The organism is Erwinia sp. V71 (genome assembly GCF_965644245.1).
GTDB lineage: Bacteria > Pseudomonadota > Gammaproteobacteria > Enterobacterales > Enterobacteriaceae > Erwinia.
The window spans coordinates 1-56,447 of the sequence record NZ_CBFFRK010000001.1 but is presented as its reverse complement, the minus strand read 5'-3'; the positions used below and the strand labels follow the sequence as shown (position 1 = coordinate 56,447).

Here is a 56,447-nt window from a genome sequence, read left to right as displayed (position 1 = left end):
GTGTTTGCCGGTTACGTCGCCACGCCGCTGTTTTTAAGCGGACTGGTGGCGCTGTATCCGCTGGTGTGGCTGTGCATGCTGGTCGGTACGCTGGCGCTGTTGTATACCGGTTATCTGCTGTATGTCGGCATCCCGATGTTCCTGAATATCGATCGTGAAGAAAGCCTGCGCTTTTCTGGCTCGACGCTGGCGATTGGTGTACTGGTACTGGAGGTGCTGCTGGCGTTAACCGTGGTGATCTGGGGTTATGGTTACCTGATGTTTTAACCGCGTTTTTTATCCACTGCCGCTGGCCCGCCCGGCGGCAGTTTGTTTACGCCCGGAAACGAATCTCCGGTAGGAATTTACTTAAGCGGCGGAGTATGATGATGACGCCAGCCCCCGCAGTGCCTCAGTTTCGCGGGTCGCGGCCTGTGCCCTTTGCACAGTTAACCATCAACCCGCTTAAGTTTTCACACGATGCCTGCAAAAATTCGTTATTCACTGTTAAGTCTGGCCATACTTTTTTCTGCTCAGGGCATGCTGAATACGGCACACGCCAGCGCTGTTCAGTCGGCGCAAACTAATCTTACCCAGCCGGAAATCGCCTCCGGTAGCGCGATGATCATCGACCTCAACACCAATAAAGTGATCTACGCCAGCCATCCGGACCTGGTGCGGCCGATTGCCTCCATCACCAAGCTGATGACCGCGATGGTGGTGCTGGATGCGAAGCTGCCACTGGACGAAAAATTAAAGGTGGATATCAGCCATACCGCAGAGATGCGCGGTATTTACTCACGTGTGCGTCTCAACAGCGAGATCAGCCGCAGAAATATGCTGCTGCTGGCGCTGATGTCGTCGGAAAACCGTGCGGCAGCCAGCCTGGCGCACCACTATCCCGGCGGTTACGACGCCTTTATCCGCGCGATGAACGCCAAAGCGCGCGCGCTGGGCATGGCCCATACCCGCTATGTTGAGCCGACCGGTCTGTCGATTGAGAACGTCTCGACGGCGCGCGACCTGACCAAACTGCTGATCGCCAGTAAAAATTACCCGCTGATTGGTGAGCTGAGCACCACGCACGAAGATATGGCGGCGTTCAGCAGCCCGAACTACACCCTGCCATTCCGCAATACCAACCACCTGGTGTACAAGCCAGACTGGAACATTCAGCTGACCAAAACCGGCTTTACCAATCAGGCGGGCCACTGCCTGGTGATGCGCACTACCATCAATCAGCGCCCGGTGGCGCTGGTGGTGCTGGATGCCTTTGGCAAGTACACCCATTTCGCCGATGCTAACCGTCTGCGCAAGTGGATGGAAACCGGCAAAATCACGCCAGTTCCGGCTTCTGCACTGAGTTATAAGAAGCAGAAAGCGGCACAGATGGCCAGCAACAAGGCTGCTGATGACAGCGTAATCGAGTAATTTCCTCACTGGCCCTGCGCGTTCTGCAGCAGGGCCAGACATGCAGATAATATTGTTATCTAGTCCTATAGTTAACCCGCTAACAAAAGCATACACTAGCCGCCAGAATTGCCGCGGACTGACGCCGCACCAGCCCCGATAACCTTGTGGATCGTTCCTGTTATGTCAACGTTGTTAACTTTTTTTCGTGTCTGCTTACTGACGCTTATTACGCTAACGCCCGTGTATACGCAGGCTGCGGATACGACGGCGGCTGCACCTGTCGCTGACGCGGATGCGCCGCCGAAGGTCAATGCGTCGGTTGAACTGCCAAAGCTGCAGAAAATCCTCGATAAAATCAAAAGCCAGGTCTCCGGCGAGACCAACGACAGCAAGCTCGGGCAGCTGAACGATCTGGCACTGGAGCTTTCCACCAATGCGGATACGCTCGGCCAGGCGCTGATCCCACAGCGGGCGCAACTGGTGGCGCAGCTGGCGGTGTTGGGGCCGGAGCCGACAGCGGAAAGCGGCGTGAAAGAGACGCCGGAAGTCACGCGCAAGCGTAACTCGCTGGAAAGCCAGAAGAGCAAGCTGGACGATCAGGTTAAGCAGGCCGAAGCGATCAAAGGCAGTGCACTGAATCTCTCCGCGCAAATTATTAACCTGCGCCGTGACGCGATGAAAACCCAGCTGGCACTGAATTCCGGCAGTATCTTCAGTGCACGTTTCTGGGCGCCGCTGTTTGGCGATCAAAGCCTCGACGGCGAAAAGATCAGTGACTTTGCCGACGAGCTGGTGGCTACCGCTGCGCTGTCATGGGAACCGGGCTGGCGTTTCGGCACCACCGCGTGGTTACTGGGCGCGCTGGCGATTTTCATACTCGGTCGTCGCTATACCGAAGAATTTTTTGCCTGGATAAGCATTCACAAAATGCCGGAAGGGCGTCTGCGCCGCAGCTTCCTGGCGAACACCATTGCACTGACCACCCTGCTGGCAGTGGTTCTGGCGTTTAACTTTATCGACCTTGCCTTTACCCGCCGGGAAGAGGTGTCTGACGATGTGCAGAACTTTGTCGATAAACTGGTACAGCTGAGTGTGATCTGCGGTCTGATTGCCGGGCTGGGTCGTGCGTTTCTCTCGACGCGTCGGCCATCATGGCGTCTGCCGGCCATATCCAATGAAGTGGCAACTGCGCTGAAACCGGTGCCGCCACTGACGGCGGCGCTGGTGTTTGTTTTCCAGACCGTAGAATCGTTTAACAGCAGCGCAGGCACCAGCGTCGGCACCACCATCTGGGCTAACGGCCTGACGGCGCTGCTGATTGGCGCGACAGCGCTGTCGATCAGCTTCCGCATCAACCGTGTGCGGCGCAGAATGGCCCATGAAGGCCACCAGCCGGAAGCGCGTTCGACACTGGTCGGTCTGATTCAGATGGCGATTACCCTGACCGGCGCGGCCATCCTGATTTCACTGGTGATTGGTTATGTCACCCTCGGCCGTTTCCTCAGTTATGAACTGGTGTGGATGGGCATTGTCTTTGGCTCCTTCTACCTGCTCAGCAGCCTGATGACCGATGCCTGCGAAAGCCTGTTCTCCACCAGCAACTCGACCGGTAAGCGCCTGCAAACCACGCTGAATATTGATGAACGCCATCTGTCGCAGGCGGCATCACTGCTGGCGGCGCTTGGCAGAACGATCCTGATCCTCTTTGCCGCGGTGTCGCTGTTCAACGGCACGCTGGGCTCCTCGACGCCGATTGAACTGCTGCAGAAAGCGCTGGAGTTCTGGGGTGGTAAGGGCCTGGAATCGCTGAATATTGTGCCAGCGCATCTGGTCAATGCCATCCTGTGCCTGGTGATCGGCATCTATGTGCTGCGTTCAGTGAAACGCTGGCTGGATAAAGAGTTCCTGCCGAAAACCACCATGGATACCGGCATGCGGGTGTCGCTGGTCACCCTGTTCAGCAATATCGGCTATGTGCTGATTATCCTGCTGACGCTCTCCACCATGGGCCTGCAGTGGAACAAACTGGCATGGATTGTCAGTGCGCTGTCGGTCGGTATCGGTTTCGGTTTACAGGAGATTGTGAAGAACTTTATCTCCGGCCTGATCCTGCTTACAGAACGCCCGGTCAAAGTGGGCGATCTGGTGAGCATCAGCGGCATTGAAGGGGATATCCGCCGCATTAACGTGCGCGCCACCGAAATTCAGCTGGGTGATAAATCGACGGTGATTGTGCCGAATTCACAGCTGATTTCGCAGAACGTGCGTAACGCCACCATGGGCAATGCGCAGGGCGTGGCGACCATCACGCTGACCTTCCCGCTGGATATTGATCCGGTACAGGTGCGTCAGCTGCTGCTGGATGTGTATAACGAAAACGAGCGCATTCTGGAAACGCCGGAGCCATCGGTTTCGTTTAAAGATCTGACCCCGTCCGGCATTGTACTGAGCGTCACCGGTAACGTTGCCACCCCGCGTCAGGTGAGTGGGGCGAAGAGCGATCTGCTGTTTGATATTCTGACCCGCCTGCGCAAAGAGGGCGTGGTGCTGTCAACGCCGCAGACCATGGTGATTGAGCGTAAGAATGGCAATCTGGTGGTGAAGGAAGATTAACGGTTCCCGTAACCAGCAGCTTAGCTACTCAGAAGCTCAGTAACGTAGTCGTTTAGCAACTCAGCAGCTCAACGCACAGGGGACACGGTCAGAAGAGGAAAGCGTCCCGCGCCATGGACGGCGCGGGCCGAGCGGTCAGGATGACGAACAGCGACTTTCCGATCTGACCGTGTTCCTTGTGCCAGCACCGCGCTGACAGCGACACAGCTTCCCGGCTAACTATCAGACTATTTTCCGCCTGAAATTTGATGCATCATAAGCGCTGACTTTTTCTTCACAGGGTGTCTGGATGAATTACCCCGTTAGCGCCATCTCCCATAGCGGCCTGGGCAGCAGTGTTTACGCCACCTTGCGTGAGGCACTGATCACTGGCCGTTTTCAGCCCGATACCCGTCTGCGTATCCGCGAACTCGCCAGTCAGCTGGGCACCAGCGTCACCCCGGTGCGTGACGCCATTCTGCAACTGGCGAAAGAACAGGCGCTGGAAATGCGTACGCCGAAAGATATCCGCGTACCGCGCCTGAATGCGGAACAGTATGAAGAAATTCGCACCCTGCGTTTGCAGCTGGAAGGTCTGGGCGCACACACTGCCGCGACACGGATTACGCCATACCAGCTGCAGCAGCTGCGGCAAAATATCGACCTCAATCACGAAGCGATTGCGGCGGAACAGCTGAATGATGCCTTGCGCCTGAACAGCGAGTTTCACCTGCTGGTCGCCAGCAGCGCAGCAATGCCGCTGCTGGCGGGGATGATCGACACACTATGGATGCGCACCGGTCCGCTGATTGCGCAGGCCTACGGTCATTTTTCACTGCGCATGGCGATTGAACATCACGAAGAGCTGTATCAGGCGCTGCGCGACCACAACAGTGAGGCTGCACGCAGCGCGATTCAGCGCGATATCCTTGATGGCAGCCAGAAAATGGTAGCGTTTCTCGACGCTACGGGCTGAGCTGTGCCATCACCTGACTAAAAGTGTCCAGCAACAGCTCGCCATGCTCACGGGCAAACACCAGCGGCGGGCGAATCTTCAGAATATTGCTGTGCGGACCGGTGGCGCTGATCAGCACACCGCGTTCGCGCATCTGATTGACGACTGCTGCTGCCAGCGTGGCGTTCGGCGTCTGGCTGGCGCCGACCAGCTCAACGCCGATAAACAGCCCGGCGCCGCGCACATCGCCTATCGCCGCATAACGCTGCGCCAGACGACTTAACCCTTCCCGCAAAAATGAGCCCTGAACCTCGGCATTCTCCGCCAGCTGTTCTGCATGAATCACATCCAGCACGGCCTGCGCCGCTTTGCAGGAAACCGGGTTACCGCCAAAGGTATTAAAGTAGCGCTGGCGCTCACCAAAGGCCTGGAAAATCGCCGGGCGACCGACCACGCCCGCCACCGGATGACCGTTGCCCATCGGCTTGCCGAGCGACACCAAATCAGGAATCACCTGGTGACGGGCAAAGCCCCAGAAGGCGTTGCCGGTGCGGGCGAATCCTGCCTGCACTTCATCGGCAATAAACAGACCGCCTGCCGCACGTACCATCTCCGCGGCCTGACGCATTTCACCGGCCTGCGGCGAGAACACGCCGTCGCTGGAGAAAATAGTATCCACCAGCAATGCGGCAGGGGACTGACCGCTGGCGGCGAGCTCATCCAGCACTGCACGTAAACTCACCAGCCAGCCGCCGGGCTGACGGTAGCTGTCCGGCGCATCAATCAGGCGAATATCCTGCCCGACACCAACTCCTAACGACGGTGACATGCTGGCAATCGCGCTGGTCACGCCGTGATAGGCCCAGCGGGTGACAATCGCCACCTGATTGCCGGTCACTGCCCGCGCCATGCGCAGCGCCAGATCGTTGGCTTCGCTGCCGCTGCAGGTCAGAGTGAGATTGCTCAGTTCGGCGGGAAAGTGCTGCAGCAGATCTCCGGCGTAATCGACAATCGCCTCGTGCAGATAGCGGGTGTGGGTATTGAGGATCGCCGCCTGACGGGCAATCGCCTCCACCACCTGCGGGTGGCAGTGACCCACCGAGGCCACATTATTATAGGCATCGAGATAGCGGCGTCCGTCAGCATCAAACAGCCAGACACCTTCGCCGCGCACCGGATGCAGTGGATTCTGGTAAAACAGACGGTAACCTGCACCCAGCAGGCGCTGACGGTCGGCCAGCAGTTGTTGATCACTACGCATAAACATCTCCGAAATCAGGCAAGGTTTGCAGGCGCACCAGGCTGCGCACCGCATGCGGCACGTTACGCAGAATATAGTCACGGTTGTGCGGGTAACGGCGTGCCCGCCAGGCGGCGATGGTAATGGTCAGCACCAGCCGGCTGGCGATCAGGTCGGGCAGCAGCGCCAGTTCCGCATCGCTCAGTGGATAACGCTGCTGGCAGGCGTGCATCAAAGGCCGCACCAGCCGCAGCACATCGGCATCATCCTGCAACTGGTAGGCGAGGGCGGTCGCCAGATCGTTAATCCGTGGTGCATACAGTGCATCGCCAAAATCGATAATGCCGCTGACCTGATCACCGGAACGGTCCGCCAGCACATTATGCGGATTGAGATCGTTATGGATCACCCGCGTTGGCAGGCTGGCCAGCTGCGGCGCGACCCGGCTGGCATGAGCCTCCAGTACGCGCTCGACCCGCTGGCGTGTTTCTGCAGCGTCGATAGCATCCAGCATCGGACGCAGACGCTGAATGTCGCTGATATCCCACAGCAATTCACGCTTTGCGCCGGGATGCGTGAAATCCTCCAGCGCCTGATACAGCGCGCCAAGAGTATCGCCAAGGCTGCGCATCAGCGGTTCGCTGGAGGGACGCAAATATTGCGGTGTCCCCGCCAGATAACTGACCAGCCGCAGAGTGTGGGGCTGATCGTGGATAAGAATCTGCGGCTGATCGTTGCCGTCACGGTTGCTGATCACGCGCGGGATCGGCAGTTGCGCATTGCGCTGTTCGATATGGCGCAGCATTGTGGTCTGGAAATCAATCTCCAGTGGCGCTTCTGCCGCATTAATAAAGCGCGCCATATACTGCCGCCCGTTGTCGCTGGTGAGACAAAAATTGCGGTCGCGCTCGCCCTGCAACGGCGTGACTTCACCGCGCAGACCATACTGCTGCTGTAAAATCAGCTGTGCCTGGACGGCATCGACGGCAGGAACGTCGGTGGTCAGCACGCCAGCGGCAACCTGCTCAGACATGCTGGCCTCCGTTAACATGAATTTCTGCACCGTTGACATACGATGCGCCCTGGGTACAGAGGAAGTAGATCAGTGTCGCCACTTCTTCCGGTTTCCCCAGACGGTGCAGCGGCACGGTGCGGTCAACAATCTCCGCGGTGCCCGGCGAGAGAATCGAGGTATCAATTTCCCCTGGCGCAATGGCATTCACGCGCACACCGTGCGGGCCGAATTCATGGGCCATTTCTCGCGTCAGGGCGGAAAGCGCGGCTTTTGAGGTGGCATAGGCGGCACCGGCAAACGGATGGACTTTGCTGCCGGCGATCGAGGTGACATTAATCACGCTGCCCTGTGCCTGTTGCAGCTCGGCAAACAGCCCCTGCGCCAGTATCGCAGTGGAGAACAGATTGACGTTAAACACTTTCAGCCAGGTGGCGTAGTCGGACTGCAGAATACCGAGCCGTCTCCCCTGGTCATCTTTTGGCGAAATCCCGGCGTTATTCACCAGCGCATCGAGTCGACCGCCAAGCCGCTGTTTAATCTGCGGCAGGCTGTGCTGCAGCTCGTCGATATTTTCCAGATCGAGGTGAATATGGTTGAGGATACCTTCCGCCCACGGGCAATCTTCCACCCAACTCTGGCGCGAGGCGGTAAAAATTTGCCAGCCCGCCGCATGGAAGTGTTTGACGGTGGCATGGCCGATGCCGCGACTGGCGCCGGTCAGTAGCAGGGTCTTCTTCGCTTGCATAGCTGATCCTCAATGGTTGATATTTGATGCATCAGAATTTTTTACGCACGTATCCCACATTTATTATGACTCCCTCTACCACAACGTCGGGATGGGGGAACCGCGACGGCCTTTCCCCCATCCCGACCTTCCCCCGCCTGCGGGAGAAGGAGAACACCGTCGTTACTCTCTCCCTCACAGCGTGGGGGAGGGCTGGGGAGGGGGAGCCACGACGTCATACCCCCATCCCAGACTTCCCCCATTAATGGAGGAAGATAAAACATTAATGTGCGGGCTGCCCGCTGCGCATACGCTCACCGCGACGGCGCAGTAACTCCATCACTACCAGCAAAATCAGCGAGGCGCCAATCATCAGCGTAGCCGCTGCGGCAATGGTCGGGTCGAGATTTTCACGAATACCGGCAAACATCTGAATCGGCAGAGTACGTTGCGCCGGGCTGGCAAGGAACAGCGTCACCACCACTTCATCAAACGAGGCGGCAAAGGCGAACAGTGCACCGGAAAACACCCCTGGCGCAATCAGCGGCAGGGTGATTTTACGAAACACCAGCAGCGGTGGCGCGCCAAGACTGGCGGCAGCACGTGATAGGCGGGTGTCATAACTTTTCAGCACAGCCGTGACAGTAATCACTACAAAAGGCACCCCAAGCAGCGCGTGAGCCAGCACCAGCGCGGTGTAACTGTTCAGCAGCTGCAGACGGGCAAAGAAGAAGAACATGCCCACCGCCACAATCACCACTGGGGCCACCATTGGTGAAATAATGATCGCCATCATCAGGTTCTTACCACGGAAATCCGCGCGCACCAGTCCCATTGAGGCCAGTACCCCCAGCACCGTTGCCAGCAGGGTTGCCAGCGGGGCAATCAGCAGGCTGTTGCCCAGTGCGCCCAGCCACGCCTGTGACTGGAAGAAGCTTTCATACCAGCGTAACGAGAAGCCGTTAATCGGATAGCTGAGAAAAGAACCGGCATTAAACGACAGCGGCACAATCACCAGAATCGGAATGATCAGGAACAGCAGCATTGCCGCACCGTAAAAGTTAAAGCAGTAGCGCCAGACGCGCAGCAGTTGAGAACCACGTTGTTTCATCGTTTACTCTCCTAAGCGCGTGCCGCATCGGCAGGGGTACGGGTCACACGGATATACAGGATGTACAGCAGCATGACGATAATCAGCAATTGTGTGCCGAGCGCTGCTGCCATGCCCCAGTTCATAGTGGTATTGGTAAAGAAGGCGACAAAGTAGCTAATCATCTGCTCTTCCGGTCCGCCGAGCAGCGCCGGAGTGACGTAATAACCAATCGCCATCATAAAGACCAGCAGTGCTCCGGCGGTGATACCGGCATAGGTCTGCGGCACATACACGCGCCAGAACGCGCCAAACGGGTGTGCGCCCAGGGAGACGGCCGCGCGAACATAGTTCGGGGAGATGCCTTTCATCACCGCGTACAGCGGCAGCACGATAAACGGCAGCAGAATATGGGTCATCGAGATATAGACGCCAACACGGTTAAACACCAGTGTCAGCGGATGGTCGATAATGCCGAGTTTCAGCAATGAACTGTTGATCAGGCCACCGGACTGCAGCAACACAATCCAGCTGGCGGTCCGTACGATCAGCGAGGTCCAGAACGGCAGCAGCACCATAATCATTAGCAGATTGGCGCGCCCGGTCGGTTGCTTCGACAGCCAGTAGGCCAGCGGATAACCCAGCGCTACACACAGCAGCGTTACCACGGTCGCCATCCAGATGGTGCGCAGCAGCACATTAACGTACAGGGCGCGATCCGCAGACAGCTGCTCAATCTTGCTGCTCTCAACGTCGGTTTTGTAATCAAATACCGCCAGTAAGTAGTACGGTGTGACCGGCGCAGCGGCACGCTGTAATGCCTGCCAGCTGGAGAGTTTGCCCCACTCCGGCACGGCGGCGATCAGCTTCTCTTTCACCGCCACACCGTCCGCCGGAACATGACGCGGCGTGGAGGTTATCAGGCGGCGGAAAGCGATATCTTCATAGCTCATACGTTTGGCGATGGACGCAATCTGGCCACTTTTGCGTGCGGCCACCAGCTCGTTGCCAAAGGTGGCGAACAGTGCTTCGTCGGGCAGTGCTTTGCCATCCCACTGTTGCAGGGCGGCGGTGGTATTCGGCAGGGCTTCGCCCAGTTCCGGGTTTTGCACGCTTTTCAGCAGAATGGCGCCAATGGGTAACAGAAAACAGACCAGCACAAACGCCAGTAGCGGGGAAATCAACCACAGCGAACGACGGGTTTGCCGCGCGTTCACTTTGCGCAGTCGCTCACTGATCGAGACTTCCTGGCTGGGCGGGACGGTGTTCATGGCATCATCCATCACAGGATTCTGGCTCATCGTTAGCTCCTTCGCGGTTTATCAGAAACGGGCGGCCAGTGCTGGCCGCCAGGGTGCAGGGTGCTTACTTCGCCGCCCAGGCGTTAAAGCGTTGTTCCAGTTCTTCACCGTGTTCAATCCAGAACTCTGTATTCACCTGCAAAGAGGCGGCCAGGTTTTCCGGTGCGGTCGGTAAATTTTTCAGCGTCGCGGCGTCAATCAGCGCACTGGTATGGCTGTTGGTCGGGCCGTAAGGAATGTTTTCTGCAAACACTTTCTGGTTCTCTGGTTTATTGGCAAAGGCAATAAACTGTTCTGCCTGCGCTTTATTCTTCGAACCCTTCACAATTGCCCAGCTGTCGAGGTCATACAGGCTGTTGTTCCAGATCATCTGGAAGTTATGTCCCTCTTTTACGGCTGCGCTGATACGGCCGTTATAGGCGGTGGTCATCACCACATCGCCAGACACCAGCCACTGCAGCGGTTGTGCGCCAGACTCCCACCACTGAATATTGCTTTTGATCTGATCCAGTTTCTTAAAGGCGCGCGCCACACCCTCTTCGGTCGCCAGCGCCTTATAGATATCTTCGCGTTTCACGCCATCCGCCAGCAGGGCGATTTCAAGGGTGAATTTGGCGCTTTTACGCAGCGCGCGTTTGCCGGGGAATTTCTTCACATCCCAGAAATCGTTCCAGCCCTGCGGTGCAGTTTTCAGTTTGTTCGCGTCGTAAGTCAGCACCGTTGACCAGAGGAAGATGCCCGCGCCACACTCGCTGACCGCACCTTTCACAAAGTCACTTTCTTTGCCCAGCTTGCTCCAGTCGAGTGGTTCAAACAGGCCTTCATCGCAGCCGCGTACCAGTTCCGGGCTTTCCACTTCCACCACGTCCCAGCCGACCTGGCCGGTTTCGACCATGGCGCGAATGCGTGCCATTTCACCGTTATATTCACCGGCTTCAATCGTGGTTTTGGTCGCAGCGGTAAACGGTTTATAGAAAGCTTTATCCTGAGCGTCCTTATTCAGGCCACCAAAAGAGACAACGGTCAGATTTTCCGCCTGCGCGGAGAAAGCCAGAGTAGTGAACACTGCGAGAGCGAGGACGTGCTTATGCATGTTGTGACTCCTGATGATGTGTGAAGTAAATGCGACGTTCAGGTTATGATTTGGATGCATGATGCATGATGCATCATGTTTTTAATGGAGCAGATTTCGTGCCAGTTTTGCTTTGCCGCCGTAAGCGGCATCAGCATCACGCGGAGGGGAATTACGCCCTGTTATGGTGCGTAATGCCCCACAATGGGTGAGGTTATGCCTCGCCCGTTTCAATACACAGGTATTTCATCTCCAGATACTCATCGAGGCCAAAACGCGATCCTTCGCGGCCCAGACCCGATTGTTTCACGCCGCCAAACGGCGCGACTTCATTAGAGATAATGCCGGTGTTCAGGCCGACAATGCCGTATTCGAGCGCTTCCGGGACGCGCCACTGGCGTCCGGTATCGCGAGTGTAGACATAGGCGGCAAGACCAGACTCGGTGTCATTGGCCTGCACAATCACTTCGGCTTCGCTGTCAAAGCAGAACAGCGGGGCGACCGGGCCGAAGGTCTCTTCGCAGGCAAAACGCATCGCGGCGGTCACGCCTGCCACCACGGTGGGCTGGAAGAAGGTGCCGCCCAGTGCGTGAGGCTCGCCGCCGGTCAGCACCTTCGCGCCGTTAGCGACGGCATCGGCAATATGCGCCTGCACTTTTGCCACTGCAGCCGCATCAATCAACGGCCCCTGCTGTACCCCTGGTGTCAGCGCATCACCCACCTGCAATTGTTCTACCGCCGCGATCAGACGGCGTTCGATCTCCGGGTAAATGCCACGCTGAATATAGATGCGGTTGGCGCAGACACAGGTTTGTCCGCTGTTACGGAATTTAGAGGCGAGGATGCCCGCCACGGCTTTTTCAGGATCGGCATCGTCAAAGACAATAAATGGTGCGTTACCACCCAGCTCCAGCGACAGCTTTTTCACCGTATCGGCGCACTGACGCATTAACAGGCGACCGACTTCGGTCGAACCGGTAAAGCTGAGTTTGCGCACGACCGGGCTGGCGCACAGTTCTTTGCCGACTTCCTGCGCCGAGCCGGTGATCACCTGGAAGACACCCACCGGGATGCCTGCCTCTTCACTCAGTGCGGCCAGCGCCAGTGCGGTAAACGGCGTCTGCTCAGCCGGTTTCAGTACCATGGTGCAGCCCGCGGCCAGTGCCGGGCCTGCTTTACGGGTGATCATCGCCGCCGGGAAGTTCCACGGCGTAATGGCGGCACAGACACCAATTGGCTGCTTCATGACCAGCAGACGCTGGCTTGACTGCGGCGTCGCCAGCAGCTGACCTTCCACGCGTCGGGCTTCTTCGCCATACCAGCTAATAAAGGAGGCGGCATAGCTGATTTCGCCGCGCGCTTCCGCCAGCGGTTTGCCCTGCTCGGCACAAAGGATATGCGCCAGTTCATCCTGGCGGGCGAGGATCAGCTCCGCCCAGCGCATCAGAACCGCGGCGCGCGCTTTGCCGGTGAGAGCACGCCAGGCGGGCAGAGCCTGATCCGCCGCAGCAATTGCCTGGCGGGTCTGCGCAATACTCACCTGCGGTACGCTGCCCAGAGCAGCACCACTCGCCGGGTTATAAATGGTGTCCTGTGCGCCGTTGTCGGCATCACTCCAGACGCCGTTGATCAGGCATTGCTGGCGAAACAGGGGGTTATCAGTCAGTGACATGGCGGCTCAACCTTTCAGTAACGTGGTCAGCAGTTGCAGCGCTTTGCTGAACTGGGCATCCGGAATGGTTAACGGATAGAGGAAGCGGATTACATTACCGTGCACACCACAGGTCAGCAGCACCAGTCCGGCTTCCAGCGCCTGCTGCTGAATACGGCGGGCGATGTCTGGTGCGGGTTTGCCGCTGCTCGGATCGTTAAATTCGGCGGCAATCATGGAACCGCGACCACGCACCTGCGCCAGCGCTTTGCAGCCGCTGTCCTGCAGCGCGGCAGTCAGCTGCTCGCCGAGCTTCACGGCGCGGGCACACAGCTGCTCTTCTTCCAGCACATCCAGCACCGCATGCGCGGCAGCAATGGCCAGCGGGTTACCGGCATAGGTGCCGCCCAGTCCGCCAGGTTGTGGTGCGTCCATCACTTCGGCGCGGCCTGAGACCGCAGAAAGCGGCAGACCGCCGCCCAGGCTTTTCGCCATGGTGATCAGGTCGGGTTTGGCATCGGGATAGTATTCGCTGGCGAACAGTTTGCCGGTACGGGCAAAGCCGCTCTGGATCTCATCGGCAATAAGCAGAATGCCGTGTTTGTCGCACAGCTCGCGCAGTGCAGTGACGAATTCTTCCGGGGCGACGTTAAAGCCGCCTTCGCCCTGAATCGGTTCGAACAGAATCGCGGCCACCTGGTTTGGTGCGATATCGCAATGGAAGATGTCATCGAGACTTTGCATTGCATCGGCGACGCTGACGCCATGCAGGGCATTTGGATAGCGGGCATGGAACACCGAACCCGGGAACGGGCCGAAACCGGTTTTGTACGGCGTCACTTTGCCGGTCAGTGCCATGGTCAGCAACGTACGGCCATGGAATGCACCCGTGAAGGTAATCACTCCCGGACGACCGGTCGCGGCGCGGGCAATTTTCACCGCATTTTCCACAGCTTCCGCACCGGTAGTGAAGAAAGTCGTTTTCGCTTTGCCGCTGACCGGCACCCGCTGGTTCAGGCGTTCTGCCAGCGCCAGGTAGTTGTCGTAAGGCAATACCTGATACGCGGTATGGGTAAAGTGTTCCAGCTGGTCGCGCACCGCAGCGATCACTTTCGGGTGGCGATGGCCGGTATTCAGCACGGCGATCCCGGCGGTGAAATCGATATATTCGCGTCCGCTGGTGTCCCACAGCGTGGCGTTTTCCGCCTTCGCCACGAGAAAATCACACATCACACCAACACCGCGCGGTGTGGCATCGAGACGACGTTGCTGCAGATCACTGTTGTTCATGGAAATACCTCGTTAACTGTCCCGCGCGGCTGTTGCGCACTGTTCCGTTATGCTCTCCTTGCTTTTTAGCGTCGCGGGGGGTCTATTATCCAGAGCCAGTTTTAACTATTTCGAGGTACCAATTTGCGATCTCTGTTGGGAGATCTGGTTGCCCATCGGCTAAACCAGATGACATCCGGGGCGCTCAGCAAGCGTCTGTACGACGCGTTGCAGAACGCGATTCAGCATGGGGCGATCGCGCCGGGCACCCGTCTGCCGGCGTCGCGCGACCTGGCGACAGAGCTGGGCGTGTCGCGCAATACCGTGCTGGCGGCTTACGAGCAGTTGCAGTCTGAAGGCTATCTGCAAACCCGCACGGGAAGTGGCACCTTCGTCAGCGAAAAGCTGCCCGACAGTGCGCCAGCGGTGGAGGCAAGCAGTGTCAAAGCGAAAACGTCATCCCTGAGCCATTACCGTTTGTCGCGCCGCGGCGACCGCCTGCTGAGCCGCAGCCGCGCCGGGGCGCATCAGTGGGGGGCGTTTATGCCTGGCGTGCCGGATGTCAGCCATTTCCCGCAGGATATCTGGCGCAAAATCGAGCGCCGTCTGCATAACCGTCTGCCGATGGCATCGCTGAGTTACTCCCAGCACGGTGGCTATGTGCAGCTGCAACAGGCGCTGGTCGAGTATCTGCACGTGGTACGTTCGGTGAACTGCAGCGCCGACCAGATTCTGATCACCGCAGGCACCCACCAGGCGCTCGACGTGCTGGCGAAAATGCTGTGCGATTCCGGCGACCGGGCGTGGATTGAAGAGCCCGGCTACTGGGGCATTCGCAATGTGCTGGCGGTGAATGGCGTGGAAGTGGTGCCGGTGCCGGTGGACGATAACGGCCTCAATCCGCCGCTGCCGGATGCCGATTTTCGCCCGCCGCGACTGATTTGCGTCACACCTTCGCATCAGTATCCGCTGGGTGTGGTGATGGGACTGGAGCGTCGTCAGGCGCTGCTGACACTGGCGCGTGAATGGGGCAGCCTGATTATCGAGGATGATTACGACAGCGAATTTCGTTTTGCCGAAACGCCCATCCCGGCCTTGCAGGGTCTGGTGCCTGATGCACCGGTGATCTATCTCGGCACGTTCAGCAAAACGCTCTATCCCGGGCTGCGTATCAGCTACGCGGTACTGCCAAAGGCGCTGGCACCGCGCATCAAAATGGCGCATTCGGAACTTTATCGCGGCGGTAATGGCCTGACACAGCTGACACTGGCGGCGTTTATCCGCGAAGGGCATTACGCGGCGCACGTACGGCGTATGCGGCAGATTTACAGCAAACGCCGTCAGGCGCTGATTGAGGTGATCGAACGTGAACTGGGGCCGGAGTATGTGATGCACCACAGCAATGCTGGCCTGCATCTGGTGCTCGCGCTGCCGGACAGCATCGACGATGTGGCGCTCAGTGCTGAGCTGGAGCAGAAGGGGGTACTGACACGTCCGCTCTCGCTGTATTACACGGCGGCAGCGCAGCGGCGCGGTCTGATTCTGGGCTATGCCTGTGTCGAAGCGGAGGCGATGGCGGCGACGTTTGCGCCGATTGTGGCGAGCCTGACCAGCAGTTTGCATCAGGCTGGTGCAGCGGCGCTGTTGCATCCGGAGTTGCCTGATCCTCCGGCGTGAGTCGGGCGCGGACTTTGGAGGCTTATGAAAAAGGCAATAAAATTCAATAGCATGAAGATAAATCTCCAGGCCTGAATTTTTACTTTTCTTGTCAAATTCTGCTTGCTTTCACGGAAAGTTCGATGGTAATGCTAAAAAAAGCCTGCCATCGGCGTCTTCCCACGAAGAGTGACTTGCAGGAATCGTGCCGGATGTGTTGCCGACCCTTTTGATAAGAGAATGCCCATGAGAACATTTGTCAGTTTCCGCAATATCAAAAAGAGCTACGACGGCGATAAGCTGGTGGTTCGTAATCTCAATCTGGACGTGGAAGAGGGGGAGTTTCTCACCCTGCTTGGCCCGTCCGGCTCGGGAAAAACCACCAGTCTGATGATGCTGGCGGGCTTTGAAACGCCCACTGATGGCGAGATCCTGCTGCGCGATCAGCCACTGCACTCGCTGCCACCGCACCAGCGTGACATTGGCATGGTGTTCCAGAACTATGCGCTGTTTCCCCATATGACGGTGGCGGAAAACCTGGCGTTTCCGCTGAAAATCCGCCGTATGAATCGCGCCGATATGGCCGACCGTGTTAAGCGTATTCTCGATATGGTGAAACTGACCGATCTGGCGGATCGTTATCCGGCGCAGATGTCCGGTGGTCAGCAGCAGCGTGTGGCGCTGGCGCGGGCACTGGTGTTTGAACCGAAGCTGGTGCTGATGGATGAGCCGCTAGGGGCGCTTGATAAGCAGTTGCGCGAGCATATGCAGATGGAGATCAAACAGTTACATGAAATGCTTGGTCTGACCGTGGTGTACGTCACCCACGATCAGAGTGAGGCGATGACCATGTCTAATCGGGTGGCGGTGTTTAACGACGGTATGATCCAGCAGATGGACAGCCCGGGTAAGCTGTACGAAGAGCCGCAGAATGCCTTTGTCGCCCAGTTTATCGGTGAAAACAACAGCCTGCTGGCAACGCAGGTTGGTAAAACCGATGATTATTATCAGGTGAAACTGGACGATGGCACCCAGCTTGATGCGCTGAAAATTCGCCCCAGCTCACCGGGGAAAAAGATCCAGCTCAGTATCCGCCCTGAGCGTGTCAGCATCAACGCGCCATCGGCCGGTGAGCAGCAGGTGCGGGCGCGTATCCAGCAGTTTATCTACCTTGGCGACCATATTCGTATGCTGACGGAAGTGGCCGGGCAGGGGAACTTTATGGTGAAACTGACCCCGGCGCGGCTCGATCCGAACTGGAAAGTGGGCGATGAAGTGCTGCTGTCGTGGCAGCCTCAGCACCTGCGCGCGCTGGATGTGATGTTGCAGTAGTGTCTGGCCGATTTGTCCTGTAAACCAGCACCGTCAGGTGCTGGTTTTTATTCGTCAGGCAGATACCTGTTACGGGTTTCATAAACGGTATCTGACAGCGTGAATCACCGGTAAAATTTTTCACCTCATCTTGCTGCCTGTTTTTCTCCGGCAGGTGTTTCTCCTGCATTCTTCAGTTCCTGGGAATAAATGGCATATTCTGCTTGAGTTATCTTTAACCGGGTAACTTCATTATGGAAGGTGCGATTAATTCGATGGGAACCATTTTTTCGTCCTGTCATCGTATGGTAAATGAACAAAGAACCGCCCAAAACACTGAAAACGATAGATGAACGGCAATCATTGTAGTCATGAACAGAACTTTGAATGATTAAATCGCACCTTCCTTAACCTGTCCTTATTGGCGTTAATATAGCCAATAATATTGAATGTTCAGTCTTATAACATGCAAAAAACGCTGATTTTTCTGTACAACACAGGGTGTCCCGCCACAGCGCGTTGACATTTTTCTCCGGGCTTGCCGCGCTTCAGCTATCGCCAAACGGCGATTCTGCCGCTAGCATTAAGGTAAGCTATGCATTTTTCGACCCTTTTTGTCACGCTGATAGCGTGTTACCGGGCGTCATGCGCCAGCTTATGGCACACTGGCGCCCGATAATCATAACTGCGCAGTTACTTGAGAGAAGCCAATCTGATGAAATGGATTTACTCTGTCAGCCTTGCTGTCACGCTGGCGATGCAGCCAGCGCTTGCCGATGAGCTGTTTGGGCCACACCCGTTAACGCCTGAAGCTCGCGATGCCTTTGTTACTGATTTACTGACCAAAATGACACTCGACGAAAAAATTGGTCAGCTGCGGCTGATCAGTGTCGGCCCGGATAACCCGAAAGAGGCGATCCGCGACATGATTCAGCATGGTCAGGTTGGCGCAATCTTTAATACCGTGACCCGTCAGGATATCCGTGCGATGCAGGATCAGGTGATGCAGCTCAGCCGCCTGAAGATCCCGCTGTTCTTTGCCTATGACGTGGTACATGGTCAGCGTACCGCATTTCCGATTCCGCTGGGTGTGGCATCCAGCTGGGATCTCGATGCGGTGGCGCAGGTCGGACGTATTTCCGCGTATGAAGCCGCCGATGACGGCCTGAATATGACCTGGGCACCGATGGTGGATGTCACGCGTGAACCCCGCTGGGGACGCGGCTCGGAAGGTTTTGGTGAAGATACGTATCTGACCTCCGAGATGGGCCGCACGATGGTGAAGTCGATGCAGGGTAAGAGTGCGGCGGATCGCTACTCGGTGATGACCAGCGTGAAACACTTTGCCGCCTATGGCGCGATTGAAGGCGGCCGCGACTACAACACCGTCGATATGAGCCCGCAGCGCCTGTTCCAGGATTACCTGCCGCCGTATAAAGCGGCGCTGGATGCCGGCAGCGGCGGTGTGATGGTGGCGCTCAACTCCCTGAATGGTATGCCCGCCAGTGCCGACAGCTGGCTGCTGAAAGATGTGCTGCGTGATGACTGGCAGTTTAAAGGCATCACCATCAGCGATCACGGCGCGATTAAGGAGCTGATCAAACATGGCGTTGCCAGCGATCCGCAGGATGCCGTGCGTGTGGCGCTGAAGTCTGGCGTCAATATGAGTATGAGCGATGAGTATTACAGCAAATACCTGCCTGGGCTGGTGAAGCGTGGTGCGGTCTCGGAGCAGGAAATTGATGACGCGGTGCGTCATGTGCTCAACGTGAAATACGATATGGGGCTGTTTAACGATCCGTACAGCCATTTAGGACCGAAAGACAGCGACCCGGTGGATACCAATGCCGAAAGCCGTTTGCACCGTGCAGAAGCACGCGATGTGGCGCGTAAGAGCATTGTGCTGCTGAAAAACCGCCTTGAAACGCTGCCATTGAAAAAATCCGGCACCATCGCCCTGATTGGTCCGCTGGCGGATAATCAGCGCGATATCATCGGCAGCTGGTCAGCGGCGGCGGTGGCAAAACAGGCGGTCACGCTGCGTCAGGGGATGCTTAATGCCACTGCGGGTAAAGCGACGCTGCTGTACGCCAAAGGGGCGAATATCAGCGATGACAAAGGCATCGTTGACTTCCTGAATCTGTATGAGCAGGCGGTGGATACCGATGCGCGCAGCCCGCAACAGCTGCTGGATGACGCGGTCGCCACGGCGAAGAAAGCCGATGTGGTGGTGCTGGCGATTGGTGAAGCGCGCGGTATGGCGCATGAAGCCTCCAGCCGCACGGATATCACCACTCCGCCGAATCAGCTGAAACTGCTGGCAGCGCTGAAAGCGACCGGCAAGCCGGTGGTGGTGGTGCTGATGAATGGTCGTCCGCTGGCGCTGGTGAAAGAGTATCAGCAGTCCGATGCGTTGCTGGAAACCTGGTTCAGCGGTACAGAGGGCGGTAATGCGATTGCCGATGTGCTGTTCGGTGACTACAACCCGTCCGGAAAACTGCCGTCCTCCTTCCCGCGTTCGGTAGGGCAGATCCCGATTTATTACAACCACCTGAACACCGGGCGGCCGTATAACTTCGAGAAACCGAATAAGTACACCTCGCATTATTATGATGCCGCTAACGGCCCGCTGTTCCCGTTTGGTTATGGCCTCAGCTACACCCGCTTTACGGTATCGCCGGTGAAATTATCTTCCAGCGTGATGCCGCGTAACGGCACGGTGAATGCCAGCGTCACTGTTACTAACCGTGGCGACCGTGATGGCGCGACCGTGGTGCAGCTGTACCTGCGTGACCAGGTTGCCAGCATCAGCCGTCCGGTAAAAGAGCTGAAAGGCTTTAAACGCGTGATGCTGAAAGCGGGTGAGTCGCAGACGGTGACGTTCCCGATTGATGTCGATGCGCTGAAGTTCTGGAATGCACGTATGCAGCAGGTTGCCGAACCTGGCAAATTTAGCGTGATGATTGGACTGGATTCCGCCACCACGCAGGATGCGGAATTTACCTACCTGTAACCCGGCAGAACAGGGCTTCGGCCCGGTCGGTCACCATCAGATACCCAGCGGGCGTATGCCGCTGGGTATTTTTTTGAGAGTTTTACCCTTGTCCTGACATGGCACGAAGGCCGATCCTGCCCTATTCTCGGGGAAAAGGATCCCTCCACATTATGTTGAGGTTTTATGACACAGTCGCATCTGATTGCTGAAGTGACCAATCAGCAACAAACCCTCACCGCCGTAATCGAACAGGATGAGCGCGCCGCCTATTTTTACATCTGGCCTGCTGAGCCATTTCGCTCCCGCTTTGCCGTGCGCGGCTGCTGGTTGCGCAATCTGTTACCGGCTCCGCAACAGGAAGATCGCCAGGCGATGGCGCAGGGTATTGCGCCGTTACTCAGTGCTGAATATTGTCGCACCCTTGAAGCGGAACCGCCGCTCGACCCTGCAGCGCTGAAGATTATCTGGGAACCCAGTGATGATGGTGCGGCTGTCTGGTATCAGGGGCAACTGCTGGCGGTGATCCCCGGCTGGAGCCTGTATCAGCAGGAGCAGGTGAGTTTTTCCGCCGGGTGTATCAAAGAGAATCGTCTGACTGCGCCGCTCGGCTCCGCCTCCACCAATCAATACTATGCGCAGGCGGAAAAACATCGCCACTTCTGGCGTGACTGGCACGATGGCCATTTGTGGGAGCCGCTGCAGAATGAGATGCTGCAGTGCTACGAAGCACAGTTTGGTGCATCGGTGAAATATTACGCTATCGATCAGGGCCAGTGGCCGCCGATGGCCATCTCGCAGCATTATCATCAGGGCGTCTGGTATTTTCTGACGCTGGGAATGGGCATTCGCCCGATGCCGTGGGTGGATTTTCTCTATGAAGATCTGGCACCGCAATACCGCCGCACGGAACTGGCAATGGCGATTGATGCTGAGGTGATGACGGAAGAGAACGCGGTACAGATGGCCAGTGCGCTGGCCGGCTTCGCACATCTGCCATGGGCGCGCCTCAGCTGGCTGGGGGAAGGGCATACGCTGGAATCATCCGTCGCACCGGTCGGTTTTGAAGGCTTTATCCTCTCCGGCGCACTGGCGCGTGATGCCGGGCAGTTTGCGCTGCCAAAACGCGAAGGGGAGAAGGTGAATCTGCTGTGGAGCGCCCCCATCACCACGGCTGAACGGGAATTCGCCCAGGCGGATGAAAATGGCGGTTACCAGCTGGTGGCACGGCTGCTGCAGTACGGTTCCGGGCATATTTTCCGGCCACGCCAGCAGGTGGTGGAAAGCGACGAGTAATCTTTCTCTCTTCTGTAACATACTGCCGTGGCGGGAGGCGACCTGCCCGGCGGTCAGCCGTGATATGTCTCTCCTTTCTCTCCGTCACTCCCCCGCGTATTGCTGATTTTTACAACACGCTGTTATAAATTCGCACGTTTTAACACGATCAATCTGGCACGGGATATGTCAGAATAGTGAGATTAGTCTTAAGGAGTCGTCATGTCTGCAATAGAAGTTATTCTGGTGGACCACCTGGATCGCCCAACCGGCAGGATGGAAAAACTGGAAGTTCATGAGAAAGGCTTGCTGCACCGCGCGGTGACGGTTTATGTCTTTAACTCTCAGCACCAGCTATTGCTGCAGCAGCGCGCCAGCGATAAATACCATTGTGGCGGTTTGTGGAGCAATACCTGTTGCGGCCATCCTTATCCACTGGAGTCGACGCAACAGGCTGCGGAACGCCGTCTGTTTGAAGAGATGGGACTGCGCCTGTCACTGGCGCCGATGTTTGAGCTGAGCTACAACCTGCCGCTGAGCAACGGGCTTACCGAGCACGAGTATGGTCATGTGTTTTTCGCCATCAGCGACGATCTGCCACAGCTCAACCCGCAGGAAGCGGATGACTGGCGTTACGCTTCCCTTGATGACATCCAGGCGCAGATTGCGCAGGATGCGGATGCCTTTACACCGTGGTTTTTGTACACCTTTGCACGTATTCCCCGCGAACTGCAGCGTTTTACCCGCAAAATGTAACGGCCGGGCGAACCCGGCCGCTGATGCTTAACGGGCAAAGTCCTCGGCATCCACATCATAGCCTGACGGCTCCCAGCGCCACAGCAACAGCGCCGCCAGTCCAATCACCGGAGCAAGGGCGATCACCCAGAACACGCCGGTATCCAGCGTCGCCGCCAGCACCGGGAACAGGAACAGCGACAGCGTTGAACTGGCGCGAACCACGGTCTGGTTAAAGCCGACACCCACACCGCGCAGAGACGTTGGATAGCTCAGTGAGGCATAGGTCATGGTATGTGCGCCAGGACCAAAGCCCTGACCGAGCAGGAACAGCGCCAGCATGGCGATCGCGAAAGCCGCCTGCTGAGTATCTTCCGGACGTCCGGTCAGTGCCAGCCCCAGCAACGCTACCAGCTGGAAACAGTATCCCAGCACCGTCATCTTCCATGCGCCAAAACGTGGCACCAGCCGCACCGCCAGCAGACCGCCGGTAAAGGCGAACAGCAGATTCAGCGCCAGTGAAATCAGAATGGTGGTCAGCATCGACTGAGCCAGGAAGCTGGAGATAATCACCGGCAGACCAAACGCCACGGCGTTATAAGCGAACGGTGATACGGTGGAGATGATGGTCGACAGCACTGTGCGTTTAAGGTAAATCCCCTGCAGCAGCGCGCCATAGTTACGCCAGCTGGCGCGGCGCACCGGTTTCACCGGCGTCAGTTCCGCATCTGCCGCGACATGGGCATTGATCCCGTAAGATTGACGCAGAATCGCCGCTGCACCCTGCAAATCGCCCTGATTAGCCGCCCACACGGGCGATTCACTCATATAGCGGCTGCGAATGGCGATAATCACCAGCGCGGGCACCGCACCAAAACCGAGGATAAGACGCCACAACCAGTCGGTATGGCTTTCCGGCAGCACGGTATACAGCAGCAACACCAGCAGATACGAGACGCTGATCGCGGCATACCAGGTGGGACACCACATGGCGATACTGGCGGCTTTATTGCCGCGTCCTTTCAGTTTCGAGAATTCGGCGAGAAATGCCATTGCCACCGGCAGGTCGATACCTACCCCCATCCCCATCACAAAGCGCGCAGCAGCCAGCACATACTCGTTTGGCGCAAATGCACAGGCCAGGGCGGCGAAGACAAAGAACAGCATATCGGCCATAAACACCCTATAACGGCCGATTTTATCGGTCAGATAACCGCCGATCGCCGCACCGACAATCGCGCCGAAGGTGATAGCGGATGCCACCATGCCGGTGCCGGCTGGCGTCAGATTAAATTCGCGCGCGACATCTTTAATGCCAAACGCCAGCGCGCCCAGATCGTACGCATCGAGGAACACGCCGCCCAGTGCGATACCAATGACGATGCGCGCATTACTGCGCGCCTGGGTGCTGTTATTGACCAGTTGCGAGACGTCAGCCGCGCTGCGTATCACTTCCGCCTTGCCAGACGGTGTTTCCCCTGCCAGCGCGACATGCGCCGTTGATGTAAATTCAGACATGATGTTGTGGTTATATTATATGAGTGGAAACAACAGCATACTCAGCCATCTGCGGCGGTTAAATTCGTTATGGTTATAACTCATAACCATTTTGCAAATCACAACATCCCGGCAAATTCTGTGGCATTACGCCGATTTTCGGCACTTTTTCAGGGTTCAGGTGAGATATGCGCTACGCTGTTATAGCCAGCTGATGGCGGCGAATGAATCGATGATAAGGACAAAAAATGATGACTTTCAAACGATTACGTAACAGTGTGCTGGCCGGGAGCGCGCTGATGGTGCTGGCGGCAAGTGCTCTGGCGGCAGATGCTGTGCGTGTCGGTTCTAAAATTGATACCGAAGGCTCACTGCTGGGCAACATGATTTTGCAGGTGCTGGAAAAGCACGGGGTAAAAACCGTCAATAAAATCCAGCTCGGTAATACCCAGGTCGTGCGCGGGGCGATCACCGCCGGAGAACTGGATATTTACCCGGAATACACCGGTAACGGCGCGTTCTTCTTCCATGATGAACAGGATGCCGCGTGGAAAAATGCCCGTGCGGGCTACGAAAAGGTGAAAACGCTGGATAAACAGCACAACCAGTTAGTCTGGCTGACACCTGCACCGGCCAATAATACCTGGACTATCGCGGTGCGCAGCGAGCTGGCGCAGAAAAATCAGCTGCATTCACTGGACGATCTCAGCCGTTATCTCAAACAGGGTGGCGAGTTTAAGCTGGCGGCCTCGGCGGAATTTATTGAGCGCCCTGATGCGCTGCCCGCTTTCCAGAAAGCGTATGGTTTTCAGCTGAGCCAGAACCAGCTGCTGTCGCTGGCGGGTGGCGATACTGCGGTGACGATCAAAGCCGCCGCGCAGCAAACCTCTGGCGTCAATGCAGCGATGGCGTATGGTACTGATGGCCCGGTGGCGGCGCTGGGTCTGCAAACGCTGAGCGACCCCAAAGGCGTACAGCCGATCTATGCACCGACGCCGGTGGTACGTGATGCGGTGCTGAAACAGTACCCGGATATCGCCAGATGGCTGCAACCCGTCTTCGCTTCACTGGATGAGCAGACGCTGCAGCAGCTGAATGCGAAAATCGCGGTAGAAGGGCAGGACGCGAAGCGTGTGGCGGCGGATTATCTGCAACAGAAAAAACTGCTGTAAGCCGCGCCGCTGATGTTGCGTGTTGCTTCACCTAATCCGGTGCTGTTGCTGCTGGTTATCCTGCAGTGGCTGGCGCTTGCCACGCTTCCCTTTCTCTCTTACGCGCCGAACCGGCTGGTGTCGGGCCAGCCGCTGGCGCTGTGGTCACTGCTGAGCGGCGGCAGCTGGCTGCTGTTGCTGCCGCTGGCGTTATTGCTGGTCTTAGCCTTCCGTTCCCCGCAGCGTCTGACGCTGGTGCTGGTCGTGGCGCTCAGTGAGTTATTGCTGACACTGCTGGTGGCGCTGAGCGGCCATCAGGCCACGGTACTGGCGCAGCAGGGATCGCCGCTGGCGCGCACCGCCTTTGGCAGCGGTCTGTGGCTGGCCGGGGCGATCTGTCTGCTGATGGCCGCTGATGCACTGGCGCGTCTGATTCGCCGCCCGTTGTGGCGGTTGTTACTGAATGCGCAGATGTGGCTGCCGGTGGTGGCACTGCTGTTGCTCGGGCAGCTCGACCAGTTGGCGCTGCTGCGTGAGTACGCGAACCGTCAGGAGGTGTTCGATCAGGCGCTGGTGCGTCATCTGTTGCTGCTGTGTGGCACCCTGCTTCCCGCCATACTCTTCGGCCTGCCACTTGGCGTGTTCTGCTACCGTCGGCCGCGTTTACAGGCAATGGTGTTTACCCTGCTGAATATTATTCAGACCATCCCGTCGGTGGCGCTGTTTGGTTTATTGATCGCCCCACTGGCGGGCCTCGTCAGCGCTTTTCCGGCGCTGGGAAGGCTGGGGATCAGTGGGATTGGCGTCGCGCCCGCCCTGATTGCACTGGTGCTGTACGCGCTGTTGCCGATGGTGCGCAGTGTGGTGGCCGGTTTGCAGCAGGTGCCTGCGGGCGTCACGGAAACCGCGCAGGGTATGGGGATGACGCCTCTGCAGGTGTTCTGCTATGCCGAAGTGCCACTGGCACTGCCGGTTGTGCTGAGCGGCCTGCGGGTGGTGGCGGTGCAGACAGTGGGGATGGCGGTGGTGGCCGCGTTAATTGGCGCAGGTGGCTTTGGTGCCATTATCTTTCAGGGCTTGCTCAGCAGTGCGCTGGAGCTGGTATTGCTCGGGGTGATCCCGGTCATCGTGCTGGCGGTGCTGGTCGATGCGCTGTTCAAATTTATTATCTCTTTGCTGGAGGCGGGGCGTCAGTGATCCACTTTGAGCAGGTCAGTAAATATTTTTCCGGCAGAGCGGTGGTCAGTGAGCTGACCCTCGACATTGCGGAAGGCGAGTTTACCGTGCTGGTCGGCACGTCGGGTTCCGGTAAATCGACGACGTTAAAAATGATTAACCGCCTGATTGAACATGATCGCGGCAGCATTCGTTTTGCCGGAGAAGAGATCCGTCGTTTTAAACCACAGACGTTGCGGCGGCGCATGGGCTACGCCATTCAGTCGATTGGCCTGTTTCCGCACTGGACGGTGGAGCGCAATATCGCCACAGTGCCTGCACTGCTCAACTGGCCTGCCGCGCGTATCCGTGAGCGGGTGAGTGAACTGCTGGCGCAGCTCAGCCTCGATGACGAGCTGCGTCTGCGTTATCCACATCAGCTGTCCGGCGGTCAGCAGCAGCGTGTGGGTGTCGCGCGTGCGCTGGCGGCAGACCCGGAAGTGCTGCTGATGGATGAGCCGTTTGGCGCGCTGGACCCGGTCACCCGCGCGGCGCTGCAACAGGAGATTAGCCGTATTCACCGGCTCTCCGGACGCACCATTGTGCTGGTGACGCATGATATCGACGAAGCGCTGGCGCTGGCGGATAAGCTGGTTTTGCTGGATCACGGCCGGGTGATCCAGCAGGGCGCGCCGGCTGAACTGCTGACGCGTCCCGCCAGTGAATTTGTGCGTGACTTCTTTGGCCGCAGCGAGCTGGGTGTACGGCTGCTGGCACTGGGTACGGCAGGTGCGGCGGCGCGCCGGGGCGAGTGGCTGGAACAGCCGCCTGTACCGGCCGATATCAGCCTGCGCGAAGCGCTGTCGCGGTTTATTGAACGTCAGACCGATAAATTACCGGTTGTCGATGCACAACAGCGACCGCTCGGAGTGCTGCATTTTAGTGATCTGCTGCGCCAGCAGAAGAGGGGGGAATAATGCATCGGTTGCGCGACCCGCTGTTGTGGCTGGTGCTGTTGTTTGTGGCGTTGCTGCTGGCATTACCTTACAGCGGCGCATTGTTTGCCGCCTGGTTCCCTCAGCTGGAGCGGCCACTGTATCAGCAGGAGAGTTTTCTGCGGCTGGCGCTGGCGCATCTGCAACTGGTGGCGATCTCCAGTTTGCTGGCGACGCTGATCGGGGTCGGCGCGGGTGTACTGGTCACGCGTGGCATCGGGCGTGAGTTTCGCTCATTGGTGGAAACGCTGGTCGCTGCCGGACAAACCTTTCCGCCCGTGGCGGTACTGGCACTGGCGGTGCCGGTAATGGGATTTGGCGAACAACCGGCGATTATTGCACTGCTGTTGTATGGCTTATTGCCGATTCTGCAGGGTACGCTGGCGGGGATTAGTGCTGTGCCTGCCAGTGTGCGAGAAATCGCGGCGGGAGTGGGGATGCATCCCTGGCAGGGATTCTGGCTGGTGGAACTGCCGCTGGCCGCGCCGGTGATTCTGGCGGGTATCCGCACCTCGGTGATTATTAATATCGGCACCGCCACCATTGCTTCGACGGTCGGCGCGACCACGCTGGGTTCACCGGTGATTATCGGACTGAGCGGTTTTAACACCGCTTATATTATTCAGGGCGCATTACTGGTGGCGTTGCTGGCGCTGGTGACTGACCGATTGTTTGAGCGTCTGTTGCAGCGGCTTAAGAGGCATGCAGAATAATGGTGTAGCCCACCAGCATCAGACCGCCGACGCCGCCGATAGCCATAACCAGAAAACCTGTAATAATCGCGATTTTTTGCAGCTTCATTGTCTTGCCTTGTGCCATAAAATGTTAGCGCGCATCATAACGCGAACTGCAGCCTCATCAAAAGTGATCAGCGGGCTTTATCCTGTGGTTTGTCGAAAAAAATGGTGACGCGCGCCACTTCTATGCCCCATTTTTTCAGCGAGGTGACGTTCAGCAGGTGGCGGGAGTCCTGCTGATAAATCCAGTCATCAAAGTTCAGCAGGTAGCTCGATGAGCCGGTTTTCACCTCCATCTGGTAGCGCCAGTTAAAGGCATTGCCTGCCGCATGGCCACTGGCGCGGCCGATAATATCATCCGCGGTGCCGCTGTAGTGGCCATCAGGCTGGCGCAGAATACGCCAGACCCGTGTCTGGCGCTCGCCATCGTCATAGACAAAATCTTCATGCAGCGTCAGCGTATCGCCCAGCACTTCACCACGAATCGCCACCTCAAAACGCCGCACCTGTTTACCGCTGTAGTCCTGCACCATGCCCCAGGCACGTGATTCGCCGTTAAAGTAGGCGAAGATATCGAGCTTCGGCGTGGCGGCATGGTAATCCTCAATGCTGGCACCGCAGCCGCTGATCAGCAGGCAGAGCAGCAGGCACATTTTTTTCCACATCTTAGTTTCCTCGCGTCAGATCCTGACGCAGCTCAGGGTAGGTGGTTTTCTCTGACAGCCAGATGGCTAAAAAGGCATCGCGAAATGCCGTATCGAAGCGCGGGCCGATGGCGATAATCGGCTGGGTGGTTCCCGTAGCCTGCCAGTAGAACTGGCCGCCTTGTGCGTCAGCCTGAAAGGCCAGACGACTGCCTGGCGTCACATCCGGCCAGAACCCTGCCAGCTGTGTCAGCCAGGCCTTGCGCTGCTGGTCGTTGCCAATATTTTGCTGCTGCCACTGTTCGTCGGTCGCTTCCAGCAGGTCGTCACGGCTGATATCGCGGCGATAAGTGATGATCAGCGCCAGTGGCCACTGCTGTGGCTGCCAGCGCCCCTGCGGCGTCATCAGCTGTGAGTCATACAGCGTGAAGGGACCCCATGTCAGCGTGGCGCGGCCAACCTGACGCCAGTGCAGCCAGTCGGCGGCGTGCAGTAACGGTGTAAACAGCAACAAACACCAGAGCCACTTTTTCATCGCGTCACCTTGCGGGTTTGTATAACAGCCAGTGTGTCAGTGGCAGATACAGTGCCCAGCCGCCGGCCAGTAACGGCCATACCAGCGTTGCGCTTTGCTGTAGCTGCATGGCGCCGAGACGCTCACCAATCAGATAGCTGCATGGGCCGCTGATGGCGCCCAGCGCAGCCAGCCAGCGTAACGGCAAGCGGATGGCGTTCAGCACCGTGCGCCACCAGCAGGCAAAAGTGAGCCACAGCGCGTACATCCACAATGGCAGTGCGTTGCTGCCCGTGAAGCGGAACAGATCGAGCATCAGCCAGAGGCTGTCCAGCGCCACACCTGCCAGTGTCACCAGTAACAGTCGTCCGCGGCAGCCGCGAGGCGAGAGCCACAGCGCCAGCAGGGCGACGATAGCGACGGGCAGTTCCACACGCTCACGTACGCCAACCGCCAGCGCCCAGTAAAGATCAAAACCGATCGCCAGCAGCCAGAATTGTGCGCGTTTCATGGCCGTACGGCAGTGAGCTGAATAGTGCCAATGGTGCGCGCCAGAAAACCGGCCTCGCAGTAGCAGAGGTAGAACAGCCACATACGGCGAAAACGGCGGTCAAACTGTGCACTCTCCAGCTGCGGCCAGGCATGGTCGAAGCTTTGCCGCCATGTGCGTAATGTACGGGCGTAATCGCTGCCGATTTCAAACACATCCTCCACCCGATAGTCGCTGTTCTCGCTGAGCGTCTGTTCCAGCAACGCCGTGGACGGTAAAAAACCGCCAGGGAAAATATAGCGCTGGATGAAATCCACCCCGCGGGCATAGATCTCATAGCGCTCCGGGCTGATGGTGATGGCCTGCAGCACCAGACGCCCGCCAGGCCTGATCAGCTGTTGACAGCGCTGAATAAACAGCGGGATATAGTGGCGTCCGACGGCTTCCACCATTTCCACTGACACCAGCTTGTCGTACTGTCCCTGCAGCGTGCGGTAGTCTTCGCACAACACGGTGACCCGCTCGCTTAACCCGGCATCTGCAATCCGCTGACAGGCGAACTGATACTGTTCCTGCGAAATGGTGGTGGTGGTGACGCGACAGCCATATTCGCGTGCAGCAAATTCTGCCAGCGCCCCCCAGCCAGTGCCGATTTCCAGCAGATGGTCGCCGGGCTGCAACGCCAGCTGCTGGCACAGGCGATGCAGCTTCGCTTCCTGCGCCTGTGCAAGACTCAGTTCCGGCGTCTGAAACCAGGCGCTGGAGTATTGCATCGACGGGTCGAGAAAGGCGCGGTAGAAGTCATTGCCCAGATCGTAGTGAGCGGAAATATTGCGTCTGGCCTGGCGCACACTGTTGCGGCGCAGGCGATGAATCAGTTTGTTCAGCGGCGTGGTCAGCCAGCTGAGCCGCGCTTCCAGCCGATCGGTGACGGCCATATTCTCTGCCAGCACCTGGATCACGGCAGTGAGATCCGGCGTATCCCATTCACCGTCCATATAGCTTTCCGCTGCCGCGATGCTGCCGCCCAGCAGTACGCGCCGGTAAGCCCGGGTATGGCGCACATGCACTTCCGCCTGCAGCGCCGCCTGCGCATCACCAAAAAAACGTTCGCCAAGATGGGGATCGCTGATGCGCAAACCTGCCCCCTGAATCTGCCCCAGCAGGGTGAAAATGATCCGGCGTGAGGCCGAATAGCGTTTACCTGTTTTGCTGCTGTGCGTCACGCTCACTTCGGATATGCGTATCGTTTTAGCTCCCCGACTTCGGATGGTCGTAGATCGGCGCTCCTTTGCGCCAGAGTTTGAAAGCCTGCCAGTAAATCGCCAGCGCAGTACGCAGCGTCATTAATGGGAAGCGCCAGAGGTGATGACGCAGAGTGCGTCGCGTCAGCACTTGCTGGCGCAGGTAAAGCGTGGCGTCGAATTCACGTCCGGCGCGGTGATTTTCGATATGCACCCGTAGCGATTTTCCCGGCGGGGAGAGCCGCCAGTGATATGTCATCTCCATCGAGTTGAAAGGGGAAACATGAAAGGCTTTGGCGGTGGTTTCGCTGCCGTCCGGTCTGACCGCGTAAGTGTGGCGCTCATTCCACGGCGTATTGCGCACCTCCGCCAGCAGCCAGCGCAGCTGACCACTGTCGTCATACAGGTAGTAGAAATTGACCGGGTTAAAGGCGCAGCCGAAATAACGCAGCTGGCACAGCAGCAGCACCTTGCCCGTCAGCGTCTCGCCGGTCAGTTGTGCGATACGCTTTTGCGCGCGCGCTTTGATATCGCCACCGCCGAGAAAATCCGCACTGTCAAAGGATGCCGCAGCAAATCGCCCGCGACGGATGCCTGCCTGTGACAACTGCGCCAGTTCATCGAGATCAATCAGCGCCATAAAAATAGCGTAACTGAACTGATGTTCGACCGGCGTAAACCGGCGATGACGCACATGACCACAGTACAGGCAGCTGTTCATAGCAGGCCCGCCTATTCCATGCCGGAGACCACATCCAGCGCGCTGCGGATACCGTCCTCATGAAAGCCGTTATAACTCCACGCGCCGCAAAACCAGCTGCGTCGCTGACCGTTCAGCACCAGCCGCTGCTCCTGCGCAGCAAGGCTCCGGGCGTTAAATTGTGGATGGTGGTAGCAGAAGGTCGCCAGTACCTTCTCCGGGGCAATCGGCTGGGTTGGATTGAGCGACACACAGAATGTGTGCGGAGCACGGATGCCCTGCAAAATATTCATATTGTAAGTGACGCTGGCACCGGCGTGTTCGCTACCCGCTGCCGCGGCATCAAGATGATAATTCCAGCTCGCCCAGGCGCGGCGGCGTTTTGGCAGCAGGCGGGTATCGGTATGCAGCACCACCTGATTCGCGCGGTACGGCGTGGCGGATAACATCGCCTGTTCTTCCGGTGTGGCATCCGGCAGCATCTGCAGCGTTTGATCACAATGGCTGGCGAAAATCACCTGATCAAACTGCTGGCTACCCGTCGCGGTTTCCACGATGACACCCTGCTCATGGCGGCGCACCGCCAGTACCGGCGTGTTCAGGTGCAACTGCAGTTTATCGCCCAGCAGAGTGAGCAGGCGGCGTACATACTGGCGTGAACCGCCCGGAATGACATACCACTGTGGACGGTTGACCACGTCCAGCAGGCCATGGTGGTTAAAGAAATGCAGAAACAGTGACAGCCGCATCTGGCGCATTTCCGCCAGCGATGTTGACCAGATAGCCGCGCCCATCGGCAGAATATAGTGGCGGGCGAAGAAGTCGCTAAATCCCTGGCTGATAAGAAAATCATCCAGCGTTTTATCGTCATTCTGCTGTTGCAGCCAGAGTTTGCCACGTTTATTAAAACGCAGGATCTCACGAATAAAACACCAGAACGCCGGGCGGAACAGGTTACGGCGCTGAACAAACAGGCTGCTGAGGGTATGGCCGTTATACTCCAGCCCGCTGGTCTGGTTGCGTACCGAAAAACTCATCTCGGTCTTCTGGCTCTCCATGCCCAGTTCCGCCAGCAGCGACAGAAAGTGCGGGTAGGTGCGGTCATTAAAGACAATAAAACCGGTGTCGATGGCGTACTGCTCTCCCTGCAGTTCGACATCAACGGTGGCGGTATGCCCGCCGGGTGTCGCAGAGGCTTCAAACAGCTGTACCTCGGCGCGCTGCGCCAGTTTCCATGCGCAACTGAGACCGGCAATCCCGCTGCCGATAATCGCTATCTTCACTACACTACCTCGCTATCTGCTGGGTCAACAGCCGCTGCCACGACTGGGGTAAACGTGCTGTCAGACGCAGAATCAGAGCAAACAGCGGTGGAAACGCGATTTCCCGTTTCCCGCGCGCCAGGCCACGACGAATATACCTGGCGGCCTGCTCCACACTGATGATCATCGGCATGGCAAAATCATTACGCGCTGTCAGTGGTGTGGCGACAAAGCCCGGCTGTACCAGCGAGATATGGATGTTGCGGTGACGCAGATCCTGCGCCAGACTGCGGGCAAAATACGCCAGTGCGGCTTTCGATGCGCCATAGGTTTCCGCGCGTGGCAGCGGCACCAGACTGGCGGTAGAGCCGACCAGCGCCACCCGGCTGCCCGCAGCCAGCTGTGGCAGCAGGGCATCCAGGCAGTTAACCGGGCCATTAAAATTGGTGTTCATTACATGGTGGACTTTCTCTGCCTCCACCACGCCGTGGTCAAGATATTCACAGGTGCCCGCACACAGGATCGCCAGTTCGACGCTGGTTTCCGCCAGCGCTGCACGCGTGGCAGCCAGGTCCGTCATATCTAAGGGGCAGAGCGTGATATGCGGCGCATGCTGTTGTAACCGGGCCAGTTTGTCGCCATCGCGGCCACAGGCGATGACCTGCCAGCCTTCTGCGGCGTAGTCGCACGCCAGCTGAAAGCCAATCCCTGAACTGGCGCCGGTAATCAGCACGCGTTTCATGTTTTCAGCCTTTTTTTCAGCAGACGAATCACACCGCCCAGCAGCGGGACTTTTTCATACAGCATTTCGCCCAGGTCGTAGTAATCACGCTGGAAGACAATTCGCTCTTCACGAAACACCAGATAACTGCTCCCTTCCAGCGTCTGCGATGCGCTGTTCTGCAGCGCAGGATGGGCGTACTCCATACGCCATAACAGCAGTGCACACTGGTCGAAATAGTGCTGATGGGTGACGTGGAAACGGCAGTAGTGCAGATTTTTCAGCAGTGAAGCAAAATAGCGCTCCAGCGCTTCCACGCCGTGGTGCTGACCGACAGGATCGACCAGCAGTGTATCCTGATGATATATCTCGCTAAGCTGACTCAGCAGACTGGGTTGCAGATGCTGGTAAAACGACACCAAACCCTTCAGTGTTACCTGTTGTGCATGCTGCATATCCCTTCGCTCCTTTAGCTGCCGTGGGGCATAATGGCGAACCCTTGCTCCTGCCAGTGCGTGATCTGTTCCTGCTGACTGCGCGTCAGTTTTTTGCCGGTCCATAAGAAAATAGACTGGCCCGGGAAGATTTCCGGCCGCAGTGAATCCAGTGGTTCTGCTAATACATCAATACGCCAGCCGTGCTGCGATAAACGCCAGGCCTCGAGCCAGAGGCGGGTGCGATCTTCTGCACCCCAGCCAATGAGCAGGGCATCTTTCCCGGGCTTTTTCCGCGACCCGGTCAGACAGAACGCGACATAGTCAATCAGTGCGCCATCCAGCAGGCTGTTCATTGCCCGTGCGGTGGTCTGGTCCAGACCCAGACGCTGACGCATCGGGATGATGACATTATCTATTAGCGCATCTGCAGGATTTTCGCGACCCATAGTCGCAATTTTTACCCGTAATTTTGACGGGCATACACTGCGCAGCACCGTCATCAGTTCATCCTGCAATGCCTGCCAGCCGTCCTGTGCATGAACGTGCTCGCCCTCCAGCAGAGCTTTGACTTTGCCGACCGGCACGCCACTTTCGATCCAGCGTTTGATCTCTTCAATGCGCTGAATATCCTCGTCATCAAACTGACGATGACCACCTTCTGATCGTTGTGGTTTCAGCAAACCATAACGACGTTGCCACGCACGCAGCGTCACCGGGTTAATCCCACAGCGCTCGGCGACTTCACCGATGCTATAAACGGTCATGTTTTTCCTCTGTATTCAACACTTCTCTGTCAACGTTAGCCTGTGATAATGGGTTGTACAACTATGATTTAATTGTACAAGTTGACCTTGCGCAAGTTTTTTGTTAGATCTCATATGTGAGATTTAATCCCGAATTTGAGATGACTCTATGACTCAGCAGGAAAGCACTGAACAGCGACTGGCGCAACGACTGGCGGAACTGCGGCTGGCGCAAGGCTGGTCGCTGGAGGAGCTGGCAGAAATGACCGGTATCAGCCGGGCGTCGTTGTCACGCATTGAGCGCGCAGAAACCAGCCCGACGGCGACGTTACTGAACAAACTCTGTGCCGCGTATGGCCTGACGATGTCACGGCTGCTCAGCGCCGTGGAAGAGAACAGCGTCCAGCACCTGCGCCCTGCGCAGCAAATGGTGTGGCTGGATAAGGAGCACGGCTTTGAGCGCCGCAGCCTGTCGCCGCCCGCCAGTGCGTTTCGCGCCGAGCTGGTGGAAGGGAAATTGCGTGCTGGCGCGCGCATTGAGTATGACACTCCGCCGCTGGCTGGTCTGGAGCAGCATATCTGGCTGCTGGCGGGGGTGCTGGAAATTAGCGTCAATGGTCAGCACTGGCGGCTGGAAACGGGCGACTGCCTGCGTTTTCATCTGTTTGGCCGATCGTCTTTTCACGCGCCGGAAGGGCAGGCGCATTATGCTCTGGTGGTATGCCGTCCATGATTGATTACGAAATACTGAATGCTGAACAGGCGCAACAGGAACATGCGGCACTGTGCGATGTGCTGACAGGCTGCGTGGCACAGGGTGCCAGCGTGGGATTTATTGATGCGACGGATCAACCACCGATTGCCCGCTTCTGGCAGGATGTGGTGTACAGCATCGCCAGCGGCGATAAAACACTGCTGGTGGCGCGCGATCGCGGCCGGATTGTGGCTACTGTGATTGTGGTGCTGGGGATGATGCCGAACGGTGCGCATCGCGCGGAGATCAGTAAGCTGCTGGTGCACCCGGACGCGCGCCGGCAGGGCATTGCCCGCCAGCTGATGTTGCAGGCGGAGCAGATCGCCCGTGCGGCGCAACGCAGTTTGCTGGTGCTGGATACACGCAGTGGCGATGTGGCTGAACAGCTCTATCTGTCGCTGGGCTGGCAGGTTGCAGGCAGCATCCCGTGGTTTGCGCGATCAACGGAAGGTGAAATGGATGCCACGACGGTGATGTACAAACGGCTGGAGGCATATAATGGCCGATGACGTGCTGGTGACGGTCAGCCGTGAAGCCGTGGAGTCAGCTGATGCACAGGCGCTGATGGCGCAGCTGTCCACCGTGCTGCAGCAGATTACCGGCGACAGTGGCCAGCATTCGTTTAACGCCGCTGATCTGCAACATCCGGCCGCCTGTTTTGCCGTCGCGCGCGATCAGCAGGGGAATGCGCTGGGTTGTGGTGCTATTCGTCCACTGACGCAGGACGTGGCGGAATTAAAGCGGATGTTTGCCCGCGAAGGCGCGCAGGGAACCGGTTCGGCGTTGCTGCATTTTCTCGAAGCTGAAGCGGCGACACTGGGCTACAGGGAAATCTGGCTGGAAACGCGCCGTGTTAACCAGCAGGCCGTGCGTTTTTATCTGCGCCGGGGTTATCAACCCATTGCCAGCTACGGTCGCTATATTGGCAACCCTGAAGCGCAGTGTTTCGCCAAAACCCTAAGATGATAAGCGGCGCTGGCTATGCCGCCAGCGCCTTAACCAGATACGGGAAGAGCTGGGCGAGAAAAAGTGCGCTCACTACCCAGACGATGATGCGGTTTTTCGCGTCGATGATATCGGTTCGGGTCGCGTAATTCGATTTAATGACCGCGACATCAATTTTCAGTTCCTGTACATCGGTTTTTAGAATGTGCACATCAGATTTTAAAATCTGCACATCACTTTTGAGTACGCAGACATCTGATTTCAGTACCTGAACGTCTGATTTCAGTACCTGAACATCTGTTTCAGAACGTCGACATCCGTTTCGAGTTTCCCCAGTTTTACCTGCATGGCAGCACCTCCGTTGTGATTGTTTTCAGGCAAATGGAACATTCCCCGAGTGACTTGCGCCTGTTTTGTGGTGTTCATATTTTAACCTCTCTCCTTGTAATTGTCGCGCGCTTCCTGACCGCTACTGTGTAAAGATTCAGTGGTTTAGGGACAGTGGAGCATGGGTATGCGACGTGCGGAAGTGAAAGATGCGGAATCTGGAAGGCGTTACGCATATACTAAACTTCACCGCGCAAGCAGGTGCACCTGATATCCCCGTAGTGCATAATATCCGCTACACCATTTGCAACTAATTGATACTAAACAGATAACTAATGCTCACTGCCGCGCTGAAGACGCAAATTGGTCAATGGTACAAGGCCCTGCAACAACAGGTTCCCGATTTTATTCCGCGTGCGCCACAGCGTCAGATGATCGCTGAAGTGGCGAAAACCCTTGCGGGTGACGCTGGCAGGCATCTGGCGATTGAAGCGCCTACGGGTGTGGGGAAGACGCTCTCTTACCTGCTGCCGGGCATTGCCATCAGCCGCGCACAGGAAAAGCCGCTGGTGATCAGCACCGCCAATGTCGCGTTGCAGGATCAGATTTTCACCAAAGATTTGCCATTACTGCAGAAGAGCATCCCCGACCTGAAATTTACTGCGGCGTTTGGCCGTGGCCGCTATGTTTGCCCACGCAATTTATCGGCACTGGCGACGGATCAGGAACAACAGGGTGACCTGCTGCTGTTTCTGGATGACGAGCTTACGGCCAGTAAAGACGAACGTGCCCGCTGCGCCACGCTGCAGAAAAGCCTCGAACGCCATCAATGGGATGGCCTGCGTGACCACTGTGACGATGCCATTGACGATTCGCTCTGGCAGCGTCTGAGTACCGATAAAGCCAGCTGTCTGGGACATAACTGCCACTGGTATCGCCAGTGCCCGTTCTTTGTCGCGCGGCGCGAAATTGAAGATGCCGATGTGGTGGTGGCGAACCATGCGCTGGTGATGGCGGCACTGGAAAGTGAGTCGGTGCTGCCGCCAGCAAAACATCTGCTGCTGGTGCTCGATGAAGGCCATCACCTGCCGGAAGTGGCGCGTGATGCACTGGAAATCAGTGGCGAGATCTCGCCTGGCTGGGTCAGCCTGCAACTCGATTTGTTTGTGCGCCTGGTTGAGCAGTGTATGGCGCAGTTTCGGCCGAAGTCGCCACCCCCGCTGGCAAATATTGAGCGTCTGAAAGGTCACTGCGAGGAAGTGCGCGAACAGCTGCAGATGCTGTCCGCTATGCTGGCGTTGTGGCTGCCTGAAAACGAGATTGCCGGTGAATACCGTTTTGAAATGGGCGTGCTGCCGGAAGAGGTGCTTGGCCTGTGCGCGCGCTTATTTAAACTGAGTGATGCACTGCGGGGGCTTTCTGAAGCGTTGCTGAACGACCTGAGCGAGAAAACCGGCCAGTATGATGTGGTGCGTCTGCACCGCACGCTGTTGCAGATGAATCGTGCGTTCGCCTGGTTTGAATCGTTCAGCAAACTGTGGCGGCTGGCGGCGCTGGAGCAGGCGTCTGGCGCGCCGGTATCTAAGTGGGTGACGCGGGAAGAGCGTGATGGTAATCCGCATCTGTGGTTTCACTGCGCCGGTATCCGCGTCAGCGATCAGCTGGAAAAACTGCTGTGGCGTAAAGTGCCGCATGTGGTGGTGACGTCCGCCACCCTGCGTTCGCTGAACAGCTTTAACCGTCTGCAGGAGATGTCAGGGCTGAGCGAACACAAGGATGATCGCTTTGTGGCGCTGGATTCACCGTTCAATCATATCGAGCAGGGCAGGCTGGTGATCCCGCAGATGCGTTACGAGCCACAGCTCGCCAGCGAACCAGAGCATATTGCTGAGATGGCGCACTTCTTCCGTCAGCATATTGCGCAGGGGCAGCATAAAGGTATCCTGGTGCTGTTCGCCAGTGCGCGTGCGATGCAGCTGTTTCTCAGCCACGTCACTGCGCTGCGTCTGATGATGCTGGTGCAGGGCGACAAACCGCGCAGCCGCCTGATTGCGCTGCATCGCCAGCGGGTTGAGCAGGGAGAAACCAGTATTCTGGTGGGGCTGCAGTCGTTTGCTGAAGGGCTGGATCTGAAGGGCGAACTGCTGTCACAGGTGCACATTCATAAAATTGCTTTTCCGCCGGTAGACAGTCCGGTAATTTTGACCGAAGGCGAGTGGCTGAAAAGCCTGAAGCGTTACCCGTTTGAGGTGCAGAGTCTGCCGAGTGCCTCGTTTAATCTGATTCAGCAGGTGGGCCGCCTGATCCGCAGTCATCACTGCTTTGGTGAAATTGTGATCTACGATCGGCGGCTGATCAGCAAAGGTTATGGCGCGCGCCTGCTGGCCGCGCTGCCGGTTTTCCCGATTGAGCAACCGGCGATGCCGGAGGGCGAGCCGCCAAAAGTGGTGCGTGAGACAAAGACGAAAAAAATCAGACGGCGGCGTTAATGTCGTGTCACCCGATCAGGAAGCACAGAGCTTATGGAATATACCAAAATCATCAAAGAAGTCGGGCGTGGTAAAAATCATGCGCGCGATATTGACCGCGAGACGGCGCGTGCGCTCTACCGCAGTATGCTGGCGGGTGAGGTGCCGGAGCTGGAGCTGGGCGGCCTGCTGATTGCGCTGCGTATCAAAGGCGAAGGCGAAGAGGAGATGCTGGGCTTCTATGAAGCGATGCAGGAGCGGATGATGCGCCTGACACCGCCAGCGGGCAGGCCAGTGCCAGTGGTGATTCCCAGTTATAACGGCGCGCGCCGGCAGGCGAATCTGACGCCGCTGCTGGCGCTGTTGTTGTCAGCGCTGGGATTACCGGTGCTGGTACACGGCATCAGCCATGATGCCACCCGCATTACCAGTGAACAGGTGTTCGCGGCGCTGGGCATTACGGCGGTGACGGATGCTGCAAGCGCGCAGCAACGGCTTGATAACGGCGAACTGGTGTTTATGACGGTGGACACCCTCTGTCCACCGCTGGCAGCACAGCTGGCATTGCGCTGGCGGATGGGCGTGCGCAACAGTGCGCATACGCTGGCGAAACTGGCGACGCCTTTTGGCACAGAGACGGTACTGCGCCTGTCGAGCGTATCTCATCCGGAATATATCCCGCGCGTGGCAAAATTCTTCAGTGCAATTGGCGGCACGGCGTTGCTGATGAATGGCACCGAAGGGGAAGTGTATGCGAATCCGCAGCGCTGCCCGGCGATTAACCTGATTACGCCGCAGCAGGCTGAGCCTGAACAACTGCTGGCGCGCCAGGATGAGTCCGTACTGCAGGGCGAAGCGCTGCCGTCAGCGAAAGAGGCTGAGGTGACGGCGGGCTGGATCCAGCGTGTGCTGAACAAAGATGTGCCGGTGCCGCAGGCGTTGCGGCTGGAGATCGCCTGCTGCCTGGTGGCAGCGGGTCAGGTGACCGATATTGACGATGGTCTGGCGCAGCTGGATGCGGCAGGGTATTGATCACGCTGGCGACGCAGCGGCGTCGCCTTTTAGTCCGCTTTTGTGCTGACGGGCAGCAGCTGTGCCACCAGTTGCTGCCAGATGCGAATCCCGTGAGTAATCAGCTGATCATTAAAATCGTACCAGGCGTTATGCAGCGGCTGAGACGGTGTTGCGCCATCTGCGCCAATCCAGAAATACGCGCCCGGACAGGCCTCCAGCATACAGGCGAAATCCTCTGATGCCATTGATGGCGGCACGTCCCAGCGAACGGCGTCGCTACCCAGCAGTTTGCTGGCTGCATCGCGTACCTGCTGTGCCGGTTGCGGATGGTTTTTGGTCACCGGATAACCCGGATACCAGCTGATGGCGCCGCTGATACCAAACGGTGCCGGTAAGGTGGCAACAAACTCTTCGATCAGCGCACGCACTTTGCTGCGCACCTCACCCTGTAAGCAGCGCACCGTGCCGCGCAGCGTTACCTGTTCCGGGATCACATTGATGGCTTCACCGCCGTTAATCTGCGTCACGCTGACAACCGCTGATGCCAGCGGAGACAGGCGGCGCGCCGGAATAGTCTGCAGCGCCAGAATCAGATCCGCTGCCGCGACGATCGGGTCTGCACCGCTTTCCGGCATCGCCGCATGGCAGCTTTTGCCGGTTAAGGTGATTTCAAAAGAATCGAGCGAAGCCATCATCGCGCCGCTGTTGACGGCCACCGTACCGACTGGCAGACCGGGCCAGTTATGCAGTGCGTAAATGGCATCCATCGGAAACAGGGTAAACAGGCCTTCTTCCACCATTTTGCGTGCGCCACCGAGGTTTTCTTCTGCAGGCTGGAAGACAAAGTGCAGCGTGCCGCGAAACTGGCGGGTTTCACTCAGCAATCTGGCGGTCGCCAGCAGAATAGCGGTATGACCATCATGGCCGCAGGCGTGCATCACGCCGGGCTGAGTGGATTTATGAGCGGGATTACCCAGTTCGGTGATTGGCAGCGCATCCATATCGGCGCGCAGGCCAACGACCGGACCAGGACCGTTTTCCAGCGTACCGACAACACCGGTTCCGGCGAGGCCGGTATGCACCTGTAAGCCCCATTCGCGCAGTTTTGTTGCCACCAGTTGTGAGGTGTGATGCTCCTGATAACCCAGCTCGGGACATGCATGCAACTGGCGACGCCAGCAAATTGCTTCTTCAATCAAGGTGTCACGAATGGTCATCACTGCACATCTCTCCTGGTGGTTGCCACAGTCCTTTTTACCCTGCGCCGCAGCCGCAGGCAACGAAACTTTGTGAGGCCGGTTGAATATTCACCCGCCAGAGATGGCGATAGCTGGCACGTGTTCTAAAACTGAACTGTCAGTGTGCTTTTTTTGTGCACTGATGGTGCGGCGTGGTGGTGGTTTTGCGCCATAACTGAGCATCCGTATAACAGAAAAGCCGACACAGCGGGCTGCGCGGGTTGGCATTGCTCTTGCATTGACTTGTATATACATGGGCGTACAGGGCTATAACAGCTCGCCGTCTCACTCACCAGAAGGAAACCAACATGCTCTCTCTCCGTGCGTTGAAACACACTCTCGCCGCTGCCTGCTGTCTTGGTCTGCTGGCTTCCACGTCTTCGTTTGCCGCCCCGGAAGCGGGCACGCTGAAAATGGGGGTTGAACCCTGGCTCGGCTACGGACAGTGGCATGTTGCAACGGAACATGATCTGTTCAAAAAGCAGGGGTTTGAAAAAGTTGAGGTCATCAACTTTGCCGAGGACAAAGATATTAACGCGGCGCTCGCCAGCGGGCAAATCGATGCGGCAAATATTGCGACGCACACGGCGATGGGCATGATCTCCGCCGGGCTGCCGGTAAAAATTGTGCTGCTGCTGGATCAGAGCAACACCGCTGATGCGATGCTGGTGTCGCCGGAGGTGAAGTCGCTGCAGGATCTGAAAGGCAAACAGGTGGCGTATGAAGAGGGCACCACCAGCGATATTCTGCTGCGCAGTGCGCTGGCCTCGGCGGGGCTGGCATTCAGTGATATCAAACCGGTGCCGATGCCTGCGGCGTCTGCCGGTAGCGCGCTGATCGCCAAACGAGTGCCGGTGGCGGTGACCTATGAGCCTTATCTGTCTGTGGCGATGCAGGGCGATCCGAACCTGAAAATGCTCTACAGCGGCCATGCCGATCCGGGTCTGATCAGTGATGTGCTGGTGGTGCGTGACGACGTGATCAAGAACAAACCGGGGCAGATAGCGGCGCTGATTAAAACCTGGGATGCCGCACTGGCGCACTATCAGGCCAATACCGCTGCTGACCGTGCCGTGATCGCCAAAGCGGTCGGCGCCACACCGGAAGAGCTGAAAACCGCGTTTGACGGCGTGAAGTATTACAGCCTGGCGGAAAACAAACAGGTGTTAAGCCATGACTTCACCAGCAAAACCTTCCCTCACGTACTGAAAGCGGCGACCGACGCCGGAATTGTGCAGCAGCCGGTGACCCCGGCGCAGGTGATTGACGCCAGTTTCGTCAATGCCGAGTAATGTCGGAGGCTATGCATGAGTTCGTTAAAGCTGGAGGGCGTCAGCCCTCCACCGAAGAAACCGCGCCGTCGCCGCTGGAGCCTGATGACCATCGGCAAGGCACAGACGCGCCGTCAGTTTCTCACCATCGCGATTCTTGTTTTTGTCGTACTGACCGCTAGCTGGTGGCTGGCGACCCGCAGCGGGCTGGTGCCGCCGCTGTTTCTGCCGGGGCTGGACAGTGTCTGGCAGCGCATGATGGCGCTGGCAGCGAATGGCATGCTGTGGAGTGATGTGCAAAGCAGCCTGTACCGCATCGTTATTGCGTTTGCTATTTCATCGCTGATGGCGATTGTGATTGGCTTGCTGGCGGGTTGCTATGGCCTGTTTAAAGCGATTGTCGAACCGCTGGTGGATTTTGTGCGTTATATGCCGGTGGTGGCCTTTGTGCCGCTGACCATCCTGTGGACCGGCACGGATGATTTCCAGAAGTTCCTCGTCATCTGGATTGGCACCTTCTTCCAACAGGTGCTGATGATGATTGATGCGGTAAAACGCGTGCCGATCGATTTTATCGGCCTCGGCCGCACGCTGGGGATGCCGGACCGCAAAATCCTGTTCCGCATTGTGTTGCCTGCCGCCTTTCCGGCGATCTGGGATGCGCTGCGTATCAGCCTCGGCTGGGCGTGGACCTGGCTGGTGCTGGCGGAGCTGGTGGCGTCGACCTCAGGTCTCGGTTACCGCATTGTGGTGTCGCAGCGTTACTTTCAGACCGACACCATCATCGGCTACATCCTGCTGCTGGGTCTGCTGGGCCTGATCACCGACCAACTGATGCGTGCCGCCGAGCGCGTGCTGTTCCGCTACAACCGGAGACGTTCCTGATGGCGACACTGACCCTAAGCAAACTGGATAAAAGCTTTTCGCTCGGCAAGACGCGGCGCCAGGTGCTGCACGGTATCGATCTCACGCTGAACGATAACGAGTTTGTCTCGATTGTTGGCTCCTCGGGCTGCGGTAAAAGTACGCTGTTATCGATTGCCGCCGGTCTGGAGGAGTTCGACAGCGGTGATGTGCTGGTGGACGGGCAATCGATCACCGGGCCGGGCATTGACCGTGGCGTGGTGTTTCAGTCCTACACCTTACTGCCGTGGCTGACCGCGCGGCAGAACATTGAATTTGCCCTCAAAGCGGCAGGCACCCCGGCGAACCAGTGCCGCGATATCGCTCAGCAGCATCTGGAACTGGTCAAACTGGGCAGTGCGGGCGATCGCTGGCCGGGAGAACTCTCCGGCGGCATGAAACAGCGCGTGGCGATTGCGCGGGCGCTCTCGTATCGGCCGAAAATTCTGCTGATGGATGAGCCATTTGGCGCACTGGACGCCATGACGCGCCATCAGATGCAGCAACTGCTGATTGAGATCTGGGAGAAACATCGCCTGACGGTGATGTTCGTGACCCACGATATTGAAGAAGCGGTGTGGCTGTCCGATCGCATTGTGGTGATGGGGCCGGGGATTATCGACGCCACCTTTGATGTCGCACTGCCACGTCCGCGGCTGGAAACCATGAGCCGCGACGCCGAATTTATCGATTTACAACATCGCGTGCTGGATCGTATTCGCCAGCCTGCGCTGACTAACTGAGGAAGGAATTGACCATGTCTGTCACTTTTCACGATCTTTCTGCCGCGGATAGCCTGCCAGCGGAACTGTTTAAACGCACGGAATCCGATCTCTCTTTTTTCAGCGAACGCGTCACGCCGATTATTGCGGCCGTGAAAGAGCAGGGCGATGCGGCGCTGATCCGCTTTGGCCGTGAATTTGACGGTGTGCAGCCGGAACACTTTGCGCTGCGTGCTGAAGAGAGCGAGTTTGATGACGCCTTTGCCCGTATGGACCCGCAGGTGATTGAGTCGATTCGTTTCTCGGTGGAGAACGTGCGTGCGTTTCACGAGGCGCAAAAACCGGAAGAGATGTGGCTGAAAGAGATGCAGCCAGGCGCGTTTGCCGGCGACCGTCATGTGCCGATTGATGCCGTGGCCTGCTATGTGCCACGTGGTAAAGGGTCGTTCCCGAGCGTGCTGATTATGACCACCATTCCTGCCGTCGTGGCGGGGGTGCCGCGTGCGATTGTGATCACCCCGCCAGGGCCCGATGGCAAGGTGGATGATGCGACACTGGTGGCGGCGCGGCTGGTGGGGATTAAAGAGATCTACAAATGCGGCGGCGCGCAGGGTGTGGCGGCAGTGGCCTACGGCACCGAAAGCGTGCCGAAATGCCTGAAAATTGTTGGCCCTGGCAGCCCGTGGGTGGTGGCGGCGAAACGTCAGCTGACGCATCTGCTGGACCCGGGTGTGCCTGCCGGACCGAGTGAAAGCCTGATCCTTGCCGACGACAGTGTCGACGGTGCGCTGGCGGCGCTGGATTTGCTGATCGAGTCAGAACATGGCCCGGATTCTTCGGCGTATCTGGTGACCTCCAGCCGTCGCGTGGCGGAAGAGGCGATTGCCGCGTTACCGGACTACTGGGCACAGCAGGGTGAAAAGCGCGCCGGATTCTCGCAGAAAGTGCTTGGCGGCGATCACGGCGGCGTGGTGCTGACCAAAGATTTCGCCACGGCGGTGGCGTTTGTCAATCAGTATGCGCCTGAGCATCTGGAAATTCTGGCAGCAGAGCCGATGGCGGTGATGACGCAGATCCGCAATGCCGGTGAGATCCTGCTGGGGCCGTATACGCCGATCACGCTGGGTAACTTTGTCCTCGGGCCGAACGCGGTGCTGCCGACCAATGGCGCAGCAAAAACTGCCGGGCCGCTGTCGGTGTTTGATTATATGAAACGCATTTCGGTGGGCTACGTGACGGCGGCGGGTTATCAGCCGCTGGCCGATAAAGCCAAACGCTTCGCGGAATATGAAGGCTTCCCTGGGCATGCGCTGGCGGTATCGGCGCTGCGCAACCGTCTGTTGCAGGGGGATGATGATGCCTGAGTCGTCACGTCAGCCACTGGCCGCCGAGGCACGCGCGCTGGCGAAAGCCGGGGAGTGGCAACAGGCCAGTGATAAATTGCGTCAGTTGATTGGTGAAGTCACGGGCGTCAACGCACTGACGCTGCAGATTAACCGCGATCAGTACAGCCTGAATTCCCTGAATGGCCGCGTGACGCTGGCGGATGACCGCACGCTGTTTTTCAAATATCACCATGAAGAGGGTGAAGATCACACCATTGAAGAGTATTACCGCGCCGAACTGCTGCGCGAACACGGTTTCCGCGTTGATGTGCCGCTGTATGCCTGTGGTGAGCCGGGGCGGCAGATTCTGTTGTACCGCCTGCGCGCCGATCAACGGCTGGCAGATGTCTGCCGTGGCATTGAACTGCAGCAGTCAGCCATCGATCCACAGCAGGTGATTGCGGCTCAGCAGCGCGCCGATACGGAGATTCTGCAACACACGCTGCCGACATTGCAGCTCGGGCGGGTCAGCGATGTGGCGGCGGAGCCGATTCATCAGCTGTTTTATCACCGGCTGATCACACCCGGTGAGCAACCGGGTCTCGGTGGGCGGGTGAAGCTGTTTTATGTCGATAAACAGTTTCAGCTGGCGGATGTGCAACTGAGCTGGCAGACCCTGAGCAATCTGCAGTGGGAAATTAACGGCGTGCGCTACAGCCACACGTTGCGCCAGCTGTTTCTCGACGCCGCCACGCTGCTGGCGCCTGATGCACTGGCTCAGCACGGGGGGGTGGTGGCGCATGGCGATGCCCATAATGCCAATGTCTGGTATGAGACACAGGGCAGCCAGCCGGAGCTGGTGAGTTTTGACCCGGCCTTTGCCGGCAGTCATATTCCGGCGCTGCTGGCGGAGATTAAAGCCACTTTCCACAATATTTTCGCCCATCCCTGCTGGCTGTATGAACCGGCGCTGGCGGCGGATCGGTATCAGGTGTCGGTGACGCGTAGCGGCGATACCCTGCAGGTGACGCATAACTGGCAGCTGACGGAACTGCGTGCTGCGTTCCTGCGCAGCAAAGGGGATCGCTACTGGCGGCCATTGCTGGCGGAACTGAAAGCGCGCGGGCTGCTGCCGGGTAACTGGCAGCGCATTATGCGACTGGCGCTGTTTTGTTGTCCGACGCTGGTGCTGGATCTGCGCGCGGGCGGTGGCAGCGGCCATACGCCGGTCAGCTCGCCGCTGGGACTGGCGCTGGCGGTGATGCTGGGCAGCGAAGGCGATGATGACTTCAACCACTGGCTGCAACAACTGGTGTAAGGAGAAGCGGATGAAAGCAGTGCGCTTATATGGTGTCGGCGATTTACGGGTGGAAGAGGTTGCCCCGCCAGCGATCGCTGCCGATCAGTTGCGGATAAAGGTGCTGGCCGCCGGGATCTGTGGGTCTGATTTACATAACTATCGTACCGGCAAGTGGATTGCGCAGCTGCCGGTGACCCCCGGCCACGAGTTGTGTGGCGAAGTGCTGGAAGTGGGCGCATCGGTTGCCGGTTTTCAGCCGGGAGACCGGGTGGTGGCCGATTCCCGTGTCTGGTGCGGCGAGTGCCCGGCCTGCCAGCGTCAGCAGTTTAACCTCTGCACCGGGCTGGGTTTTGTCGGCGAAGTGTGTGATGGCGGTTTTGCTGAGCAGACACTATTACCGCCCCGTGGCGTGCTGAAAGTTCCGGCAGAGCTGCCGCCATCCGTTGCGGTAATAAGTGAGCCGCTGGGGGTGGCGCTGCGGGTGGTCAATCAGTTGCGGCCTGCGGCTGGCGCGGCTGTACGTGTGGCAGGTGGAGGCACCATCGGTGGGCTGGTGGCGCTGCTGCTGCATGAGATTGCGGGCTGCCAGGTGCAACTGAGTGAGCCGAATCCGGCGCGTTACCAGCTGCTGGCGGATATTATTCCGCTGCATCCCGCGGGTGATTTCGCTTATGCGGTGGAAGCGACGGGGATCACCGCCGTGCTTGATCAACTGGTGACAGAGATCAGAGCGGGTGGCCGCATCGCGCTGGTTGGGTTGTTCCATCATGCGGCGGATTTTGATTTTAATCGTCTGGTGGAGCGTGAGATTGATCTGGTCGGCTGCAGCGTTTTCGCGGATGAACAGCGTCAGGCGCTGGCGCTGTTACCACAGCTGGCCGATAAGCTGGCGACGCTGACTGCGCCGCCGATCACGCTGGATCAGACGCCGCAAACCTATCATAACCTGATTGCCGGCAACAGCCGCTGGCTAAAATCCTGGATACAACCATGAATCAGACTCTGCAACGTTTCTCGTTATCGGGTAAGCGCGCGCTGGTGACCGGCGGCACGCGCGGGATTGGTTTTGCTCTCGCCGCCGGACTGGCGCAGGCCGGAGCACAGGTGATGATCACCGGCCGCGATGCCGGTACGCTGGGAGCGGCAGTTGAGCAGCTACGCCAGTGGGATGTCACGGCCAGCGGTCAGGTGCTGGATGTCACCGACACCGGGCAAATCCGGGCATTGTTCGCTGCTATCGACGCGCCAGATATTCTGATAAATAACGCCGGTACTGAGCAGGTGTGTCCGTCGCTGGATGTGGATGAAGCGCTGTGGCAGCGCATTATCGATACCAACCTGAAGGGCGCTTTTTTCTGTGCTCAGGCGGCGGCGCGGCTGATGGTCAGCAACGGCGGTGGGGCGATCGTGAATCTCTGTTCGCTGACCAGTCAGGTTGGCGTGCCGGGTGCGGCGGCGTATGGCGCATCAAAATCGGGACTGGTCGGGCTGACCCATACCCTGAGCACCGAATGGGCGTCGCTGGGTATTCGCGTGAACGGTATTGGTCCGGGCTATTTCAGTACTGAGATGACGCAGGTGTTTTATCAGGACCCCGTCTGGTGCGAGGCGATGCAGGCGAAGATCCCGCTGGGGCGTTTTGGTGAGATGGACGACCTGGTTGGTGCCGCGATTTTTCTCTGCTCAGAAGCGGCGCGCTATATCACCGGGCAGGTGATTTATGTGGATGGGGGGTATCTGGCGGCGATTTGATTAGCCTGCGGCTGGGCTTTTAAAGCCAAAATCTTACACACTTAAAGCCCAGGTCAGGGGCGTTTCGCTCGCCCTGTTCAGCCGTTTTTCCTCAGCGCTTGCGACGCCTCCTGAAAAGCAAAAGCCAGGTCAAAACCTGAAAGAGCAACATCAGAAGCGAATCCCATTTCATTCTGTTCCGGCGGTGATAGTGTGTTTCTTGATGGGAAACATGTGGTAGGCTGTTTCTCGATGGGAAACAAGGAGGAGTGCCGTGATAAAGAGCTGGAAGCATAAGGGATTACAAAAGCTTTACGAGAAAGGTGATGCCAGTGGGGTCAGGCGAAGGATGCAGAACGTATTAAGCTCAGGTTACTGGTGCTTGATGAAGCGGCTACGACTGAAGAGTTTAAACTGTACCCGGGTTTTAAATTTCATCCGCTGAAAGGCGATAAACAGGATCTGTATTCAATCACCGTTCGTGCTAACTGGCGGATTACCTTCGAATTCAGAGACGGTGATGCCTATATATTGAATCTGGAGGATTATCATTGATGGCTATGTTAAACCCCCCGCACCCTGGTGGACTGATTACGGAATACCTGGAGGACTATAATGTCAGCCTTCGCTCGCTGGCGAGAGACTTGGGTGTTTCTCCCTCTGCGCTGAGCAAAGTCGCCACGGGTAAAACGGCGATTAGTCCGGAAATGGCGGTCCGCCTTGAAGCCGGATTAGGCATCGCTGCCCGACTTTGGTTGTCGATGCAGGCAACCTACGATCTGAGTAAGGTTCGCGAAACGATTGATACTTCGCATATCGTACCCTCCCCTTATGCCAGGCTGATTATGGCTCGCTAACTGTCATACCGGAGCAAGCGTGTTTGCTCCGGTTTGCTAATCGGATGGGGTCAGAGGGAGACGACATTGCGCAGCAGGTGCGGCCCCAGCTGCGCCACATTGCAGCACCCCAGTTGCGCCATCGTGCGATCAATCTCGCCGCGCAGCAGCGCCAGTGCCTGATCAACCCCAGCCTCACCGCCTGCCGCTACGGCATACAGCAGCGGCCGGCCGATCAGCACCGCACTGGCGCCAAGCGCCAGCGCTTTCACCACATCCGTACCACGGCGAAAACCGCTGTCGATCAGAATCGTCGCCTGCGACCCCAGTGCCTGGCGAATTTCTGCCAGCATCAACATTGGGCTGATGCTGCCATCCAGCTGACGACCTCCATGGTTGGAGAGCACAATGCCATCCGCGCCGCTGGCCATCGCCCGCTGCGCATCCTGCGGCGTCAGAATGCCTTTAATCAGCAATGGACCCTGCCACTCACTGCGCAGCCAGTCGATGGTTTGCCAGTCGAGCTGCGTTTCCATTTGCTCGGCAAAGTAGGCTGCACCGCCGACGCCGCGCTGGTATTGCGGCGGCAGGTAAGGGCGCAGATTACCGAAACCCGGCATGCCCTGCGGTTTCAGCGTACGCCACAGCCAGCCGGGCCGGGTAGCCACATGCAGCAGACTGGCGGCTGACAGTTTCATCGGGCGTCGATAGTGGCGCTTATCACGCGCGCGATTGCCGAAATGCACCGCATCCACCGATACCACTAACGTGGAGCATCCCGCCTGGCGCGCGCGTTTCAGCAGGTCGATGGTCACACTGCGATCTTTCAGCACATACAGCTGAAACCAGTGATTACCGCGGCCATCGGCGGCGATCTCTTCCATGGCTGCCGTTGAGACGGTGCTCTGGATAAAACCGATATTGGCTTTGCGCGCGGCCCGCGCCAGCATCAGGTCGGCCTGATAGCGCAGCATGCCGTTATAGCCCGTGGGAGCAATCAGCAGCGGTGCGCTGAACAGCTCATCACCCAGCTGCACGCTGAGATCGCGCTGACTGGCGTCCTGCAGCACCGGCGGGACAAACTGCCAGTGGCTGAATACTTCACGGTTATGGCGCAGCGTCAGTTCATCTTCTGCACCGCCATCAACATAGTTAAAAGCAAACGCGGGCAGGGTTTTCTTTGCCTGTGCGCGCCAGTCGTCAAGATTGAGGATCATAGCACCTGCCTGAGGGCGGCAATAAAACGCTGGTTATCCGCGGCGCTGCCGATGGATACGCGTATCCAGTCGCGGTAGCCGGGTTCCAGCCAGGGTTTGACAATAATGCCAAATGCCAGCAGTTTTCGTGCCAGTTCCGCGCCATCGCCCGCAATACGGAAAAACAGGAAGTTAGCCTGTGAAGGCGCGATCTGCAATACCAGTAGTTGCAGCTCTGCTGCCAGCCAGTCACGCTGCGCCACAACATAGGCCACACTGTCGCGTACATGCTGTTGATCATCGAGCGCAACCCGGGCGGCGGCTTGTGCCGCGCGATTGATATTAAACGGCGTGCGCACGCGATTCAGCAGATCCACCAGCGCCGGATCGCTGGCAAGGCCGTAGCCCACGCGCAATCCTGCCAGGCCGTACGCTTTCGAGAAGGTACGCAGCACAATCCATGGCCGCGACTGCTGGCGCAGCACGCTCAGGCTGTCCGGATAATCCGCCAGCCGGGCGCAGTATTCGAAGTAGGCTTCGTCGATCACCAGCAGGGCATCCGCAGGTGCAGCGTCAATCAGGCGCTGAAAACCCGCCTGGCCGAGCATACAGCCCACCGGATTAGAAGGATTGCTGATGATCACCATTTTCGCCGGGCGACTGAGCGCCTGTTCCCAGGCGGGCAGGTCATACTCCATCTGTTCATCAACAGCCACCAGATCCACCTGTGCCCCCATCAGCTGCGGATAGAGCTGATGCAGGCCGAAAGAGGGGAGCAGGGTGACCACGCGGTCACCGCTGTTAATAAACGCCAGGCACAGCAGCTTCAGCAACTCTTCGGAACCGTTGCCGATAGCAATACAGTCCGCCGCCACGCCGGTCGCCACCGCCAGCGCATCACGCAATTCACTGCTGGCGGCATCCGGGTAAATGGCGCTGCGCGGATTGCTCTGTTGCAGCGCCTGCTGTACCCGCGGGCTGGCGCCCAGCGGGTTTTCATTGCTGGCAAGGCGTGAAATGGTGTCCACCTGCCAGGTTTTTCTTACCGCTTCATCCGAAAGTCCGGCGTTATACGCGCCGAGTTGCAACACATCCTTGCGTGCCAGAGCGTGGAGTAAGTCGCTGTGCATGGGACCTCGCTATTTCACCATTGGCAGATTCAGCTGATGCTCACGAGCGCAGGCCTGAGCCAGCTCATAACCGGCATCGGCATGGCGCATCACCCCGGTCGCCGGGTCGTTCCACAGGACGCGTCCCAGACGTGCATCGGCTTCCTTGCTGCCGTCGCAGACAATCACCACCCCGGAATGCTGTGAGAAGCCCATTCCCACGCCGCCGCCGTGATGCAGGCTGACCCAGGTCGCCCCGCCAGCGGTATTCAGCAGCGCATTCAGCAGTGGCCAGTCAGAGACGGCATCAGAACCGTCGCGCATCGCTTCGGTTTCACGGTTGGGGGAGGCCACCGAACCGCAGTCGAGATGGTCACGACCAATCACCACTGGCGCTTTCAGTTCGCCGTTGCGCACCATTTCGTTAAACGCCAGTCCGGCGAGATGACGCTCGCCCAGACCCAGCCAGCAGATACGCGCCGGTAAGCCCTGGAAGGCGATGCGTTCCTGCGCCATGTCCAGCCAGCGATGCAGGTTAGCGTGATGCGGGAACAGCTCTTTCAGTTTAGCGTCGGTTTTGTAGATATCTTCCGGATCGCCGGACAGTGCCACCCAGCGGAATGGCCCTTTACCTTCGCAGAACAGCGGGCGGATATACGCCGGAACAAAGCCCGGGAAATCAAAGGCGTTTTTCACCCCTTCATCCAGTGCCACCTGGCGGATATTGTTGCCGTAGTCGACGGTAGGAATCCCCATATGGCAGAAATCGAGCATCGCCTGCACATGCACCGCCATTGACGCGCGCGCGGCTTTTTCCACTGCTTTCGGGTTGCTGGCGCGTTCGCTTTCCCACTGTTGCAGGCTCCAGCCCACCGGCAGATAGCCATTCACCGGGTCATGTGCGGAAGTCTGGTCGGTGACGATATCCGGTTTCATGCCGCCCGCTTTGGCGCGTTTCACCAGCTCCGGCAGAATTTCCGCCGCATTACCCAGCAGGCCCACAGAGATGGCGCGTCTGGCCTTGTTCGCCTCGTCGATCATTGCCAGTGCTTCATCGATGGTGTAAGCCTTGTAGTCGAGATAACGGGTGCGCAGACGGAAGTCGATACGTGATTCCTGGCACTCTACCGCCAGCACCGATGCGCCAGCCAGTACACCCGCCAGCGGCTGTGCGCCGCCCATGCCGCCCAGACCAGCGGTCAGAATCCACTTGCCGCTCAGGTCGCTGTTGTAGTGCTGACGGCCTGCTTCGGCAAAGGTTTCAAAGGTGCCCTGCACAATGCCCTGGGCACCGATATAGATCCACGAACCGGCGGTCATCTGGCCGTACATCATCAGGCCGGCTTTATCCAGCTCGTGGAAGTGATCCCAGTTCGCCCAGTGTGGCACCAGGTTGGAGTTGGCGATCAGTACACGTGGTGCATCGGCGTGGGTGCGAAACACACCGACCGGTTTGCCGGACTGCACCAGCAGCGTCTCTTCCGGCTGCAACACCTGCAGCGAACGCAGGATCTGCTCAAAGCATTCCCAGTTACGCGCGGCTTTACCAATGCCGCCATATACCACCAGGTCTTCCGGCCGCTCTGCCACGTCGGGATCAAGGTTGTTCTGGATCATGCGATATGCGGCTTCGATCAGCCAGTTTGCGCAGTGCAGCTGATTACCCTGTGGCGCACGGATTTCACGGGCGACGGCTTTGCTTACTGATTCACTCATTACCTTGTTCCTTATGATTTAAGCGTTATAACCTGGCAGCAGGGCGGTGATGACCTTAGGCCAGTTGTCACTGGCGGCCCACTGACGCATTTGTTCAATATCCGGCGCCATCAGCCGGTCTTTATCGAGGAAAACGACGCGTTGACGCAGCTGGGCCAGCTGTTGTTCGAGGATCGCCGAGCTTTGCAGCGGGCGGTGGAAATCGATGCCCTGGGCAGCGGCCATCGCTTCAATACCCACCACGGTGGCGGTGTTAAAGCACATTGCACCGAGACGTCGTGCCGCGTAAGTCGCCATCGAGACATGATCTTCCTGGTTAGCGGATGTTGGCAGGCTGTCGACGCTGCCCGGATGCGCCAGGGATTTGTTTTCTGAGGCCAGCGCGGCGGCGGTGACCTGTGCGATCATAAAGCCGGAGTTCACCCCGCCATCATTGACCAGGAATGGCGGCAGACCGGAGAGACCGGTATCCAGCAGCAGCGCCAGGCGGCGTTCGGAAATCGCGCCGATCTCCGCGACGGCCAGTGCGATAATATCGGCGGCGAAGGCCACTGGCTCGGCGTGGAAGTTACCGCCGGAGATCACTTCGCCGGAATCGGTAAACACCAGCGGGTTATCGGATGCGGCATTGGCTTCAATCTGCAATACGCGGGCGGCATGATTGAGGTTATCGAGGCATGCGCCCATCACCTGTGGCACACAGCGGATGGAGTAGGGGTCCTGCACGCGCCCGCAGTTGATGTGAGAGCAGAGGATATCGCTGCCTGTCAGCAGGCTGGAGACGGCGGCAGCAACGGCAATCTGCCCGCTCTGGCCGCGTGCCTGGTGAATACGGGCATCAAACGGTTTAATCGAACCTTTAATCGCTTCCAGTGACAGCGCACCCGCCACCAGTCCGGCAGCAAAGACGTTCTCTGCTTCAAACAGGCCGCGCAGTGCCAGTGCCGTCGAGACCTGGGTGCCGTTCAGCAGTGCCAGACCCTCTTTGGGACCCAGTACGAAAGGCTGTAGCCCGGCCAGCTTCAGCCCGTCCACGGCGCTGATCAGTTCACCATTGACCCGTACTTCGCCTTCGCCCAGCAGCATCAGGGATAAATGAGCCAGCGGCGCGAGATCGCCGGATGCGCCAACGGAACCTTTTTCCGGAATACACGGCATCACACCGGCGTTAAACAGGGCAATCAGGGCATCGACCAGTTCGATACGCACGCCGGAGTGGCCGCGGGCCAGGCTGATCACTTTGGTCGCCATCACCAGGCGTACCACATTGTCCGGTAGCAGATCGCCAATCCCGACACTGTGTGATAACACCAGATTGCGCTGCAGTTCCGCCAGTCGCTCAGCCGGGATAGTGGTATTCGCCAGCTTGCCAAAGCCGGTATTAATGCCGTAGGTCACTTTGCCGGAGCTGACGATGGCGGCCACGGTGGCATTGGCCTTAAGCACTTCGTCACGCGCACTGTCATCCAGCGTCAGCGTAACGCCGCCGTGATAAATGGTCCTGAGCACCGCCAGTCCCACCGCGCCGGGCAGCAGACGACATTCTTGCGTACTGAGCGACATAGTATACTCCTGTCTATACAAGTGTGATGAAAATAATACCCGTTTTTGCCGTGATATCTGTCTGTTGCAGATATCACTGATCTGATTCCCCTCCCCCACGGCGTGGGGGAGGGTTAGGGTGGAGGAGATACAGGCACGATGTCGGCCGTCTGTTCCCCCATCCCAGCCTTCCCCCGCAGGCGGCGGAAGGCGTAACCAGAACCACAATTTCTCGAAGCGACTATACTGAGTGAAGCATAAGTGTATATTCTTGTCTATACAAGTAAGCAAGGGCTGTGCCAGATCGATCACAAATCCGCGATCTGCTGCTGCGCGGCTTCCCGGCAACAGCAGAAGGTGGGTTCAGCGAAAATTGCACCGCGATCAAGCACGGCTTGCACAATCAGCGGGCAACCCGGCGCAGATGCAGATGTATATACATTTGTGCCATCAGTCAGTAAACTAAGATGATTAGCGTGATTAAGGATACCGACTATGGTCGAGCAGACCGCCATTACACAACTTGCCGCCGCCATGAGCGATCAGCCTGCGCCGATTTATCAGCGTGTGAAACAGGCGATTATCAGCCAGATCAATGAAGGGGTGTGGAAAGCGAATCAGCGCGTGCCATCGGAAAGTGAACTGGTCAATAAGCTCGGCGTCAGTCGCATGACCATTAACCGCGCGTTACGTGAGCTGACCAGCGAAGGCTATCTGATCCGTATGCAGGGTGTCGGTACCTTTGTCGCAGAAAACAAGGGTTATACCGCGATGCTGGAAGTGCATAATATCGCGGAAGAGATTGCCCAGCGTGGTCATACCCACAGCAGCAAAATCCTGTCGATTGGCGAAATTAAAGCGGACCCGGAGCAGGCGGCGGTGCTGGGACTGGCGACCGGCGCAGCAATTTTCCACTCGCTGATTGTGCATTATGAAAACGAGCTGCCGGTGCAGCTGGAAGATCGTCTGGTGAACCCGCTGATGGCGCCAGACTATCTGCGCCAGGATTATGCCAGCCAGACGCCGTATACCTATCTGATGCGCGTGGCGCCGCTGACGGCCGGGGAACATATTGTTGAAGCAGTGGCGGCGGATGCGCGCCAGCGTAAATATCTGGCGCTGGAAGAGTATGAACCTTGCCTGCTGATCCGCCGTCAGACGTGGAGCGACAGCAAGATTGTTACCTACGCGAAACTGCTGTATCCCGGCTCACGCTATAAATTACTGGGGCGTTTCAAAGGGCATGGTTGATTCACCCGCGAAAACTGCCACTGCGGGCTAATACTGGCCCGCAAGTCAGATTCTTTTTGCCAGCAGATGACCCGCTGATCATTTTATGCCTGCAGAAAAACAGGGTTGGGTTTTCAACGTCGGTTTTATCATGTTCTACCTGATTTTAGTGATATTGCCGGACGGATTCAAGTTCGAAGTGCAACGCTAAGCCGCCTGTCTTAACTCTGCAAAGACCACTGAAGGCTGCCGGAACCCGA

General features: G+C 58.0%; 53 protein-coding genes and 1 pseudogene (1 of these 54 running past the window's edge). 28 read left to right on the top strand and 26 right to left on the bottom strand.

The window, feature by feature from the left end; genetic code table 11:
* The 4 genes from ACSZO1_RS00270 to ACSZO1_RS00255 all read left to right on the top strand — a co-directional run.
* Nucleotides 1-267 carry the 3' end of a Yip1 family protein gene (locus tag ACSZO1_RS00270; RefSeq protein ID WP_437608350.1) on the top strand. It extends 321 nt beyond the left edge of the window, so the window shows 267 of its 588 coding nt (coding positions 322-588); its start codon lies off the left edge, out of view; its stop codon occupies nt 265-267.
* A gap of 192 nt (nt 268-459) precedes the next feature.
* Nucleotides 460-1,410, top strand: a complete 951-nt coding sequence (gene pbpG / locus ACSZO1_RS00265) for a D-alanyl-D-alanine endopeptidase (protein ID WP_437608348.1) — start codon at nt 460-462, stop codon at nt 1,408-1,410.
* A 162-nt stretch (nt 1,411-1,572) separates the two neighbouring features.
* On the top strand, nt 1,573-4,005 hold the full coding sequence (locus ACSZO1_RS00260) for a DUF3772 domain-containing protein (protein WP_437608346.1): 2,433 nt from the start codon (nt 1,573-1,575) through the stop codon (nt 4,003-4,005).
* A gap of 289 nt (nt 4,006-4,294) precedes the next feature.
* On the top strand, nt 4,295-4,960 hold the full coding sequence (locus tag ACSZO1_RS00255; RefSeq protein WP_437608344.1) for a GntR family transcriptional regulator: 666 nt from the start codon (nt 4,295-4,297) through the stop codon (nt 4,958-4,960).
* Here the strand turns inward: ACSZO1_RS00255 and ACSZO1_RS00250 are convergent.
* The 8 genes from ACSZO1_RS00250 to ACSZO1_RS00215 all read right to left on the bottom strand — a co-directional run bounded on the left by ACSZO1_RS00250 (nt 4,950) and on the right by ACSZO1_RS00215 (nt 14,322).
* Nucleotides 4,950-6,200: an aspartate aminotransferase family protein gene (locus ACSZO1_RS00250; RefSeq protein WP_437608342.1), complete on the bottom strand. Its 1,251-nt coding sequence runs from the start codon at nt 6,198-6,200 to the stop codon at nt 4,950-4,952. The genes ACSZO1_RS00255 and ACSZO1_RS00250 overlap by 11 nt on opposite strands.
* Complete coding sequence (locus ACSZO1_RS00245; protein ID WP_437608340.1) at nt 6,193-7,212, bottom strand: phosphotransferase; 1,020 nt, start codon at nt 7,210-7,212, stop codon at nt 6,193-6,195. Before ACSZO1_RS00245 ends, ACSZO1_RS00250 begins: the two co-directional genes overlap by 8 nt.
* Nucleotides 7,205-7,939 carry an SDR family NAD(P)-dependent oxidoreductase gene (locus ACSZO1_RS00240; protein WP_437608338.1) on the bottom strand — a complete coding sequence of 245 codons (735 nt, stop codon included), beginning with the start codon at nt 7,937-7,939 and terminating at the stop codon, nt 7,205-7,207. Before ACSZO1_RS00240 ends, ACSZO1_RS00245 begins: the two co-directional genes overlap by 8 nt.
* A gap of 262 nt (nt 7,940-8,201) precedes the next feature.
* Nucleotides 8,202-9,029 carry an ABC transporter permease gene (locus tag ACSZO1_RS00235; protein WP_437608336.1) on the bottom strand — a complete coding sequence of 276 codons (828 nt, stop codon included), beginning with the start codon at nt 9,027-9,029 and terminating at the stop codon, nt 8,202-8,204.
* Nucleotides 9,030-9,040: 11 nt separating this feature from the next.
* Nucleotides 9,041-10,309, bottom strand: a complete 1,269-nt coding sequence (locus tag ACSZO1_RS00230) for an ABC transporter permease (RefSeq protein ID WP_437608334.1) — start codon at nt 10,307-10,309, stop codon at nt 9,041-9,043.
* Nucleotides 10,310-10,373: 64 nt separating this feature from the next.
* The gene (locus ACSZO1_RS00225; protein WP_437608332.1) at nt 10,374-11,402 is read right to left on the bottom strand and encodes an ABC transporter substrate-binding protein; all 1,029 of its coding nucleotides are present in this window, start codon (nt 11,400-11,402) and stop codon (nt 10,374-10,376) included.
* Between the two features lie 193 nt (nt 11,403-11,595).
* Complete coding sequence (locus ACSZO1_RS00220; protein ID WP_437608330.1) at nt 11,596-13,053, bottom strand: NAD-dependent succinate-semialdehyde dehydrogenase; 1,458 nt, start codon at nt 13,051-13,053, stop codon at nt 11,596-11,598.
* A gap of 6 nt (nt 13,054-13,059) precedes the next feature.
* Complete coding sequence (locus ACSZO1_RS00215) at nt 13,060-14,322, bottom strand: 4-aminobutyrate--2-oxoglutarate transaminase (protein WP_437608328.1); 1,263 nt, start codon at nt 14,320-14,322, stop codon at nt 13,060-13,062.
* Between the two features lie 123 nt (nt 14,323-14,445).
* Between ACSZO1_RS00215 and ACSZO1_RS00210 the strand changes: the two genes are divergently transcribed.
* From ACSZO1_RS00210 to idi, 5 genes are all read left to right on the top strand, one after another.
* A complete protein-coding gene (locus ACSZO1_RS00210) occupies nt 14,446-15,978 on the top strand; it encodes a PLP-dependent aminotransferase family protein (RefSeq protein WP_437608326.1) in 1,533 nt (510 codons plus the stop codon).
* Nucleotides 15,979-16,203: 225 nt separating this feature from the next.
* Nucleotides 16,204-17,289 (top strand): ABC transporter ATP-binding protein, encoded by a 1,086-nt coding sequence (locus tag ACSZO1_RS00205; protein WP_437608324.1) that lies wholly within the window; start codon nt 16,204-16,206, stop codon nt 17,287-17,289.
* Nucleotides 17,290-17,983: 694 nt separating this feature from the next.
* Entirely contained in the window at nt 17,984-20,281 is a 2,298-nt protein-coding gene (bglX, locus tag ACSZO1_RS00200; protein WP_437608322.1) for a beta-glucosidase BglX, read from the top strand.
* A 165-nt stretch (nt 20,282-20,446) separates the two neighbouring features.
* Entirely contained in the window at nt 20,447-21,556 is a 1,110-nt protein-coding gene (locus ACSZO1_RS00195; protein ID WP_437608320.1) for a suppressor of fused domain protein, read from the top strand.
* 201 nt (nt 21,557-21,757) lie between these two features.
* Nucleotides 21,758-22,291 (top strand): isopentenyl-diphosphate Delta-isomerase, encoded by a 534-nt coding sequence (gene idi, locus ACSZO1_RS00190; RefSeq protein ID WP_437608318.1) that lies wholly within the window; start codon nt 21,758-21,760, stop codon nt 22,289-22,291.
* A gap of 27 nt (nt 22,292-22,318) precedes the next feature.
* Here idi and ACSZO1_RS00185 read toward each other — a convergent pair whose 3' ends face one another.
* Nucleotides 22,319-23,788, bottom strand: coding sequence for an MFS transporter (locus tag ACSZO1_RS00185; RefSeq protein WP_437608316.1), 1,470 nt, complete (start codon nt 23,786-23,788; stop codon nt 22,319-22,321).
* Between the two features lie 230 nt (nt 23,789-24,018).
* Here ACSZO1_RS00185 and osmF point away from each other — a divergent pair, with 230 nt between their 5' ends.
* The 4 genes from osmF to ACSZO1_RS00165 are packed head-to-tail and all read left to right on the top strand — an operon-like array spanning nt 24,019 to nt 27,781.
* The gene (osmF, locus tag ACSZO1_RS00180) at nt 24,019-24,939 is read left to right on the top strand and encodes a glycine betaine ABC transporter substrate-binding protein OsmF (protein WP_437608446.1); all 921 of its coding nucleotides are present in this window, start codon (nt 24,019-24,021) and stop codon (nt 24,937-24,939) included.
* A 12-nt stretch (nt 24,940-24,951) separates the two neighbouring features.
* Nucleotides 24,952-26,115, top strand: coding sequence for an ABC transporter permease (locus ACSZO1_RS00175; RefSeq protein ID WP_437608314.1), 1,164 nt, complete (start codon nt 24,952-24,954; stop codon nt 26,113-26,115).
* Nucleotides 26,112-27,050 carry an ABC transporter ATP-binding protein gene (locus ACSZO1_RS00170; protein ID WP_437608312.1) on the top strand — a complete coding sequence of 313 codons (939 nt, stop codon included), beginning with the start codon at nt 26,112-26,114 and terminating at the stop codon, nt 27,048-27,050. The genes ACSZO1_RS00175 and ACSZO1_RS00170 overlap by 4 nt, the downstream gene beginning before the upstream one ends.
* Complete coding sequence (locus ACSZO1_RS00165) at nt 27,050-27,781, top strand: ABC transporter permease (RefSeq protein WP_437608310.1); 732 nt, start codon at nt 27,050-27,052, stop codon at nt 27,779-27,781. Before ACSZO1_RS00170 ends, ACSZO1_RS00165 begins: the two co-directional genes overlap by 1 nt.
* Here ACSZO1_RS00165 and ACSZO1_RS00160 read toward each other — a convergent pair.
* From ACSZO1_RS00160 to ACSZO1_RS00115, 10 genes are all read right to left on the bottom strand, one after another.
* Nucleotides 27,762-27,869, bottom strand: coding sequence for a protein YohO (locus tag ACSZO1_RS00160; RefSeq protein WP_437608308.1), 108 nt, complete (start codon nt 27,867-27,869; stop codon nt 27,762-27,764). The genes ACSZO1_RS00165 and ACSZO1_RS00160 overlap by 20 nt on opposite strands.
* 67 nt (nt 27,870-27,936) lie before the next feature.
* Nucleotides 27,937-28,470, bottom strand: a complete 534-nt coding sequence (locus ACSZO1_RS00155; RefSeq protein WP_437608306.1) for a DUF3833 domain-containing protein — start codon at nt 28,468-28,470, stop codon at nt 27,937-27,939.
* Between the two features lies 1 nt (nt 28,471).
* Entirely contained in the window at nt 28,472-28,984 is a 513-nt protein-coding gene (locus ACSZO1_RS00150) for a hypothetical protein (RefSeq protein ID WP_437608304.1), read from the bottom strand.
* A 4-nt stretch (nt 28,985-28,988) separates the two neighbouring features.
* The gene (locus ACSZO1_RS00145) at nt 28,989-29,474 is read right to left on the bottom strand and encodes a DUF2878 domain-containing protein (RefSeq protein WP_437608302.1); all 486 of its coding nucleotides are present in this window, start codon (nt 29,472-29,474) and stop codon (nt 28,989-28,991) included.
* Nucleotides 29,471-30,700, bottom strand: coding sequence for a class I SAM-dependent methyltransferase (locus ACSZO1_RS00140; protein ID WP_437608444.1), 1,230 nt, complete (start codon nt 30,698-30,700; stop codon nt 29,471-29,473). Before ACSZO1_RS00140 ends, ACSZO1_RS00145 begins: the two co-directional genes overlap by 4 nt.
* A gap of 4 nt (nt 30,701-30,704) precedes the next feature.
* On the bottom strand, nt 30,705-31,418 hold the full coding sequence (locus ACSZO1_RS00135; protein ID WP_437608300.1) for a DUF1365 domain-containing protein: 714 nt from the start codon (nt 31,416-31,418) through the stop codon (nt 30,705-30,707).
* Nucleotides 31,419-31,429: 11 nt separating this feature from the next.
* A complete protein-coding gene (locus ACSZO1_RS00130; RefSeq protein ID WP_437608298.1) occupies nt 31,430-32,680 on the bottom strand; it encodes an NAD(P)/FAD-dependent oxidoreductase in 1,251 nt (416 codons plus the stop codon).
* Between the two features lie 4 nt (nt 32,681-32,684).
* Nucleotides 32,685-33,401, bottom strand: coding sequence for an SDR family NAD(P)-dependent oxidoreductase (locus tag ACSZO1_RS00125; protein WP_437608296.1), 717 nt, complete (start codon nt 33,399-33,401; stop codon nt 32,685-32,687).
* Nucleotides 33,398-33,835 carry a nuclear transport factor 2 family protein gene (locus ACSZO1_RS00120; protein WP_437608294.1) on the bottom strand — a complete coding sequence of 146 codons (438 nt, stop codon included), beginning with the start codon at nt 33,833-33,835 and terminating at the stop codon, nt 33,398-33,400. Before ACSZO1_RS00120 ends, ACSZO1_RS00125 begins: the two co-directional genes overlap by 4 nt.
* 14 nt (nt 33,836-33,849) lie before the next feature.
* Nucleotides 33,850-34,581, bottom strand: coding sequence for a MerR family transcriptional regulator (locus ACSZO1_RS00115; protein ID WP_437608292.1), 732 nt, complete (start codon nt 34,579-34,581; stop codon nt 33,850-33,852).
* Between the two features lie 148 nt (nt 34,582-34,729).
* On the opposite strand from ACSZO1_RS00115, the gene ACSZO1_RS00110 reads away from it, so the two are divergent.
* The 3 genes from ACSZO1_RS00110 to ACSZO1_RS00100 are packed head-to-tail and all read left to right on the top strand — an operon-like array spanning nt 34,730 to nt 36,280.
* Entirely contained in the window at nt 34,730-35,293 is a 564-nt protein-coding gene (locus ACSZO1_RS00110) for a helix-turn-helix domain-containing protein (protein ID WP_437608290.1), read from the top strand.
* A complete protein-coding gene (locus tag ACSZO1_RS00105; protein ID WP_437608288.1) occupies nt 35,290-35,823 on the top strand; it encodes a GNAT family N-acetyltransferase in 534 nt (177 codons plus the stop codon). Before ACSZO1_RS00110 ends, ACSZO1_RS00105 begins: the two co-directional genes overlap by 4 nt.
* Nucleotides 35,813-36,280 (top strand): GNAT family N-acetyltransferase, encoded by a 468-nt coding sequence (locus ACSZO1_RS00100; RefSeq protein ID WP_437608286.1) that lies wholly within the window; start codon nt 35,813-35,815, stop codon nt 36,278-36,280. Before ACSZO1_RS00105 ends, ACSZO1_RS00100 begins: the two co-directional genes overlap by 11 nt.
* Nucleotides 36,281-36,293: 13 nt before the next feature.
* Here ACSZO1_RS00100 and ACSZO1_RS00095 read toward each other — a convergent pair whose 3' ends face one another.
* Nucleotides 36,294-36,470, bottom strand: a complete 177-nt coding sequence (locus ACSZO1_RS00095; protein ID WP_437608284.1) for a hypothetical protein — start codon at nt 36,468-36,470, stop codon at nt 36,294-36,296.
* 71 nt (nt 36,471-36,541) lie between these two features.
* A complete protein-coding gene (locus tag ACSZO1_RS00090; RefSeq protein ID WP_437608282.1) occupies nt 36,542-36,685 on the bottom strand; it encodes a hypothetical protein in 144 nt (47 codons plus the stop codon).
* A gap of 236 nt (nt 36,686-36,921) precedes the next feature.
* On the opposite strand from ACSZO1_RS00090, the gene dinG reads away from it, so the two are divergent.
* Both dinG and ybiB read left to right on the top strand, forming a co-directional pair.
* Nucleotides 36,922-39,075 carry an ATP-dependent DNA helicase DinG gene (gene dinG, locus ACSZO1_RS00085; RefSeq protein WP_437608280.1) on the top strand — a complete coding sequence of 718 codons (2,154 nt, stop codon included), beginning with the start codon at nt 36,922-36,924 and terminating at the stop codon, nt 39,073-39,075.
* 33 nt (nt 39,076-39,108) lie between these two features.
* Entirely contained in the window at nt 39,109-40,086 is a 978-nt protein-coding gene (gene ybiB / locus ACSZO1_RS00080; RefSeq protein WP_437608278.1) for a DNA-binding protein YbiB, read from the top strand.
* 29 nt (nt 40,087-40,115) lie between these two features.
* Here the strand turns inward: ybiB and ACSZO1_RS00075 are convergent, their stop codons facing one another.
* Nucleotides 40,116-41,285: a M20 aminoacylase family protein gene (locus ACSZO1_RS00075; RefSeq protein ID WP_437608276.1), complete on the bottom strand. Its 1,170-nt coding sequence runs from the start codon at nt 41,283-41,285 to the stop codon at nt 40,116-40,118.
* Nucleotides 41,286-41,614: 329 nt separating this feature from the next.
* On the opposite strand from ACSZO1_RS00075, the gene ACSZO1_RS00070 reads away from it, so the two are divergent.
* From ACSZO1_RS00070 to ACSZO1_RS00030, 9 genes and pseudogenes are all read left to right on the top strand, one after another.
* The gene (locus ACSZO1_RS00070) at nt 41,615-42,598 is read left to right on the top strand and encodes an ABC transporter substrate-binding protein (protein ID WP_437608274.1); all 984 of its coding nucleotides are present in this window, start codon (nt 41,615-41,617) and stop codon (nt 42,596-42,598) included.
* Between the two features lie 15 nt (nt 42,599-42,613).
* Nucleotides 42,614-43,462: an ABC transporter permease gene (locus tag ACSZO1_RS00065; protein WP_437608272.1), complete on the top strand. Its 849-nt coding sequence runs from the start codon at nt 42,614-42,616 to the stop codon at nt 43,460-43,462.
* Nucleotides 43,462-44,223, top strand: a complete 762-nt coding sequence (locus ACSZO1_RS00060; RefSeq protein ID WP_437608270.1) for an ABC transporter ATP-binding protein — start codon at nt 43,462-43,464, stop codon at nt 44,221-44,223. Before ACSZO1_RS00065 ends, ACSZO1_RS00060 begins: the two co-directional genes overlap by 1 nt.
* 14 nt (nt 44,224-44,237) lie before the next feature.
* Nucleotides 44,238-45,566, top strand: a complete 1,329-nt coding sequence (gene hisD, locus ACSZO1_RS00055) for a histidinol dehydrogenase (RefSeq protein ID WP_437608269.1) — start codon at nt 44,238-44,240, stop codon at nt 45,564-45,566.
* Nucleotides 45,559-46,845, top strand: coding sequence for a hypothetical protein (locus tag ACSZO1_RS00050; protein WP_437608267.1), 1,287 nt, complete (start codon nt 45,559-45,561; stop codon nt 46,843-46,845). Before hisD ends, ACSZO1_RS00050 begins: the two co-directional genes overlap by 8 nt.
* Before the next feature lie 10 nt (nt 46,846-46,855).
* Complete coding sequence (locus tag ACSZO1_RS00045) at nt 46,856-47,821, top strand: zinc-dependent alcohol dehydrogenase (RefSeq protein WP_437608265.1); 966 nt, start codon at nt 46,856-46,858, stop codon at nt 47,819-47,821.
* Nucleotides 47,818-48,579: an SDR family NAD(P)-dependent oxidoreductase gene (locus tag ACSZO1_RS00040; protein ID WP_437608263.1), complete on the top strand. Its 762-nt coding sequence runs from the start codon at nt 47,818-47,820 to the stop codon at nt 48,577-48,579. Before ACSZO1_RS00045 ends, ACSZO1_RS00040 begins: the two co-directional genes overlap by 4 nt.
* Nucleotides 48,580-48,832: 253 nt before the next feature.
* Nucleotides 48,833-49,113, top strand: a pseudogene (locus ACSZO1_RS00035) (type II toxin-antitoxin system RelE/ParE family toxin).
* Entirely contained in the window at nt 49,113-49,415 is a 303-nt protein-coding gene (locus tag ACSZO1_RS00030; protein WP_437608261.1) for a HigA family addiction module antitoxin, read from the top strand. The pseudogene ACSZO1_RS00035 and the gene ACSZO1_RS00030 overlap by 1 nt, the downstream one beginning before the upstream one ends.
* 50 nt (nt 49,416-49,465) lie before the next feature.
* On the opposite strand, the gene ACSZO1_RS00025 is transcribed toward ACSZO1_RS00030, so the two are convergent.
* The 4 genes from ACSZO1_RS00025 to hutH are packed head-to-tail and all read right to left on the bottom strand — an operon-like array spanning nt 49,466 to nt 54,978.
* Nucleotides 49,466-50,611 (bottom strand): alpha-hydroxy acid oxidase, encoded by a 1,146-nt coding sequence (locus ACSZO1_RS00025; protein ID WP_437608259.1) that lies wholly within the window; start codon nt 50,609-50,611, stop codon nt 49,466-49,468.
* Nucleotides 50,608-51,720, bottom strand: a complete 1,113-nt coding sequence (gene hisC, locus ACSZO1_RS00020) for a histidinol-phosphate transaminase (protein ID WP_437608257.1) — start codon at nt 51,718-51,720, stop codon at nt 50,608-50,610. Before hisC ends, ACSZO1_RS00025 begins: the two co-directional genes overlap by 4 nt.
* 9 nt (nt 51,721-51,729) lie before the next feature.
* Nucleotides 51,730-53,415 (bottom strand): urocanate hydratase, encoded by a 1,686-nt coding sequence (hutU, locus tag ACSZO1_RS00015; RefSeq protein WP_437608255.1) that lies wholly within the window; start codon nt 53,413-53,415, stop codon nt 51,730-51,732.
* Between the two features lie 18 nt (nt 53,416-53,433).
* Nucleotides 53,434-54,978 (bottom strand): histidine ammonia-lyase, encoded by a 1,545-nt coding sequence (gene hutH / locus ACSZO1_RS00010; protein WP_437608253.1) that lies wholly within the window; start codon nt 54,976-54,978, stop codon nt 53,434-53,436.
* Nucleotides 54,979-55,452: 474 nt separating this feature from the next.
* Here hutH and hutC point away from each other — a divergent pair, with 474 nt between their 5' ends.
* Complete coding sequence (hutC, locus tag ACSZO1_RS00005) at nt 55,453-56,208, top strand: histidine utilization repressor (protein ID WP_437608251.1); 756 nt, start codon at nt 55,453-55,455, stop codon at nt 56,206-56,208.
* Nucleotides 56,209-56,447 lie beyond the last annotated feature (239 nt).

What these genes read in the sequence shown, in the direction of transcription:
- pbpG (WP_437608348.1), top strand. Translation starts at nt 460, where the DNA reads ATGCCTGCAAAAATTCGTTATTCACTGTTAAGTCTGGCCATACTTTTT.
- ACSZO1_RS00260 (WP_437608346.1), top strand. Translation starts at nt 1,573, where the DNA reads ATGTCAACGTTGTTAACTTTTTTTCGTGTCTGCTTACTGACGCTTATT.
- ACSZO1_RS00255 (WP_437608344.1), top strand. Translation starts at nt 4,295, where the DNA reads ATGAATTACCCCGTTAGCGCCATCTCCCATAGCGGCCTGGGCAGCAGT.
- ACSZO1_RS00250 (WP_437608342.1), bottom strand. Translation starts at nt 6,200, where the DNA reads ATGCGTAGTGATCAACAACTGCTGGCCGACCGTCAGCGCCTGCTGGGT.
- ACSZO1_RS00245 (WP_437608340.1), bottom strand. Translation starts at nt 7,212, where the DNA reads ATGTCTGAGCAGGTTGCCGCTGGCGTGCTGACCACCGACGTTCCTGCC.
- ACSZO1_RS00240 (WP_437608338.1), bottom strand. Translation starts at nt 7,939, where the DNA reads ATGCAAGCGAAGAAGACCCTGCTACTGACCGGCGCCAGTCGCGGCATC.
- ACSZO1_RS00235 (WP_437608336.1), bottom strand. Translation starts at nt 9,029, where the DNA reads ATGAAACAACGTGGTTCTCAACTGCTGCGCGTCTGGCGCTACTGCTTT.
- ACSZO1_RS00230 (WP_437608334.1), bottom strand. Translation starts at nt 10,309, where the DNA reads ATGAGCCAGAATCCTGTGATGGATGATGCCATGAACACCGTCCCGCCC.
- ACSZO1_RS00225 (WP_437608332.1), bottom strand. Translation starts at nt 11,402, where the DNA reads ATGCATAAGCACGTCCTCGCTCTCGCAGTGTTCACTACTCTGGCTTTC.
- ACSZO1_RS00220 (WP_437608330.1), bottom strand. Translation starts at nt 13,053, where the DNA reads ATGTCACTGACTGATAACCCCCTGTTTCGCCAGCAATGCCTGATCAAC.
- ACSZO1_RS00215 (WP_437608328.1), bottom strand. Translation starts at nt 14,322, where the DNA reads ATGAACAACAGTGATCTGCAGCAACGTCGTCTCGATGCCACACCGCGC.
- ACSZO1_RS00205 (WP_437608324.1), top strand. Translation starts at nt 16,204, where the DNA reads ATGAGAACATTTGTCAGTTTCCGCAATATCAAAAAGAGCTACGACGGC.
- bglX (WP_437608322.1), top strand. Translation starts at nt 17,984, where the DNA reads ATGAAATGGATTTACTCTGTCAGCCTTGCTGTCACGCTGGCGATGCAG.
- ACSZO1_RS00195 (WP_437608320.1), top strand. Translation starts at nt 20,447, where the DNA reads ATGACACAGTCGCATCTGATTGCTGAAGTGACCAATCAGCAACAAACC.
- idi (WP_437608318.1), top strand. Translation starts at nt 21,758, where the DNA reads ATGTCTGCAATAGAAGTTATTCTGGTGGACCACCTGGATCGCCCAACC.
- ACSZO1_RS00185 (WP_437608316.1), bottom strand. Translation starts at nt 23,788, where the DNA reads ATGTCTGAATTTACATCAACGGCGCATGTCGCGCTGGCAGGGGAAACA.
- osmF (WP_437608446.1), top strand. Translation starts at nt 24,019, where the DNA reads ATGACTTTCAAACGATTACGTAACAGTGTGCTGGCCGGGAGCGCGCTG.
- ACSZO1_RS00175 (WP_437608314.1), top strand. Translation starts at nt 24,952, where the DNA reads ATGTTGCGTGTTGCTTCACCTAATCCGGTGCTGTTGCTGCTGGTTATC.
- ACSZO1_RS00165 (WP_437608310.1), top strand. Translation starts at nt 27,050, where the DNA reads ATGCATCGGTTGCGCGACCCGCTGTTGTGGCTGGTGCTGTTGTTTGTG.
- ACSZO1_RS00160 (WP_437608308.1), bottom strand. Translation starts at nt 27,869, where the DNA reads ATGAAGCTGCAAAAAATCGCGATTATTACAGGTTTTCTGGTTATGGCT.
- ACSZO1_RS00155 (WP_437608306.1), bottom strand. Translation starts at nt 28,470, where the DNA reads ATGTGGAAAAAAATGTGCCTGCTGCTCTGCCTGCTGATCAGCGGCTGC.
- ACSZO1_RS00150 (WP_437608304.1), bottom strand. Translation starts at nt 28,984, where the DNA reads ATGAAAAAGTGGCTCTGGTGTTTGTTGCTGTTTACACCGTTACTGCAC.
- ACSZO1_RS00145 (WP_437608302.1), bottom strand. Translation starts at nt 29,474, where the DNA reads ATGAAACGCGCACAATTCTGGCTGCTGGCGATCGGTTTTGATCTTTAC.
- ACSZO1_RS00135 (WP_437608300.1), bottom strand. Translation starts at nt 31,418, where the DNA reads ATGAACAGCTGCCTGTACTGTGGTCATGTGCGTCATCGCCGGTTTACG.
- ACSZO1_RS00125 (WP_437608296.1), bottom strand. Translation starts at nt 33,401, where the DNA reads ATGAAACGCGTGCTGATTACCGGCGCCAGTTCAGGGATTGGCTTTCAG.
- ACSZO1_RS00120 (WP_437608294.1), bottom strand. Translation starts at nt 33,835, where the DNA reads ATGCAGCATGCACAACAGGTAACACTGAAGGGTTTGGTGTCGTTTTAC.
- ACSZO1_RS00115 (WP_437608292.1), bottom strand. Translation starts at nt 34,581, where the DNA reads ATGACCGTTTATAGCATCGGTGAAGTCGCCGAGCGCTGTGGGATTAAC.
- ACSZO1_RS00110 (WP_437608290.1), top strand. Translation starts at nt 34,730, where the DNA reads ATGACTCAGCAGGAAAGCACTGAACAGCGACTGGCGCAACGACTGGCG.
- ACSZO1_RS00105 (WP_437608288.1), top strand. Translation starts at nt 35,290, where the DNA reads ATGATTGATTACGAAATACTGAATGCTGAACAGGCGCAACAGGAACAT.
- ACSZO1_RS00100 (WP_437608286.1), top strand. Translation starts at nt 35,813, where the DNA reads ATGGCCGATGACGTGCTGGTGACGGTCAGCCGTGAAGCCGTGGAGTCA.
- ACSZO1_RS00090 (WP_437608282.1), bottom strand. Translation starts at nt 36,685, where the DNA reads ATGAACACCACAAAACAGGCGCAAGTCACTCGGGGAATGTTCCATTTG.
- dinG (WP_437608280.1), top strand. Translation starts at nt 36,922, where the DNA reads ATGCTCACTGCCGCGCTGAAGACGCAAATTGGTCAATGGTACAAGGCC.
- ybiB (WP_437608278.1), top strand. Translation starts at nt 39,109, where the DNA reads ATGGAATATACCAAAATCATCAAAGAAGTCGGGCGTGGTAAAAATCAT.
- ACSZO1_RS00075 (WP_437608276.1), bottom strand. Translation starts at nt 41,285, where the DNA reads ATGACCATTCGTGACACCTTGATTGAAGAAGCAATTTGCTGGCGTCGC.
- ACSZO1_RS00070 (WP_437608274.1), top strand. Translation starts at nt 41,615, where the DNA reads ATGCTCTCTCTCCGTGCGTTGAAACACACTCTCGCCGCTGCCTGCTGT.
- ACSZO1_RS00065 (WP_437608272.1), top strand. Translation starts at nt 42,614, where the DNA reads ATGAGTTCGTTAAAGCTGGAGGGCGTCAGCCCTCCACCGAAGAAACCG.
- ACSZO1_RS00060 (WP_437608270.1), top strand. Translation starts at nt 43,462, where the DNA reads ATGGCGACACTGACCCTAAGCAAACTGGATAAAAGCTTTTCGCTCGGC.
- hisD (WP_437608269.1), top strand. Translation starts at nt 44,238, where the DNA reads ATGTCTGTCACTTTTCACGATCTTTCTGCCGCGGATAGCCTGCCAGCG.
- ACSZO1_RS00050 (WP_437608267.1), top strand. Translation starts at nt 45,559, where the DNA reads ATGCCTGAGTCGTCACGTCAGCCACTGGCCGCCGAGGCACGCGCGCTG.
- ACSZO1_RS00045 (WP_437608265.1), top strand. Translation starts at nt 46,856, where the DNA reads ATGAAAGCAGTGCGCTTATATGGTGTCGGCGATTTACGGGTGGAAGAG.
- ACSZO1_RS00040 (WP_437608263.1), top strand. Translation starts at nt 47,818, where the DNA reads ATGAATCAGACTCTGCAACGTTTCTCGTTATCGGGTAAGCGCGCGCTG.
- ACSZO1_RS00030 (WP_437608261.1), top strand. Translation starts at nt 49,113, where the DNA reads ATGGCTATGTTAAACCCCCCGCACCCTGGTGGACTGATTACGGAATAC.
- ACSZO1_RS00025 (WP_437608259.1), bottom strand. Translation starts at nt 50,611, where the DNA reads ATGATCCTCAATCTTGACGACTGGCGCGCACAGGCAAAGAAAACCCTG.
- hisC (WP_437608257.1), bottom strand. Translation starts at nt 51,720, where the DNA reads ATGCACAGCGACTTACTCCACGCTCTGGCACGCAAGGATGTGTTGCAA.
- hutU (WP_437608255.1), bottom strand. Translation starts at nt 53,415, where the DNA reads ATGAGTGAATCAGTAAGCAAAGCCGTCGCCCGTGAAATCCGTGCGCCA.
- hutH (WP_437608253.1), bottom strand. Translation starts at nt 54,978, where the DNA reads ATGTCGCTCAGTACGCAAGAATGTCGTCTGCTGCCCGGCGCGGTGGGA.
- hutC (WP_437608251.1), top strand. Translation starts at nt 55,453, where the DNA reads ATGGTCGAGCAGACCGCCATTACACAACTTGCCGCCGCCATGAGCGAT.